At 55.9% G+C, this 56,230-nt stretch carries 60 protein-coding genes and 1 pseudogene (1 of these 61 cut by a window edge); 34 read left to right on the top strand and 27 right to left on the bottom strand.

Annotated features, from left to right (window positions below; translation table 11 throughout):
• A protein-coding gene (locus B7L09_RS23185) for an MFS transporter (RefSeq protein ID WP_010457935.1) crosses the window boundary here: on the top strand, positions 1 to 1,078 show its 3' portion. Its footprint begins 125 nt before the window's first position; only the last 1,078 of its 1,203 coding nucleotides appear in the window; its start codon lies beyond the left edge, outside the window; the stop codon is at positions 1,076 to 1,078.
• 99 nt (positions 1,079 to 1,177) lie between these two features.
• Here the strand turns inward: B7L09_RS23185 and B7L09_RS23180 are convergent, their stop codons facing one another.
• A complete protein-coding gene (locus tag B7L09_RS23180; protein WP_010457937.1) occupies positions 1,178 to 1,933 on the bottom strand; it encodes an SDR family oxidoreductase in 756 nt (251 codons plus the stop codon).
• A 205-nt stretch (positions 1,934 to 2,138) separates the two neighbouring features.
• Complete coding sequence (locus B7L09_RS23175; RefSeq protein ID WP_010457939.1) at positions 2,139 to 2,558, bottom strand: winged helix-turn-helix transcriptional regulator; 420 nt, start codon at positions 2,556 to 2,558, stop codon at positions 2,139 to 2,141.
• A gap of 98 nt (positions 2,559 to 2,656) precedes the next feature.
• On the opposite strand from B7L09_RS23175, the gene B7L09_RS23170 reads away from it, so the two are divergent.
• From B7L09_RS23170 to B7L09_RS23160, 3 genes are all read left to right on the top strand, one after another.
• A complete protein-coding gene (locus B7L09_RS23170; protein ID WP_010457942.1) occupies positions 2,657 to 3,778 on the top strand; it encodes an NADH:flavin oxidoreductase in 1,122 nt (373 codons plus the stop codon).
• Positions 3,779 to 3,825: 47 nt separating this feature from the next.
• The gene (locus tag B7L09_RS23165; protein ID WP_010457944.1) at positions 3,826 to 4,566 is read left to right on the top strand and encodes an SDR family NAD(P)-dependent oxidoreductase; all 741 of its coding nucleotides are present in this window, start codon (positions 3,826 to 3,828) and stop codon (positions 4,564 to 4,566) included.
• Positions 4,567 to 4,632: 66 nt separating this feature from the next.
• A complete protein-coding gene (locus B7L09_RS23160; RefSeq protein ID WP_010457946.1) occupies positions 4,633 to 6,048 on the top strand; it encodes an MFS transporter in 1,416 nt (471 codons plus the stop codon).
• Between the two features lie 129 nt (positions 6,049 to 6,177).
• Here B7L09_RS23160 and B7L09_RS23155 read toward each other — a convergent pair whose 3' ends face one another.
• The 3 genes from B7L09_RS23155 to B7L09_RS23145 all read right to left on the bottom strand — a co-directional run bounded on the left by B7L09_RS23155 (position 6,178) and on the right by B7L09_RS23145 (position 8,703).
• Positions 6,178 to 7,077: a LysR family transcriptional regulator gene (locus tag B7L09_RS23155; RefSeq protein WP_010457948.1), complete on the bottom strand. Its 900-nt coding sequence runs from the start codon at positions 7,075 to 7,077 to the stop codon at positions 6,178 to 6,180.
• 44 nt (positions 7,078 to 7,121) lie between these two features.
• The gene (locus B7L09_RS23150) at positions 7,122 to 7,502 is read right to left on the bottom strand and encodes a winged helix-turn-helix transcriptional regulator (protein WP_042932595.1); all 381 of its coding nucleotides are present in this window, start codon (positions 7,500 to 7,502) and stop codon (positions 7,122 to 7,124) included.
• Between the two features lie 412 nt (positions 7,503 to 7,914).
• On the bottom strand, positions 7,915 to 8,703 hold the full coding sequence (locus tag B7L09_RS23145; protein ID WP_010457953.1) for a nucleotidyltransferase domain-containing protein: 789 nt from the start codon (positions 8,701 to 8,703) through the stop codon (positions 7,915 to 7,917).
• A gap of 167 nt (positions 8,704 to 8,870) precedes the next feature.
• Between B7L09_RS23145 and B7L09_RS23140 the strand changes: the two genes are divergently transcribed.
• On the top strand, positions 8,871 to 9,254 hold the full coding sequence (locus B7L09_RS23140; protein ID WP_010457955.1) for a hypothetical protein: 384 nt from the start codon (positions 8,871 to 8,873) through the stop codon (positions 9,252 to 9,254).
• Between the two features lie 66 nt (positions 9,255 to 9,320).
• Positions 9,321 to 9,509 (top strand): hypothetical protein, encoded by a 189-nt coding sequence (locus tag B7L09_RS23135; RefSeq protein ID WP_010457957.1) that lies wholly within the window; start codon positions 9,321 to 9,323, stop codon positions 9,507 to 9,509.
• Between the two features lie 168 nt (positions 9,510 to 9,677).
• Here B7L09_RS23135 and B7L09_RS23130 read toward each other — a convergent pair whose 3' ends face one another.
• From B7L09_RS23130 to B7L09_RS23095, 7 genes are all read right to left on the bottom strand, one after another.
• Positions 9,678 to 10,184, bottom strand: a complete 507-nt coding sequence (locus B7L09_RS23130) for a hypothetical protein (protein ID WP_010457959.1) — start codon at positions 10,182 to 10,184, stop codon at positions 9,678 to 9,680.
• Between the two features lie 199 nt (positions 10,185 to 10,383).
• A complete protein-coding gene (locus B7L09_RS23120) occupies positions 10,384 to 11,025 on the bottom strand; it encodes a GIY-YIG nuclease family protein (RefSeq protein ID WP_081853987.1) in 642 nt (213 codons plus the stop codon).
• Between the two features lie 64 nt (positions 11,026 to 11,089).
• Complete coding sequence (locus B7L09_RS23115; RefSeq protein ID WP_010457962.1) at positions 11,090 to 11,413, bottom strand: hypothetical protein; 324 nt, start codon at positions 11,411 to 11,413, stop codon at positions 11,090 to 11,092.
• Positions 11,414 to 11,447: 34 nt separating this feature from the next.
• A complete protein-coding gene (locus tag B7L09_RS23110) occupies positions 11,448 to 12,242 on the bottom strand; it encodes a DUF5677 domain-containing protein (protein WP_010457964.1) in 795 nt (264 codons plus the stop codon).
• A gap of 99 nt (positions 12,243 to 12,341) precedes the next feature.
• Complete coding sequence (locus tag B7L09_RS23105) at positions 12,342 to 12,602, bottom strand: hypothetical protein (protein WP_010457966.1); 261 nt, start codon at positions 12,600 to 12,602, stop codon at positions 12,342 to 12,344.
• A gap of 95 nt (positions 12,603 to 12,697) precedes the next feature.
• Positions 12,698 to 13,438 (bottom strand): hypothetical protein, encoded by a 741-nt coding sequence (locus tag B7L09_RS23100; protein WP_010457968.1) that lies wholly within the window; start codon positions 13,436 to 13,438, stop codon positions 12,698 to 12,700.
• 448 nt (positions 13,439 to 13,886) lie between these two features.
• Positions 13,887 to 16,484, bottom strand: a complete 2,598-nt coding sequence (locus B7L09_RS23095; protein ID WP_010457970.1) for an AAA family ATPase — start codon at positions 16,482 to 16,484, stop codon at positions 13,887 to 13,889.
• A gap of 416 nt (positions 16,485 to 16,900) precedes the next feature.
• Between B7L09_RS23095 and B7L09_RS23090 the strand changes: the two genes are divergently transcribed.
• The 5 genes from B7L09_RS23090 (at position 16,901) to B7L09_RS23060 (ending at position 21,518) form a co-directional block, all read left to right on the top strand.
• Positions 16,901 to 17,143 carry a hypothetical protein gene (locus B7L09_RS23090; protein ID WP_010457973.1) on the top strand — a complete coding sequence of 81 codons (243 nt, stop codon included), beginning with the start codon at positions 16,901 to 16,903 and terminating at the stop codon, positions 17,141 to 17,143.
• Positions 17,140 to 17,346, top strand: a complete 207-nt coding sequence (yidD, locus tag B7L09_RS23085; protein WP_010457975.1) for a membrane protein insertion efficiency factor YidD — start codon at positions 17,140 to 17,142, stop codon at positions 17,344 to 17,346. The genes B7L09_RS23090 and yidD overlap by 4 nt, the downstream gene beginning before the upstream one ends.
• 1,549 nt (positions 17,347 to 18,895) lie before the next feature.
• The gene (locus B7L09_RS23070; protein ID WP_094470788.1) at positions 18,896 to 19,225 is read left to right on the top strand and encodes a hypothetical protein; all 330 of its coding nucleotides are present in this window, start codon (positions 18,896 to 18,898) and stop codon (positions 19,223 to 19,225) included.
• A 133-nt stretch (positions 19,226 to 19,358) separates the two neighbouring features.
• A complete protein-coding gene (locus B7L09_RS23065) occupies positions 19,359 to 19,868 on the top strand; it encodes a DUF3916 domain-containing protein (RefSeq protein WP_010457978.1) in 510 nt (169 codons plus the stop codon).
• A gap of 261 nt (positions 19,869 to 20,129) precedes the next feature.
• A complete protein-coding gene (locus B7L09_RS23060; protein ID WP_010457979.1) occupies positions 20,130 to 21,518 on the top strand; it encodes an ATP-binding protein in 1,389 nt (462 codons plus the stop codon).
• 499 nt (positions 21,519 to 22,017) lie between these two features.
• On the opposite strand, the gene B7L09_RS23055 is transcribed toward B7L09_RS23060, so the two are convergent.
• Together B7L09_RS23055 and B7L09_RS23050 are read right to left on the bottom strand one after the other, a co-directional pair.
• A complete protein-coding gene (locus tag B7L09_RS23055; protein WP_010457981.1) occupies positions 22,018 to 22,515 on the bottom strand; it encodes a DUF4411 family protein in 498 nt (165 codons plus the stop codon).
• On the bottom strand, positions 22,512 to 23,648 hold the full coding sequence (locus B7L09_RS23050; protein ID WP_010457983.1) for an XRE family transcriptional regulator: 1,137 nt from the start codon (positions 23,646 to 23,648) through the stop codon (positions 22,512 to 22,514). Before B7L09_RS23050 ends, B7L09_RS23055 begins: the two co-directional genes overlap by 4 nt.
• Positions 23,649 to 24,387: 739 nt before the next feature.
• Between B7L09_RS23050 and B7L09_RS23045 the strand changes: the two genes are divergently transcribed.
• Positions 24,388 to 24,699, top strand: coding sequence for a DUF3077 domain-containing protein (locus B7L09_RS23045; RefSeq protein ID WP_094470787.1), 312 nt, complete (start codon positions 24,388 to 24,390; stop codon positions 24,697 to 24,699).
• A 434-nt stretch (positions 24,700 to 25,133) separates the two neighbouring features.
• On the opposite strand, the gene B7L09_RS23040 is transcribed toward B7L09_RS23045, so the two are convergent.
• Positions 25,134 to 25,505, bottom strand: coding sequence for a PH domain-containing protein (locus B7L09_RS23040; protein WP_053257892.1), 372 nt, complete (start codon positions 25,503 to 25,505; stop codon positions 25,134 to 25,136).
• Between the two features lie 99 nt (positions 25,506 to 25,604).
• Positions 25,605 to 25,922: pseudogene (locus B7L09_RS23035) on the bottom strand (potassium channel family protein); the annotation flags it as partial.
• A gap of 415 nt (positions 25,923 to 26,337) precedes the next feature.
• On the opposite strand from B7L09_RS23035, the gene B7L09_RS23030 reads away from it, so the two are divergent.
• From B7L09_RS23030 to B7L09_RS23000, 6 genes are all read left to right on the top strand, one after another.
• Positions 26,338 to 26,814 (top strand): formate dehydrogenase subunit gamma, encoded by a 477-nt coding sequence (locus tag B7L09_RS23030; protein ID WP_094470786.1) that lies wholly within the window; start codon positions 26,338 to 26,340, stop codon positions 26,812 to 26,814.
• On the top strand, positions 26,811 to 28,349 hold the full coding sequence (locus B7L09_RS23025) for a formate dehydrogenase beta subunit (RefSeq protein ID WP_176457753.1): 1,539 nt from the start codon (positions 26,811 to 26,813) through the stop codon (positions 28,347 to 28,349). Before B7L09_RS23030 ends, B7L09_RS23025 begins: the two co-directional genes overlap by 4 nt.
• A complete protein-coding gene (fdhF, locus tag B7L09_RS23020; protein WP_094470785.1) occupies positions 28,346 to 31,228 on the top strand; it encodes a formate dehydrogenase subunit alpha in 2,883 nt (960 codons plus the stop codon). Before B7L09_RS23025 ends, fdhF begins: the two co-directional genes overlap by 4 nt.
• A complete protein-coding gene (locus tag B7L09_RS23015; RefSeq protein ID WP_094470784.1) occupies positions 31,225 to 31,446 on the top strand; it encodes a formate dehydrogenase subunit delta in 222 nt (73 codons plus the stop codon). Before fdhF ends, B7L09_RS23015 begins: the two co-directional genes overlap by 4 nt.
• 780 nt (positions 31,447 to 32,226) lie before the next feature.
• Complete coding sequence (locus B7L09_RS23005) at positions 32,227 to 32,691, top strand: hypothetical protein (RefSeq protein ID WP_010458001.1); 465 nt, start codon at positions 32,227 to 32,229, stop codon at positions 32,689 to 32,691.
• A gap of 137 nt (positions 32,692 to 32,828) precedes the next feature.
• Positions 32,829 to 33,194: a hypothetical protein gene (locus B7L09_RS23000; protein ID WP_010458003.1), complete on the top strand. Its 366-nt coding sequence runs from the start codon at positions 32,829 to 32,831 to the stop codon at positions 33,192 to 33,194.
• A 177-nt stretch (positions 33,195 to 33,371) separates the two neighbouring features.
• On the opposite strand, the gene B7L09_RS22995 is transcribed toward B7L09_RS23000, so the two are convergent.
• From B7L09_RS22995 to B7L09_RS22985, 3 genes are read right to left on the bottom strand one after another with little or no spacing between them, the layout of a single operon-like run.
• Positions 33,372 to 33,740, bottom strand: coding sequence for a PH domain-containing protein (locus tag B7L09_RS22995; protein ID WP_083375797.1), 369 nt, complete (start codon positions 33,738 to 33,740; stop codon positions 33,372 to 33,374).
• 17 nt (positions 33,741 to 33,757) lie between these two features.
• On the bottom strand, positions 33,758 to 35,110 hold the full coding sequence (locus B7L09_RS22990; RefSeq protein ID WP_094470783.1) for a sensor histidine kinase: 1,353 nt from the start codon (positions 35,108 to 35,110) through the stop codon (positions 33,758 to 33,760).
• Entirely contained in the window at positions 35,107 to 35,817 is a 711-nt protein-coding gene (locus B7L09_RS22985) for a response regulator (protein ID WP_094470782.1), read from the bottom strand. Before B7L09_RS22985 ends, B7L09_RS22990 begins: the two co-directional genes overlap by 4 nt.
• 167 nt (positions 35,818 to 35,984) lie before the next feature.
• Here B7L09_RS22985 and B7L09_RS22980 point away from each other — a divergent pair, with 167 nt between their 5' ends.
• From B7L09_RS22980 to B7L09_RS32675, 8 genes are all read left to right on the top strand, one after another.
• Positions 35,985 to 36,776 (top strand): MlaA family lipoprotein, encoded by a 792-nt coding sequence (locus B7L09_RS22980; RefSeq protein WP_094470781.1) that lies wholly within the window; start codon positions 35,985 to 35,987, stop codon positions 36,774 to 36,776.
• Positions 36,766 to 37,029 (top strand): hypothetical protein, encoded by a 264-nt coding sequence (locus B7L09_RS22975; RefSeq protein ID WP_094470780.1) that lies wholly within the window; start codon positions 36,766 to 36,768, stop codon positions 37,027 to 37,029. Before B7L09_RS22980 ends, B7L09_RS22975 begins: the two co-directional genes overlap by 11 nt.
• 105 nt (positions 37,030 to 37,134) lie before the next feature.
• Positions 37,135 to 37,494 (top strand): hypothetical protein, encoded by a 360-nt coding sequence (locus tag B7L09_RS22970; RefSeq protein WP_094470779.1) that lies wholly within the window; start codon positions 37,135 to 37,137, stop codon positions 37,492 to 37,494.
• A gap of 117 nt (positions 37,495 to 37,611) precedes the next feature.
• The gene (locus B7L09_RS22965; RefSeq protein ID WP_094470778.1) at positions 37,612 to 39,534 is read left to right on the top strand and encodes an alkaline phosphatase D family protein; all 1,923 of its coding nucleotides are present in this window, start codon (positions 37,612 to 37,614) and stop codon (positions 39,532 to 39,534) included.
• Positions 39,535 to 39,548: 14 nt separating this feature from the next.
• Complete coding sequence (locus B7L09_RS22960) at positions 39,549 to 40,058, top strand: P-loop NTPase family protein (protein ID WP_094470777.1); 510 nt, start codon at positions 39,549 to 39,551, stop codon at positions 40,056 to 40,058.
• Between the two features lie 11 nt (positions 40,059 to 40,069).
• On the top strand, positions 40,070 to 40,504 hold the full coding sequence (locus tag B7L09_RS22955; RefSeq protein ID WP_094470776.1) for a bleomycin resistance protein: 435 nt from the start codon (positions 40,070 to 40,072) through the stop codon (positions 40,502 to 40,504).
• A gap of 175 nt (positions 40,505 to 40,679) precedes the next feature.
• Complete coding sequence (locus B7L09_RS22950; RefSeq protein ID WP_010458023.1) at positions 40,680 to 40,934, top strand: type II toxin-antitoxin system prevent-host-death family antitoxin; 255 nt, start codon at positions 40,680 to 40,682, stop codon at positions 40,932 to 40,934.
• Positions 40,931 to 41,227 carry a Txe/YoeB family addiction module toxin gene (locus tag B7L09_RS32675; protein ID WP_368073915.1) on the top strand — a complete coding sequence of 99 codons (297 nt, stop codon included), beginning with the start codon at positions 40,931 to 40,933 and terminating at the stop codon, positions 41,225 to 41,227. The genes B7L09_RS22950 and B7L09_RS32675 overlap by 4 nt, the downstream gene beginning before the upstream one ends.
• Here the strand turns inward: B7L09_RS32675 and B7L09_RS22940 are convergent.
• Positions 41,193 to 42,368: an aspartate aminotransferase family protein gene (locus B7L09_RS22940; RefSeq protein WP_094470775.1), complete on the bottom strand. Its 1,176-nt coding sequence runs from the start codon at positions 42,366 to 42,368 to the stop codon at positions 41,193 to 41,195. The genes B7L09_RS32675 and B7L09_RS22940 overlap by 35 nt on opposite strands.
• A 102-nt stretch (positions 42,369 to 42,470) precedes the next feature.
• Between B7L09_RS22940 and B7L09_RS22935 the strand changes: the two genes are divergently transcribed.
• The 3 genes from B7L09_RS22935 to B7L09_RS22925 all read left to right on the top strand — a co-directional run bounded on the left by B7L09_RS22935 (position 42,471) and on the right by B7L09_RS22925 (position 44,866).
• Positions 42,471 to 43,376, top strand: coding sequence for a LysR family transcriptional regulator (locus B7L09_RS22935; RefSeq protein WP_094470774.1), 906 nt, complete (start codon positions 42,471 to 42,473; stop codon positions 43,374 to 43,376).
• Positions 43,377 to 43,451: 75 nt separating this feature from the next.
• Positions 43,452 to 44,465, top strand: a complete 1,014-nt coding sequence (locus tag B7L09_RS22930; RefSeq protein ID WP_094470773.1) for a sensor domain-containing diguanylate cyclase — start codon at positions 43,452 to 43,454, stop codon at positions 44,463 to 44,465.
• Positions 44,462 to 44,866, top strand: coding sequence for a GNAT family N-acetyltransferase (locus B7L09_RS22925; protein WP_094470772.1), 405 nt, complete (start codon positions 44,462 to 44,464; stop codon positions 44,864 to 44,866). The genes B7L09_RS22930 and B7L09_RS22925 overlap by 4 nt, the downstream gene beginning before the upstream one ends.
• 12 nt (positions 44,867 to 44,878) lie before the next feature.
• Here the strand turns inward: B7L09_RS22925 and msrA are convergent, their stop codons facing one another.
• The 3 genes from msrA to msrB form a co-directional block, all read right to left on the bottom strand.
• Entirely contained in the window at positions 44,879 to 45,586 is a 708-nt protein-coding gene (gene msrA, locus B7L09_RS22920) for a peptide-methionine (S)-S-oxide reductase MsrA (RefSeq protein WP_094470771.1), read from the bottom strand.
• A gap of 31 nt (positions 45,587 to 45,617) precedes the next feature.
• Positions 45,618 to 47,381: a cytochrome c biogenesis protein DipZ gene (locus tag B7L09_RS22915; RefSeq protein ID WP_094470797.1), complete on the bottom strand. Its 1,764-nt coding sequence runs from the start codon at positions 47,379 to 47,381 to the stop codon at positions 45,618 to 45,620.
• Between the two features lie 43 nt (positions 47,382 to 47,424).
• The gene (gene msrB / locus B7L09_RS22910) at positions 47,425 to 47,943 is read right to left on the bottom strand and encodes a peptide-methionine (R)-S-oxide reductase MsrB (RefSeq protein ID WP_094470796.1); all 519 of its coding nucleotides are present in this window, start codon (positions 47,941 to 47,943) and stop codon (positions 47,425 to 47,427) included.
• A gap of 152 nt (positions 47,944 to 48,095) precedes the next feature.
• On the opposite strand from msrB, the gene B7L09_RS22905 reads away from it, so the two are divergent.
• From B7L09_RS22905 to B7L09_RS22890, 4 genes are all read left to right on the top strand, one after another.
• On the top strand, positions 48,096 to 48,812 hold the full coding sequence (locus B7L09_RS22905; RefSeq protein WP_094470770.1) for a response regulator transcription factor: 717 nt from the start codon (positions 48,096 to 48,098) through the stop codon (positions 48,810 to 48,812).
• Entirely contained in the window at positions 48,809 to 50,326 is a 1,518-nt protein-coding gene (locus tag B7L09_RS22900) for a sensor histidine kinase (protein WP_094470769.1), read from the top strand. The genes B7L09_RS22905 and B7L09_RS22900 overlap by 4 nt, the downstream gene beginning before the upstream one ends.
• Before the next feature lie 53 nt (positions 50,327 to 50,379).
• Positions 50,380 to 51,123, top strand: coding sequence for a DUF72 domain-containing protein (locus B7L09_RS22895; protein WP_094470768.1), 744 nt, complete (start codon positions 50,380 to 50,382; stop codon positions 51,121 to 51,123).
• A gap of 117 nt (positions 51,124 to 51,240) precedes the next feature.
• Positions 51,241 to 51,945 (top strand): hypothetical protein, encoded by a 705-nt coding sequence (locus B7L09_RS22890; protein ID WP_094470767.1) that lies wholly within the window; start codon positions 51,241 to 51,243, stop codon positions 51,943 to 51,945.
• Between the two features lie 163 nt (positions 51,946 to 52,108).
• Here the strand turns inward: B7L09_RS22890 and B7L09_RS22885 are convergent, their stop codons facing one another.
• Complete coding sequence (locus B7L09_RS22885) at positions 52,109 to 52,591, bottom strand: RidA family protein (protein ID WP_374039707.1); 483 nt, start codon at positions 52,589 to 52,591, stop codon at positions 52,109 to 52,111.
• Between the two features lie 133 nt (positions 52,592 to 52,724).
• On the opposite strand from B7L09_RS22885, the gene B7L09_RS22880 reads away from it, so the two are divergent.
• Positions 52,725 to 54,128, top strand: a complete 1,404-nt coding sequence (locus tag B7L09_RS22880; RefSeq protein ID WP_094470765.1) for an aminotransferase-like domain-containing protein — start codon at positions 52,725 to 52,727, stop codon at positions 54,126 to 54,128.
• A gap of 207 nt (positions 54,129 to 54,335) precedes the next feature.
• Here B7L09_RS22880 and cyoE read toward each other — a convergent pair whose 3' ends face one another.
• From cyoE to B7L09_RS22865, 3 genes are read right to left on the bottom strand one after another with little or no spacing between them, the layout of a single operon-like run.
• Positions 54,336 to 55,223 carry a heme o synthase gene (gene cyoE / locus B7L09_RS22875; RefSeq protein ID WP_094470764.1) on the bottom strand — a complete coding sequence of 296 codons (888 nt, stop codon included), beginning with the start codon at positions 55,221 to 55,223 and terminating at the stop codon, positions 54,336 to 54,338.
• Positions 55,224 to 55,234: 11 nt separating this feature from the next.
• Positions 55,235 to 55,570, bottom strand: coding sequence for a cytochrome o ubiquinol oxidase subunit IV (cyoD, locus tag B7L09_RS22870; RefSeq protein ID WP_094470763.1), 336 nt, complete (start codon positions 55,568 to 55,570; stop codon positions 55,235 to 55,237).
• Positions 55,571 to 56,197, bottom strand: coding sequence for a cytochrome o ubiquinol oxidase subunit III (locus tag B7L09_RS22865; RefSeq protein ID WP_094470762.1), 627 nt, complete (start codon positions 56,195 to 56,197; stop codon positions 55,571 to 55,573). It abuts the gene before it with no gap.
• Between the last annotated feature and the right edge of the window lie 33 nt (positions 56,198 to 56,230).

Below are 56,230 nucleotides of genomic sequence, written 5' to 3'. Positions count from 1 at the left end.
GCCAGTTGGCCTCTTGCCCCAAATAGCCAATGACCTGGCGATCAGTGAAGGACGCGCGGGTCTTGTGATTACCATCCCGGGTATCGTCGCCGCCTGTTCAGCGTTTCTGACTATCAGCCTGGCCCGAACCTTTGATCGACGATACGTGCTGTGGGTGCTGCTCAGCCTTCTGATCATTTCCAATGTCCTCGTTGCGACCGCCACCGAACTGTACGTGCTGTTGCTGGGCCGAGTTTTGCTCGGTATTGCGGTGGGTGGATTCTGGACCATAGGCGTTGCTCTAGGGCCCAGGCTTCGACCCGACGCGGTCGGTAGGGCAACCTCCATCGTTTTCTCGGGCGTGACCTTGGGGACAGTTCTCGGGGTTCCAGCAGGGACGCTGCTAGGCGGCGCGTTCGGTTGGCGGGCGGCTTTTGCTGTGTCTGCCGTCTTGGGCTGCTTGGTGGTAATCGCGTTGATGTTGCTGCTTCCAAGGATCCGCCCGGAGCAATTGTCCGGAGCTTCACAACTGCCAGCCGTACTGCGCATACCGAAGGTACAGGTAGGGTTGGTGGCCGTGGTCTTGATATTTACCGGACAGTTCGCAGCGTACACGTACATCACACCCTATCTGAACCAGATCAGTGGGATCGAATCCGCGCAGCTAAGTCTTCTCTTGCTGGGGTACGGTGTGGCAGGAATCTTTGGCAATGTACTGTGCGGCTGGTGCGTCGAACGTGATGTGCGCCTGGCAGTATTGAGCACCGCACTGCTACTGGGCTGCTCGATGCTATTACTGGTCTGTACGGGTGAACATCCGCTAGTCGTCATAATAGCGGTGGTGACCTGGGGACTAGGGTTTGGGATGTTGCCTATCGCCATTCAGAGCTGGATCTTCAGTGCAGCGCCTGAACGTCTGGAGACGGCTGCCGCTCTATTCGTTTCCATAGGGCAATTGGCTATGGGCGCGGGTGCTTTGCTCGGCGGCATCGCTATCGATCAGTACGGTGTTGCAAGTGCGCTCTGGCTGGGCGCTGCTGGCGTGTTGGTTGGCGGGGCATGGATCTGGATGCGATTTCCGCTCACGCGGGTGGAATAGCACGCATCAAGTCAGCATTTTTGGCGTACCTGTTCCCCCTGGCAGTGGGTGCTCACCCGCTGCTAACTAGCAACGGGTGCAAGCTTGCAAATGAGCGGGTCAGACCTGCACCATGCCACCGTCTGCAAAAATTTCGGCACCATTGATGAAACTTGAGTCGTCACTGGCCAGAAACAGGGCTGCTTTGGCGATCTCATCCGCTTCACCGACTCGCCCCATCGGGACAATGGTGCCCAAGTAATCGAGCATGCCTTGCTGCTGCGCAGGATCGTCACCTGCATATTCCAAAAGTGCCGGCGTGCGGACGGGGCCCGGGCTCAACACATTGACCCGAATGCCGGTGCCTTTGAGGTCAAGAATCCAGCTGCGCGCCAGATTGCGCACCGCTGCCTTGGACGCAGAGTAGACGCTGAAGGCAGCAGTTCCGGCGATGCTGGCGCTTGACCCTGCAAGGATGACCGATGAGCCGGAGACTAGTAGTGGCAGGGCTTTTTGGACGGTGAAGATCAGCGCTTTGACATTTAGCCCGAAGGTATCGTCGACCTGCTGCTCGGTGATCTGCCCCAAGGTCAGCAGCGTGCCGCCACCAGCGTTTGCATACAACACATCAATGCGGCCTGCCTCGGCCTTGATCTGTTCGACCACGTGATCCAGATCAGCAATATGGGTCGAATCTGCCTGTATGCAAGTCACGTTAGCGCCGATTTCGTCCTGCGCTGTCTTCAGTGATTCCGCGTTGCGTCCGGTGATGTAGACATACGCACCTTGCGCTGCAAAAAGTTTGGCGGTGGCCAGGCCGATGCCGCTGGTAGCGCCGGTGATAAGTGCGATTTTGCCGTCGAGTCTGTCGGACATGGTCATTGTTCCTAGTGCCTGAAGAGCCTGACCTGAAGGGTTCAGGTCAGCAACTTGGGGCGAGTCTAGGGTGGGTTTATCCATGACAGAAGCCCGCCAGGATAGAGACATAATCCATCAGGGTGGATGATCGGATTCTCGCAATCCAGGATGCATGTGAGTGCCGCTCAACTCCTCAGGATCTACAGTTTTCGCTGCTGAACAGCTATATGTGTCCGGTCAACACGCCTTCCACATCTCGTCCGTCAAACGCTACACGCGCATCGATGACTGCGGCTGAATGATGAATCGTCCAGAAAAACAAGGCTTTGAAGGGCTCTTCCAGCGTCCGACCCAATGCCGTGACGCTGTACTCTACTGCCACCTGAGACGACGGAATAACTCGCCGGGCAAGAATCCCGTTCCGCTCAAGCCGTCGAAGGGTTTGCGTCAGCGCCTTTTGAGTTATCCCGTCCAGACAACGCTTGAGTTCGTTGAAGCGCAATGGTTTTTTACATAGCGCGGCGAGAATCAATATCGACCACTTGTCTGCGATTTGATCCAGCATCAACCGGCTCGAAGGATCAGCCATGTAAGCCCCCAGATCAAGTTCGTCTCTGAGGATCTGATCATCCGTCGTTAGCATATGGTTTCCTCGTGTATACCTGATGGCCTTCAAGTGCCGTATTGATATTAGGTATACATCTTATACCATGAAGGCTCATTCACACGGTGCCTCATCTGATGAGTTCTACGTATCTTGACCCCCTATTCCGGCCTTTCGCGCTCAAATCTCTGGCTTTGAAAAACCGTATCGTTATGGCTCCCATGACGCGTTCCTTTGCTCCAGCAGGCGTGCCCAACGATAGAAATACGGCCTATTACCGCAGGCGTGCGGAGAGCGAAGTAGGTTTGATTCTTTCCGAAGGTACCGGCGTTGATCGGCCGGGGTCTCGTAACGATCCCAATGTTCCGCTCTTCCATGGCGAGGAAGCGCTTGCCGGGTGGAAACAGGTAATCGACGGTGTTCATGAAGCTGGCGGCAAAATGGGGCCTCAGCTCTGGCACGTTGGATCATCGGTCAGCCCCCAGACCGACTGGAAACCTGAACGCGGGATTGAAAGTCCTTCAGGACTGGCCGCACCCCGCGCTCTTAGAGGTGAGGCGATGACTGATGAGGCTATCGCAGACACGATTTCCGCCTTTGCCAGAGCAGCAGCTGACTCGAAGCGTCTGGGGTTCGATACGGTCGAAATCCACGCGGCGCACGGCTACTTGTTAGACCAGTTCTTTTGGGAAGGTACCAACCAACGCATTGACCATTTCAACGGTACATCCACCACTGAGCGTTCGCGGTTTGTGGTTGAAATCGTAAAAGCCATTCGTAAGGCAGTCGGCCCTGACTTCCCGGTGATACTGCGTTTGAGCCAATGGAAGCCGCAAGACTATAGCGCGCGCTTGGTTACGGCGCCGAAGGCGATGTCCGATTGGCTCGTTCCGTTGGTGGAGGCGGGCGCTGATATTTTGCACTGTTCTCAACGACGCTTCTGGGAGGCTGAGTTCCCCGAGTTGGATGGCGAGCAGGGACTGAATTTCGCCGGCTGGGCGAAGAAGCTGACTGGAGCCGCCACTATCAGTGTGGGCTCCGTAGGGTTGTCCGGAGATTTCATCGGTGCCACTCGCGGCGAAAGCTCGAAACCAGCGAGCCTTGAAAACTTAGTGCAGCGCTTAGAGCGGGATGAGTTCGATCTTATTGCGGTTGGTCGCGCGCTCCTCAGCGATCCGCAATGGGTCACGAAGATTCGATCAGGGAGCACTGATGGCTTGAAGCCTTTCACTCCAGCCGACTTAGCTGAGCTGGTCTAGAAGCCGCTTAAAATTCCTTCCAGCTCTTTTCACCTAGGTACGTAGTCATGGAATTCAAAAACAAAGTTGTCTTGGTTACCGGCGGATCATCAGGTTTGGGATTTGCTATTGCACAGGAGTTCGCCACGCAAGGCGCGCGAGTAGTCATCACGGGACGTCGGCAAGAGCAGCTGGATCAGGCTTTGACTATCTTGGGTAATAACGTGGCTGCATTTGCTGCTGATGTCTCACGCCCAACCGATCTGGCCCTCCTTTTCAGTCATGTAGAGGCGATTCATGGCCGTATCGATGTCTTGGTAGCGAATGCCGGAATGGGCGAGATCGCCCCGTTAGGTACGATAACTGAAGCAGGCTTTGACCGAGTATTTGAAACGAATGTCAAAGGCGTCACTTTCACTGTCCAAGGCGCGCTGCCTCTTATGAGCAAAGGAGCCAGCATTGTCATCATCGGCTCTACAGCTTCGATCACTCCTGGGCCAGGGCTGAGCCTTTATGGCGCAACCAAGGCTGCACTTCGAGCATTGGTCAGAAGCTGGATTTTGGACATAAAAGGTTCCGGCGTTCGAATCAATCTTCTCAGTCCCGGCCCGGTGGATACCCAATCCTTGCGGAACATGGCAGGCGATCATGCGGAGCAGCTAATCCAGTCCCTCAGTGAAAAAAGCACTCTGGGACGCATTGGCGAAGCGCAGGAAATAGGTAAGGCGGTTGCGTTCCTGGCAAGCGATGCTTCGAGCTACATCAATGGTATTGAGCTGTTTGCCGACGGTGGGGCCTCTCAGGTCTGAACAGCGCCTGCCAATCAAACGGCCGGACTTCGTTCAGGCCGTTCTTCGCCACCTCTGGGAACGACTATGCCTCATTCGCCGTCGGCGCAAGCGCCATCTATATCCAAACAGGACACGAACCGAATTCTTGCGTTGGCCGTCATCCTCAGCGCCCAACTCATGCTGCAAATGGACTTTTTGATCGTGATGGTCGCTTTACCTCAAATACAGGCTGATCTGGGATTTTCCCCCGCAGCCTTGTCTTGGGTACCCAATGCATTCGCTCTGGCACTTGGCGGTTTGCTTTTACTGGGAGGCCGATTGGGGGATGTGTATGGGCGTGTCAGGGCGTTCAAAGCAGGCCTTGCCGTTTTTGTACTGGCCTCGCTACTGGGGGGATTAGCGAACAGCCCGCTGATGCTAATTACTGCAAGAATCCTCCAAGGGATTGGGGCTGCTATAGCTGCACCCAGCGTGTTGGCATTGGTGATGAACATCGCGCGCAACGAGGCGGAACGTAATCGGGGGCTTGCCCTTTTCATCACTGTGTCCTCAGTAGGTGCCTCTGCCGGACTGATTCTAGGAGGTGCGCTCACAGAGTATTTCTCCTGGCGCTGGTCGCTGCTCATCAATGTGCCCGTTGGGATTTTCATTCTGGTCATGATTGGCAGCGTTGTTAAGGAAACAGTAGGCCAGCGTGCTCAATTCGACATAGGTGGAGCATTGACCGCTACAGCCGGTTCGATTGCGCTGGTATTTGGTTTCATTAACGCCGCAGAGCACGGTTGGGCACACTTCGGAACCCTGCCTTCCTTTGTAACTGCTGTTGCGCTACTGACGGCATTTTGGATCATAGAAGGCCGAGCGAAGCAGCCACTATTGAACCTGAATCTCCTACGGAACCGAACCCGCATTGTCGCTCTGGCTGTAATGGCGATTATCGTCGGCATGCATTTTTCGATGCTATTTCTGGTCGTCCAATATTTTCAGAAAGTGCTTGGGTTTGGGCCTCTGGCCGCCGGTCTGGCCTATCTGCCAGTCACTTGCACCGTTTTTGCCGTAACCCATTTCATGCCAGGCTTGATCGAACGCTTCGGTGCCAGCAGACTTCAATTGAGCGGATGCATACTCGTGGCGTGCAGCTTTGCAGGGTTTGCCTTTATAGACATTGACGGCAGCTATGCGGGTTCAGTGCTAGGCCCAATGTTGGTGCACAGTTTGGGTATTGCACTGGTATTTACACCTGGAACGGTGCTGACGATGGAGGGCGTGGCTGCCGAGCAATCGGGTATTGCGTCAGGCCTATTACAGATGGATCAGCAAATCGGCGGTGCATTAGGAATCGCTGTGGTCACCTCAGTTTTCGCCTTTACTTCACTACCCGGAGACTTCGTATCTGGATTACCAATGGCATTCGGTGTGGCCGCGCTGTTGTCAGCTATGGCAGCAGTCTTGACGTACGTCGTTATGCTTAGAGCCCCCTCCTTGATTAGGCCGATTTAGCGGCAACTAGGTAGGTTTCGGGGAGCCGCTTAGAAAATGAACGGGATCAGTACGGAGCATTAGGAGGTCGTGCTCACGCAGCTTTGAGCACGCTCAATGCTTTTGGCGTTGCTGGCAAGCAAGAGGGGATCACCGGACGCATACGAACAGCTCAACTGCCCAATCGATAAAAGCGCGCAGCTTTGCGCTGGGATGGCGCGTTGCTGGGTAGACCAACTGGAGCGGATGGGAGGGTGGAGTCCAATCCTCCAGGATCGGCACCAAGTTTCCCGCAGCGATATGCGCACGCGCGCTGAAACGAAAGATTTGCCCGACACCAATCCCGGTCAGTACCGCCTCGGTCAGGGCAGTGCTTTCGCTCACGTTGAGGGTAGGCTGGCCATTCACCTCGTATCTTTCGCTGCCTTTGCTGAAGTGAAGAGGCAGCGTTTTACCCGAGTGTGGAAAAAAATAGCGGATCGTGCGGTGGTTTTGCTCAAGATCCTGTGGATGTATCGGGGTACCAAAAGAAGAAAGATAGTCAGGCGTCGCGCAGGTGACGAAGTCCGCATTGCAAAGGTGGCGTCCGATCAGCGAGCTGTCAGGTAATGCGCCGCCGCGAATCACGCAGTCGACGCCGTCGCCGATGAGATCGGCAGGCCGATCACTGACCCCAAGCAATAATTCCAGATCAGGATAGCGCGCATGAAATTGCGGTAGCGCTGGGATGATCACCAGATTGGCCAGCGATGAACCTATGTCCACACGAAGACGGCCGTGGGGACTTGCCCGTGCCTGTCGAGCGGCGATATCCATATCCTCCAACCCCGCCAGCAGATTCAACGCTTGTTCCCTGTAGACCTCACCCGCCTGCGTGATGGTGAATGAGCGCGTACTACGCTCGACCAGCTTGGTACCCAGGTGTTGTTCCAGATCCTGAAGCAGCTTGCTGACGGAGGAGCGAGGAATATTCAACGAGTCAGCCGCTTTCGCAAAAGAGCGAGCGTCCGCAATGCGGATGAAGACCCGTATGGCGAGAAGTTGATCCAAATCTGCGCTCCATGAAGGGGGGATGGCCGAACTTAATCTGACGGCTAAACCTCTGCCGCCTCGATCTCTCGTGTAGCGAAGGTCGTTTGGGCTTGAATGACCGCAGCCAAGTGATTTAGCGTCCAGTGGTACAGGGCGTTGAAGGGTTGTGCAAGCGCCCCGCCTAACGGGGTGATGCTGTATTCGACCGCGATCTGCGAGGAAGGAATAACCCGCCGGGCCAAAATGCCGCTGCGCTCAAGACGACGAAGGGCTTGAGTCAAGGCTTTCTGGGTAATGCCGTCCAGACACCGTTTTAGTTCATTGAATCTCAACGGCTTCTTACACAGCGCTGCGAGAATCAGCACTGACCACTTGTCAGCCATTTGGTCGAGCAGGAAGCGTCTGGAGCAATCTACGCTTCGATCTGTGGATGGGGCATCGATTTGCGCTGCGGTCTATGACTTTGAAATAGAAATCAGGTATGTCAGGCATAGCTACCAAAACCCATCATCAAATACACAATGCTTGGATGCCCCGGTATCCGCGTTGTTGATGATAAACGCGGTAAATTCCTGGAGCTTGCGGCGTCAAATATTTCTACTGAGCGATACGAAGGGTATTCAATGATCCCATTCGGTTTAAGTCTGTGGGTCGAACCACAAATCTTCCTGGAACCGTTCACTTATCCGTCTGCTTAACGTGAAGAGCAGACGGCCATGAACGTCCGCTTCTGGCCGTTTTCTGCCTGTGGTGACCGGCAGAAAACGACCCAAAGCGGACGGTCAAAGTGAACGCGTGCGCATTGCTTTGACGATCCGTCATCGGCCTTTCAAACGCTTTATTCCATTGGGCACCTCATCCCCAAGTTTCTTTGAGTACAGTTCGAAACAGTTCCGAAAGTAATGGCTCAACGTCTTTGCGCTCGGTGCGTATCGGCTTAATGGACTCAAGTCGATTCAGTTCACGCTCAATGAATTGTTGAATGGGAGTGATCTGAGGTGATAACCCCATCTCCGGAGACGCGCGCTTGATCGCAAGCAATTCATCAATGGCCTGCTGGAGCCCGGACTCTCGCTCGATGACACCGCGCAGCTTCTCAAACTCTATGGGGGCAGGTGTACCAAACTGCTCAAGCCACCGCACCGATAACAGCGGGCGCAGAACGTAGAAGTATTTTTTCAGCGGTACCTGAGGGGCCTGCAAATATCCCCTATAGTTGGTTTTGGCCATGCTGCGATAGTGGTAGATGCCACTCTCCACCGAATACACCTGCGGCAATAACTCCTTTGCCCGCTCGTGGAAACAGCCAGCATGCTCGTAAATGATGGTCGACTGTATCCACTCCACAAAGCCTGGATTGGACTTCCAAAATAGCCTGAGTGCCTTACGTAGATCCCAGCCATTGATATCCATGTCGTCAATGATCGGATACTCGATGACGTCGCGTTGCTCCTCGAGGCCGACAGAGAGATACCACTCGGGTTTATTTACGTAGATGAAGCGTGCGTCGTAGTCGCTGTTGGGAGAGGCAAATCCCCAGGCACGACTGCCAGACTCAATAGCTAAAAGAACTTTCACGTCATGCTCGTTCTCAGCACGACGTAGCCGGTCTCGAACCTCTTCTTGAACAACGATAGAAACCATGAGCCAACTCTAATTAGACGATGTTTCGAGTGCACGCTACTCATCCCGCGGTAGACTGTCCAGCGTCCTCTACTGGCCGTTTACTGCCGCTCATGGTGACAAAGCCTGCTGGTCAAAACCGATGCAAATCGTTGGTCAGAACGAATGCAAATGACTGGTCAGGTCGAATGCAAGCGGGTGGTCAAGTGGAGTGCAATTTCGCAGTAGCCGAGCACAACCGTCGTCAGCAGTTGATCATCAGCGCTCTGGAACAAGAGCTGGCCACCATCGATCAGCACATCGCTGAAGCGCAGCAAGAACACCAAAAAATCGAGAACAAGGCGCTGCACCTCGCCAACGCGGTGCTTGAAGAGAAGTGGAATGAGGCGGCTCAGGCTTTGCTTGATGTGGGCGGACAACTTTGCGCAGCGCGTCGAATGATCGACCGGGATCCTGTTGCGCTGCTCAAGCTCAACGTTCCAGAGCAAGGGGAAAATTTTAGCAGTTGGGCCTGGAATGATTTGTCGGAGCGCTCAGTGCGGTACAACGTGCACGACGTGCTGGCTTTGTAACGCACTGCCCCACCCGAAACAGCCCACGTGTGTGGGCTGTTTAAACAATGCCCAAGGATCAGCACTATGAACACTGCCATGCAGAACAGCCCCAGTCGTACCGAAACGCTGAAGGCAAGGAAAACCCATCTGAGCAGCCTGCTCAAGCTCATGGGCTCTCGCTGGGGGAAAAGCACAGCAATACAAAGCCTCACCGCCAATGCGATCAAAGCGGAACTGAGTCTCATCGATCAGCAATTGAAGCGCCGGAGTTAACGCACGTGGAAGCCTATCCGGCTTCCGCTGCCCGCTCTATAGGTAGTTGGCTGAGCCGACAGGTTTAACTATTCAGTCCCACCCTCACATTGATTTAAAGGGCAGCTTTCGGCCAGAAGCGGACAGTCGCCATCTACGAAATCCAGGGCGATTCACTACAGATGAAACTTAAGAAGATGTGCGACACTTTTTGATGTAATTTTCGATAATGATCACAAGCTCTTTATTTCTAGCCAGCTCATGCCGACGCCCCATCCGCTGTAAAAAAATTTGTATGGCGAACACAGCCAGGAATGCAAACGGAACGTAGAATATATTGGTGATGTAGTTTGCAAGCAGAATAAAGAGAGACCCCACAAAAACGAAGGTGGCGGTGAGCGTCGTCGAGTTATCAATCTGAGATGATAGTCTCTCGTTGTGGATTTTTAAAAAATGAACAACCTCCTCCCATTGAGGTGAGCTGATTTCTTTATTTCTCAATTTCGGAATAGCATCAAGTTCCAGCTCGAATGCCCTGTAAAACTCCATCTCCTCATCAAAGTACTCCTCCGCTCTTGGGGAGTCCGACACCTTGATGAAATCAAGCCATTTTGGGTTTTTCGGCCAGGTCTCTGCGATAAACTCTGCGCGCTTTGTGCCATAGCGCGTGATGATGTCTTCAAATATGGTTTTCATTAGTACTTGTATCTCATGGTTGAAAAGCTAAAAGGGGACGCTCATTAGTGACCGCTTCTGGCCGACTCCCGACCATAGTGACAGGCAGAGAGCGGCCAGGAGCGGACTGTTTCCCAGTAAATAAATCTGTCCCCTTTTCCAGTCCCCTTTTCCATAAATTTGGAGCGCGGCGGTAAACTTTTCCGGCAGCAGCACTTTGTTAGCCATGCTCGTGCCTTTGTGCTATATCAACGCACGCATCATGTGTGAACAAGTCTGTACACTGAATCATTGAGTATTCATCTAGTTGATGAACAAATAATCTCGCATTTTCTGTTGGATCTCTAGAAATTTGAAACATATCGCCGTGATCCTCAGCGATGAAGCTTAGATCGGTTCGCTCAACAACTTCGTCTTTAACACCCGCGTGTCGATAACGAACAGACTCAAGATACACCACTCCACCACTATGCGTAATTTTGATCGAGTGAAAGTCAGGTTTTAGATAGCTTGGGTATTTTTTCTTCAGATCAGGAAGAATTTCCACACCTCCATCCGCTCCGACACGAGGCACAATAAACCCAACAGACTCTTCCACTACGCCCCGAATCGCTTCTCTAATGGGAATCTGAAAAAACTCTCTGTTTGGCTTATAACGATATTCATCGAATCTTTTGTGAAGTCGTTTTTCAATTAACTCACAATCAATAAGAAACTCATCATAAACAACTATAAAATCGTCTGGAACTCCTGTGCCTCTCAACCCCTTTGTACGTTCATTACATGATTTCTTGGTTAATCCAATTTTTACTAGCCCCTGCATTGCAGGGTTAATCATTACATAAACAAAACCTGCACTCATACTATTCCCTGGCTAACGCCCGAATTAAGTCACGCCGCGAAGCGGTGTCGGCTTGAATGAATTGTTAGAACTCAGCTGCACGTTTGGGGTACACGTGATAGCGAAGAGTCCCTGTGCGCTCCACTACTACTGAGTCGCCCGCTTTGAGTTGATGCGTAGCGAAGAACTCCCCAACCCACGCTCGTTTACGAAAGATCTTCTTGTCACCTGCGATGTCAGTCATTACGGGGGCGCCGATGCCTGAGTGAACCTCAAGCAGTTGCGAGGCGCGATCCGCTTCCGAGCTGCCACCCACAGAAGCGGCGGGAAACAGCTCCATTATGCTTGTCAGGTACAGATGATCGTTGTTGAGGTTGCCCTGGGTAAGTTCGATGATTCCGTAGCGCAAATTTTCCCCCTGAGTTCTAATGTTTGCAGGTGTTTTAACTCAAGTCTTCTGAATAGAATCTAATTATTTCTGCTGATTCATGTTTGGCGAACTCTAAAGACCATATTTCGCCAATTGTCCTCACCATGTCCGCAATAAATGATGCTACATATGAAAGCACTAATGCCGCAAGCTTTTCATGAAGTTCTTTGCTGTGGACTCTAGAATAGACGAGTGCATTTATTGCCGAAGGGGTCGAGTGAGCGTTTGTAGATAGTATCTTATAGATAGAGTTAAACATGCTCACATTGAGACATCGGCTCTCGGAGATTTCAGTTTGGTTAATGTCCGAGCATTTACGCCCTTTTAGAATTTGCCTCTGAACTTCAGGCAGTAGACTTTTAAATATTTGGTTGTCTTTAATTACAGTCTTTAGCTTGTTGTATTTTTCTTGAAGAGGATATTGTTCTTTGTCTTCGCCGCCAAAAAAACTACAGAGTTGAATTGTCGATTTTAGATCGTGAAAATCATACAGATAAAAACGGAACTCAGACTTTTCCGTGTCCGTGTTCTCTATGCAGTAATACCAATGCAGGTTGGCCGCTTCAATCAAGCTCCTAGAAATTGAGCAGAACGACGAAAAATCAAATATCTCCCCTGCGCTGGTGTACCTTGAGCCGGGCATTACTCTCAATAATGACATGCATTCTGGTACAACTTTTGCCAAGTAGTAAGTCGATATTTTTCGTTTTCTATCTTCTGTTTGAACGCCGTCAAACTGCTGAGATAAGTCATATGCAATCTCAGTTATAAAATCAAATTTTTCTATTAGCTCTTGAAATCCACTCATATTTCAAAAAACACCTAACGGTTAAGCTAAGGGGTGGACTAAAGCCCGTCTCAGTGAGCGAAGCGAACGATTTTAGCGCATTGTTATTTAACAATACGCCTAGCTTTGCTGTTGCTCATATATGGCAATTAACTGCTCTTGGCTGTGATTGGTGCCAGGCCAGGCTGCATGTATCTCAACTAAATCAAATTCGGCATCGCCGTTTTTGGCGAGTTCTATAATCTCTTTATCTGTTAGTGCTGCATATTCTGGCCATTGATCGATTAAGCCTCTGGCATTTGATACTGCAGCATCTTCGGTTTCACCAATATAGAGTTCTTCAATCTGTGTGTGCCCGTAGGTAATCATGTAAAAGGACATTTCTTCTCCTGGCTCTACAAAATTTTAAATTGGGGCATAACGTTTGGTTAAGGGGCGGGCTTTAGCCCGTACCAGTGAGCGCATTGTTAGCAGCGTTACCGCTGAAGCTCATGTGGCAGAACAACATTGCCTGCGACAATTTTTTGATCGTATTCATTAACTAGCTCGCATATTGAAATTCTTGCCTGCTGGAGCAGTGCGTAATCAAGTTTTAATTTTTGCCCCGCAGTTGCCCCTATAGTAGGAAACGACTCACAAAATTTTTGATCTGCCTTTCCATCGGCATGTACAAGTAAATGCCGTATTTCTAAATAGGGTAGTGCAGCATCAATTTTTGCTTGAGAAACGCCAAGATTTAATTTGGAGTTTATTTTCTCCAAAAGATTCTTTGTGCTTTTTTCGTTTTCTAGTTTTCTGAAAACGGATTGTGCAACCATTGAGACTACTTTATCCCAGCTTCCAGCTTTTAGGACGTCATTGGCTTCAAAGGAAACTTTGTGTTCGCCAATTAAACGATTTGGATCTAACCCCTTCTTGGCTGCTGCGGTTAAAATTTCGAGAATATATTGTGTTGCATCCTCGTAAATGTTCTTGATGAATGCTTCGCACAGAGTCGCTTTTAGGTGATTGGCAGCGAGTTTTCTGCTTTCTGAAGTATTGGCCCTTGCGGCAAGTCTTGGATGCTGTTGAGGATTTACTTTGTCGAATATACGTTGAGTGCCTGCTGCGCTTAGCATGCCTGCTTGGATTGAGATTTTCAGCACATCGGCCAACTCAATGTCGACATCAAGATGAGCTGCGCGACTAGAAAATCTTATATATGACTTTGTTTTCATGGCGTGGAAAACTCTCTTAGCTGCGAACTATAAATAGACACCAACTGGTGCATAACTTTCTGGACGGGCGTGGTGTATAGCATTCCTTGTTCCTTTGTCTATCCGTGTCTAGGCTGAGGCCTTCAGCGTGCCGATGAGCGTATAAGCGGGTTATACACCATGGACGGATAGCCTCGTTTGCTCGAATTCAACGCTGGAGAAAATTCGCCTGCGACACTACTCGATCCTCATGGAGCGTGTCTATTACAGGTGGGTCGCGCCGTGCGGCAGGAATAAGTCCGCTGAGGTCGAGCGACTGCTCTTGGCCGTTTTCATCCCTTCGCGACAGGCAGAAATCGGCCAAAAGCGCCCACTCTAAGGCTTCTACGAAAGTAGGGGGGATTCACACTAGTAACCGCACGAGCCCTCGCAAGCGACCCATTCACTAAAGGCTGCTCGTCATTTGACATCAATTGGCTCGAACTTTGAATTCATCCATCCATGCAATGAGTTCCAAGACATCTCGCTCGAACTCATCGAGTTCGACCGGGACCTGAGGCAGCTCATCTGACTGCGAGTGTTCGTACACTGAATACCTGGTCATTAACCGGTCGATAAAATCGCAGTCCTCTGCCATCACCTTAGCAACGCCTCTTAGCTTTCCTTTAGTCATTACGTCCCGTCTGAAACGAATAACTACGTCATTCAAGAGGATGAGTTCCACTGTTCGTTCCAAGATGATCCGAAAATCACTGCAGGCGCTCTTCACGGTGAGGTCATAACCGTCTGCGTCGGCATCGGCCTGATGCTTTTTGAGCCTGGGGATGACGTGATCTCTAATCGCATTCAGCGCCTTGTCGGGCTTGGCATCCCGCAGATTGTGTTGCGCCAGAATTCCCGAAACCTTATCCAGCCGTCGAAGCGACTGCACGGTGTGGGTGATTTTCTCGTTAGCCGGATTCTCACCGTGTTTTTTTATTACAGCCTCGACAAGTGCAATCAAGGAGAGGCGGTGAGTGAAGATGATGACCTGTCGAGTCTTCGCCAACTCGACAAGCCGGGTAACAACCCTTTCCTCGAAATCCTGATCTAACGACGAAATCGGGTCATCAAAAATGAAAGGGGCAAGCTGGTTTGAACCGGTCGTGTCGGCCAGGAATGCTGCCAGTGCAACAATACGGGTTTCGCCTTCACTGAGTACGACATCAGGAGTGAAGCCAGCCCGAGCACCGACAAGGGCGAGCCCAAATGTGATAACTCCTTTTCCTTGAGCCCTGCTCTGCGGCACAACTGGCAAACGTCGCCCACCAAGGGATTTCAACTCCTCATCAAAGCGGGCCTGATATCCAGCATCAAGCTCCGTGCGTCCAAGCTCGGTACGCTTGGTTGTCAACGAATTGGTGGCCGTTAACTTTGTTGCTCTATCTAGCAGATCTACAGCTACTAGCCGCTCACGCTCTGCGAGAATCGCCGCCTTGTTCTGTGACAGCCACTGAAGCGCCTTGAGTTGCTTCACTCGCTTCTCGACCTGCTGCCGCTGCCCATCCTGCTGCAGCTGGGCGAGGCTGGTCTTCTCAGCAAGCAAGTCGGCAGCTCGTTTTTCCAGTGCCTGATCGATAGGAGCCCAATCGAACACAGAGATATCTCCCACGGCAGCACATTCCATAAACTGTGCTCGCCTAGACTTCAACGACTCATACCAGGCACGGGCCGTGGATTCGTCGAACTGCAACTGAGCTAGGCGCGCAATCCAGTCTTCAATCGAAGGCACCTGAATTACCTTGGCGATCAGTGCCGCACTGGTGGCCTCTGCAGTTTTCGCCGCAGTCTCGAGACCCGCGGTGACGAAAGCCTCGAAGCTTTTGAGCCGAGCGGCGCCCTCAGCCGTAAGCTCTTGTTGACAGAGCACGCAGTGCGCACCTTCTGAAGTAACGGGAAATTCGTGACCATGGTATGCATGAGCAACGGAATAGGCGCGCGCCTGCTCCCACATAAGTTTCCAGGCCGACTCACCAACGCCTTGGAGAGGAGCATTCGCGAATGCCTGCTGCGCAACTTCGTTGGCCGCCTTTCTCGCCGTAACCGCCGATACTTTTGCCTTCGACAGCTCATCAGCCCTCTCGTCGGTGAGGCCTTCTTTCAACAGTTTCATTGCCTGCTTGATGCTTTCGGTGGCAACACTTTCCTTGCCAATCGTAACCAAGCGACCCGCGATGTCTTTTTCCGCGAGCAGAGCCTCAGCCTTGACCCGCTCGTCGTCCAAGTCTTTTCCATACCGGCAATACGCCTCGACCTTCTCAGCAGAAGCAGAGGCTTTGAGAGAGGAGAACCAGGCTTTCTCAGCGGTATCTGAGAGATCATCTGGGAACTGTGGAAGGGCACTAACGAGCTTTCCCTTCTCCCGCCCCAGCTCATCAGAAACCATGCCCGAAATCTGAATGAGCATGGAGATGAACCGCATGCTGCTAGGCTCATAGCTTGACTCAGTGCGCCCCATGTACTGAGTTGCGGTTTTCGAATCAAATACTTGGGCGTATTTGAGCATCGCATGGGGCTCGGCGCCAGGATGCCAATAGATATCTCGTGAATTGCCATCAATCGTGATTCGGCATTGAGCACTGCAAGCATGCTCTTCATCGCTGAATACGTTCGGCCGGATTTCGTCCCGTGAACGAGATCCACAAAGCTGTTTGAGCAGACGAGCAAAACCGCTTTTCCCCGAGCCATTTTGCCCGTAGATGACAGTCAAACTACCCGTTCCGAATGGCAAAGATGCACCAGGCTTAATCGCATTAACCCCGAAGACTTGGGTTAACTCTTCGACCCGCACCACCCGTTGAACCGCCCCAGCCGAAAATGCACCAGGAGCCACCTTCAGGAACCCAGGGTCACCCTGCTTCGCAGCCTCCAGTTTGGCGAGCCGAACCAGCTCTGCAAGTTCGACCTCATTCGGCAAACGTTTGTTGTCGATAAGCTGCTTGGCGGCTGCCTGAAGCCAACCGCTCCGTTCATTCAACCACTTTTCAAAGTCGTTGATCCCGATTGCTTCATTCGCTAGATCAGCCATCCCTGCTCTCCGTAACGGTCGAGGTGCCGTTCGAGAAGATAGTTGATGTGTAGCTTTTCGCCACTACCGATAAGCTAGCTACTTTTGATGGAGCAGCCGATCGGATTCACTGATCGCCAGCAATACACGGGTTCGCCAACAGTTGGCTATTGGTTTGGACATAGCTGTCTCAGTGAGCGCAATCAGCCGCTTCCCACCCATTCAGAACGACCGCTGTTGGCCGGATGCGTCCGCTTCTGGCCGCAAGCTGCCTTCCACGATTGGCAGCCGATGGCCCGAAGGCGCCCTGGCGAGAGCTTGCTTTTCTGGCCGATCCGGGAGCGTGCGATTCGGGTTGTTCATCCGGCTCGGAACCAGATATAAAGCGAATGCGCTTTGTATTCAGGGGAATACGAGCATTCATAAGGTGATCACGGATGTACATCTACAAAATGGTTCAAGTGCCGCCAAACATTGAAGTTCGTGCGAAGGAGCACCGGGGGAACGAGGCCGCTGTTTATCTACAAAATGTGGTCAACACTCATGCTGAGGATGGGTGGGAGTTCTATCGGATTGACACGATTGGCGTTTCAGTCAAACCGGGATGCTTTGACGCGTTAATGGGGAAGAAAAACGTGCTGAACCACTATTACGTGATTTCTTTGCGCAAGCCCCGATGATCAAGCTTTGCGCCGTCTCAGCAATTCGCTGCTATCAGCGAGTTGCTCCCTCTCGATTGCGAGATGCCTGCCGATTTGAGCCTTCCTGTTCAAACTATGCGATACAAGCCATCGAAAAGTATGGTGTTCTAAACGGCTGCCGCATGGCTGTGGGCCGCATCTGCAGGTGTCAGTACCCGAACGGCGGGAAAGATTTTCCCTGAATAAGTCGGACAGTGAGCCCCGACGCCTTAACTATTCAGCAGTGCTTGCCATGATCCTGACGGGATGCTTTTGGCCGGTAGCTCCCTGCCACACCAGCGGGCTAATCGCTGATAGCTTGCTGACGCCTAGCAAAGTGTTCATACCTAACTGCCAATCGTTGCTGATGGGCAGGCGAGAGCTCGACGAGAGCTTCTTTCCTGTTTTATGGGTCTACTTCAGACCTCGGAAGCGTTACACCAGTTGGCTTAGTAACACTCCTAAAAACTCATGCTCATACACAGTGTTACGCCGATAATATCCAACAAATACAGTCAGTTACCGACAACCGTTACACCAGTAACGTTCGTAACACTGCTTTTCAGAAGGATGCGTATTCCCCCGCTCCCCGGAAGCATCAATACCACCAGCGAACGTCAGGAGCAGTTCCAAATTTTGCCGGGGCCCCTGAGGCTTCTTTAAGACAAGGGGTCGGAAACCCGCGTGATCGTGTTAGCGGAAAATTGCCCAGCTTAGTGAACAGGTGAACCGGTGAACTGCTGTTCACCAGTGCATTTGCACTATGGCTAGGGATGTCGCCGGGGCCCCTGGGCATTTCAGATAGACACGGGGCAAAGAACCCGCAGCATCTTGTTAGCGACTGAGTTTTCTACGTCGGTTGACAGGTTGACGTGGTTGACACCATCCCCAAGGTTGACCGGGTTCAACCGTTCGCTATCAACAACACAGTGGCTCAACTTTACCGTTGCGGTAACGATCCCCTTTTTTCGTCAGGATCCTTTCAATTTCAATGTTGAAATTTCAGTAAGCTGCAATCCCTGTCGCTACCAAGATCCCGCGGGTTTCCGACCCCGTGTCCTTCGAATAGTCCCAGGGTCCCCGGCGCCATTCTCGACTGATTGCTTTCTGCCATCCTCAAGCTAGTCTCTCCCCTGCTGGTGATCGCGAGATTCCGCCAGCATTTGAAACATGCGTATGTCATGACCGATCCGACACACGGAAGCGAGGACTAGCGAATGCAATCATTCATCTTAAACAGAAACGTTCAAGCGAACGGCGACTACGAAGTGCACAACACGACAACTGGCTGCCGGTATATGCCGTTGCCTGCCAATCAGGTTCCCCTTGGGAATCACCTGACTTGTACTGGCGCCGTTAGCACAGCTCGAGCGGCGAACCCCACTCTACGGATTAATGGTTGTTACTACTGCTGCAACCCTTGCCACACCAGCTAGGTTTCCAGCAAACAAATTGCGGGGTTTACGCCAAAATCTGGGATCGTGCGATCATAGGCCTGAGCAAGCTGTATCCCCGTGTGTTGGTAGACGCGGCGGATTCAAAATCCGTTTTCGCAAGAAGTGGGAGTTCGAGTCTCCCTCGGGGCACCAAAATTAAGAAAGGTCTTGCTTTGCAAGGCCTTTTTTTTCGCCTACAGAAAAGTGACCGTCACCCCACCAACCTGTAGGAGCTGCCGAAGGCTGCGATCTTTTGATCTTGCTTTCAAGGCGTCAAACCCCAAACCCGCCCAGCAACGAATCAAGGATTCACATAATGGAATTGCCACTGGAAACCATTGCCCTTTTCGCCCTCAAGCTGGCTTATGAGAGGGAGGGGGAAAGTCCGATCCTGCGGGATGATCCGATCATGAGTGATTATCAGCGGGAGGTATTTGGCTTGCTGGTGCGTAGAGGGGATGTTGAGGGGATTCAGTTGCGAGTGGCGCATTGTATGGGTTTGGCGATGGAGGCTTTGGGTGGGGTTGAGACGCCACTGGGGCGGGAGTTGCATAGGTTGTCTGTTGAGTTTGGTAATGCGCGGACGATGGAGCAGCTTGATGCGCCGCTTGTTGCGCTTAGGGATTACCTGAAGGATATTCAGTGAGTAATGATGCTGCCCGAAGAGGGGAACATCTCATCCATGCAGGGGTATGGTTGAAGTGAGAATGGACCTGCCACTTATCCATTGCCCCAACTGACAACAACGAAAGATTTTTCGGCACCACAAGGACGTATCAATGCGGCAAATCGCCCTCAGCAACAAACCACTCAGAGGCATTCCCCGCCGCCTTCGCGCTCTGGAGCGCTGGGCCTCCAGTTTTCGCGATGAGTTTTACCCGCGATCCGCCCACATGGAGCGCTATACACACTGGAAGATCCCGGTGCATGCGACCTTGGTTCAAGGTCCTCAAGCCAGGATCGAAGCTCAAGCCTTCTGCATTCAGCAACTGCTCGAAGCCGCTAGCCACCTGTCCAACGCTGCTGACCACTCACAAGGTTACTACCGGGTCGCTTGCCTGGTGGTGTGGCCATGGGTTCATCAGAGCGAGGTCACCGTCTTCTATGACAGGGACTATTATCTGGGTTTTCTTGGTGACACTAATGCTCTTATGCCAGAGCGGATCAGTTGTGCTCTTGCGTTGCATGCACCAGCGAATTTCATCGAGCATGGGCATGACGTGACTCATCCTGACGACGAGGTTGCAGTATCGGGGAACCTGCTTGAGGGCTTTGGCGAGCAGGCTTGATCCCATAGGGGATGGGTCGAGCCGACAGGCATCGATTGGCCCGAGTGCGTGACGTGAATAATAAATCTGCCCCCTTTTTCTCAAGAAAATGTAGCCGTCTGCATCTCTCCACAAGCTAGTCAGTGAGCGCGCGATACGCTTTTGATAGTGGCGACTGGAGGGGCAAGCTCTTTGTGGAACTGAAAAGCCACGACGGCTTGTAGCCTATGTGGCTGCGTGCCATGATCATCTCTTCGTTTCTACATATAAATGGGATTTACAGTGGACGTTATAAAGATTTCCCAAGAGCAAATTGATTCTCTGCTCAACCTTGATGAAGATCATTTCAATGACGTCAAGAGTAAACGTATTGCTCCAGCCAAGCTGCAGGAAACATTGGTAGCTTTCGCCAACTCGGACGGGGGTGATGTGTATGTAGGAATTGAAGACAAAGCAGTGCAAGGTGAGAGAATTATCGGATTCAGCGAACCCGAAGAAGCTAACGCGACCATTGTAACTCTGTTAGAAGGGACAGTACCGGCTGTTGAAAACGTGAATTGGGAGTTTTTCGAGGTTGATGGGAGAGGCCTGATCTTGCACTTTTCCATCCCTAAAAGCCCTAAAGTTCATTACACGGCTGCAGGTGATTGCTTCATTCGAGTGAATGCGCAGAAGCTTAAAATCAAAGGGGAAAAAGTCACACAGCTTGGCTACTCAAAAGGAGCTGAACTTTATGAAAAAAAAGCTGTTGAAGATGTGGAAATTGACGAAGTTGTAGAGAGCGAAAAACTGGCGGATTACATGCACCGCGTGAACAGCGGTTTGAAGCCGGAAATATTTCTACAGAAACAGAGACTCCTGACGAAAAAAGAGGATGTAAAATTCCCCAATGTAGCTTGCATTTTGCTCTTTGATGATCAGCCCCAGGCAACTCTACAGACGCGATGCGCCGTAAAAGTCTATCGACTTCGGACTACAGAGGCAGAATACAAACGGGAACACCTTCAAGAGATGCCTGTCACTATTAATGGTTCAGTGGAAGAAGTGATAGCTGGAACTATACGCAAGGTGACCGAGTACATTGATGGGGCTTCGTTCATGGACGGTGAAAATGTCGTCAAGCTATCCTATCCGTCGGAAGCTTTGAAAGAAATTCTGGTTAATGCTGTAATTCATCGCGACTATAGCCTCAACGATGATATTCACGTCCGGATTTTCGACAATAGAATTGAAATTCAAAGTCCTGGACGCCTACCTGGCTACATGACGGTAGATAATATTTATGATGATCGTTTTTCGAGAAATCCTAATCTCGTTCGAATGCTCCACAATTTACCAAGCCCTGTAAACCACGACATTGGTGAGGGGCTGGACACAGCCAAGAATGAATTGAAAAAGGCTGGGTTAATTCCACCGGCATTCGAAGAAGTAGCCAATGCGTTCATAGTCACGGTAAAGCATCAAAAAATCGCCTCGGTTATCGACGTAATCGAGAGATATTTTGAAGATAATCCCGACGGAGTTATAAACAACAATCTTGTTAGGCAACTCAGTGGAGAAGATGATATGCAAAAAGTCAAAAAAGCTCTGCAGAGATTGCGAAACGCAGGAAAAATCAAGGTCGCTGACGAAAATGCAAATGCGTTTAAAGTGACGTATGTGAAAGTTTAAATTAACAGCAGATATTCGGAGCAGACTTTGGCATACCCGTAAGGGAACGCGGTCTGCTCCGGATTTTTCTTATCCAAATCTACCCCAACAAAAACATCACATTCAACAAGATGATGACTGGGAGATATTACGAGTTATCTCAATCTGGTCAAATACGAAGCAAAACCGGACACACCCACTGAAGCAATTGGTTAAACCCGATTATTCCCCTTGGCGAACAACTGGTTAAACACTCAAACTTTGAACTGCGTTTGTATAAATGCAGGATGCTTTAAAAGCGAGTTGCTCGCAATGGTTGCGGCCATCCAGCGGTTACGGGTTGATTTCTTCGCGAGCGAGCTTGTTCCTACATGGCAGTGATGAATTCACAGCGCAAGTGGCCCTAATTTACCGAGGCTGTCCGATGCTATAGCCAGGCTAAGTGTTTGGAGATCAGTTTTGAAAAAGGGGGAAACCACAATATTTACGAAATAGCTTCGAATTTCAACCCGAACATTATTTAAGCACGCAACACAAACCTCGCTTCAAGCCTGTGCAGCAACTCAAACGTATTCAAAAACGGAACATTAAGCTGCTCGCAAATATTCGGGATGATGAATTTTCGTTTAGCGTCGCGATTCAGCACTTCATGAGTCACCAAAGTCGCGCCAGTCGTAATAGCCTTCGCAATCAGCCAAGGGTCTGCTCCCGCTAAAAACTCTTCCATCGCGCCGATCTTCATTCGCGGTGCCTGATCTGCCACAAGTCCCGCAACTTGCATGAACGCTTCTTGCGTAGCGTCATCGTTGGTGATGTGGAAGAAACCAGCATTCTCCTTCGCCCAATCAGCGAGCTCGTCATTCCCTTTGGTTAGCTCATCCATTACTGGAGCGATGCTGGATAAAGCCAACGCTTCATTTTGCAGCAACAGCCATTGCCAAAACCCAGGACAGATTGCCATCCCGTAATAGCGGTTCTTTGCTTCGATCAGCGTGTTAGCGTCGAGTAGATGGTTCATTCGGTGATCTTGCTGGCGAGAGTCCTTAATTTAGCAGGTTGCACGCCGAGCAAATGTCCCGCATCGCGCAGCAGCATCCGTCCACTCATTGCTTCAGTCAGTACTGCCTTGCTAAGGCGAGGGCTATTTTTCGCGGTGGTGTTGCGGTAGTAGTCACCCGCGCCACCCTTTTCATCCTGAAAAACCTTGAGGATGATTCGATAGTAAGCGCTGTATTGAGCCTGGCTTATATAACCAAGATCCAGTGCGCGGCGACCGATAGCCAATTTACTGATGTGAAACCGAGAGGCCAGCGGAGCCAGGTTGTCTTCCCAGTTCACGTCGGCGTTCCACAGTGCACGGAATTGGGCTTCGGGAGCCAGAAACTCACCTGCAACTGCATTGCAGAATCGCTCCTCATCTCGACCATTGGCGGTATTTCCGTCAGACACTCCACTGCTACCAATCCAGATATGGGCCAGTTCGTGAAGTAAGGTGAACAGTCTGGCGGTGGGAGCGTCGGAACTGTTGACGAATACCACGGGGGCGTAGGTATTACTGATGGCAAAACCCCGGAACTCGCTGACTTCAAGTTTGCGATGAGTATTTCCTAGCGCAATGCCACTGCGCATAACCAAAATGCCAGCCGCTTCCGCAGCTTCTATCAAGGCACGGCTGTATTTGTCGTAATCCAATCGAGCAGCGTCAGGGTTCACACCGAGCGTCCGGCGAATATCGTCCACCACCTCTGCGACTCGAGATTGGCTGTTGAAGCGACCGACGAATGCCAGCGGCTGATGCTCCTGATATTGCAGATACTCCAGGTACCAGTCCTGCTTACGCATGGAGTCCCTGACAGTGTCCAACAATTCCAGGCTGGGACGTTGAGGCGCAATACCACCGACGGTCCGAAGATCAGGTAAAGGCAGTTGTTCGACAGGCGGGCGCGGAAGAAACAAGAAGCCAAAAGGGATGTGAGCGAGACTCGCCCACTTTTGAGCCTGAAGGAATGTTGGTTTGGTCTCGCCAGCCTCCCATTCCTCTACTCGATCAGGTTTCACTGGCAGCTTTTTAGCAACCTGCGCAGTGGAGAGACCTGCGCGCTCACGAGACCATGTGAGCAGGCTTGGATTGACTAAGGCGGCTTGGCTCATAGGGTCGCAGGCAAATCAGATGGGGCCAGCAAACGCTCGAGAGCATCCTTTGCAGATGCAGCCGAATGACGCGGGGTCCGGTTATCTGGCATTGCCTTTCTCCTTGGCTGTTTAAGGTCGGGTTGCAGCGACTACAGATTAGTCGAGAAGCAGAGCTACCGACGGCAGAAGCGCGGATTATGAGGTAAATCCGCAACGACCCGAAGCTCAAATATGTAACCTACAGACAGATGGTATTGAACTGTTTCAGCGCGTTTCATGTCAGACGNTACCGAAATGACGGTAAGAATATTTTCGCTAACGGTTTACGCTACAAAGTAGGCGGAAAGGGCCTTAACCAAGGGCTTTTGGAGAGGTTGCAAGGAAGGGATTTGAGCGTTACCCTTCCGCCGTCGCTGCCAATTCAGCGACCGGGCTTGGTAACCCGAGGTAAATCACTGCGCAACAGTGCCATGCGTTCGCAGGCGCTTTTTTTTCGCCTGCGATCTGCGTTATGGCGGCTGTGCGTGGGACGTCTTCGGACGTGCCGGTTTCCTTGATTTCCCGGTTTACCAACCTGCGCACAGCTGCCACCCATTCGCTTGGTAACGAATTGTGGCAGCTCTTAAAAATTAAGGAGCTTCTCAATGCGCTGTATGGATACGTACAAAATCTGGCTTTTCCCTCAACGCGACTCCCAGTTGCGTAATGCCCCACTGTCCACCCTCTCCCACCGCCTCTCCGTCATCGGAGGTGGCAAATGACTGATCAACCAGAACTCCAAACCATTGGCCTGACACCCGCCATCTACTGCGCGGATCAACCACTCTTCCACGTCACTCGCGGCGTTCCCCTCGGCGATGCGTTATCCATGGCTTCTGACTTTCTGTTTCTCGCCAAGAAGCTGAATGAAGATGCTGCCTATGCCACAGACACTGACCGCCATGCCTGGGCTGCGCATTATTTGACGGCGATGGGTAAGGCGGTGGTTGATGATGTGGCGAAGGTGCTGAATCGGGATCGGGATAATGAGCAGGCGTCTAAGCGGGCGGCGGCAAAGGCTGACGTTTAGTCTTTGAGACCTGGGGGGGTGTGGGTGGCTTGCGAGGGTGGTAGCTGATTCAGCATTTATGTTGGTTGGGCTGACGCCTTCGCGGGCAAGCCCTCGCGAGCAGGCTCGCTCCCACAGGGGGGGCGGTTAAGCCAATTACTATGCTCCAGAGACAAGAAGGCCCGAACGTAATGCCGGACTGAGCCAGCACCAGAGGATCGGGCGCGATTGGGATTGATGCTGTCGACGCCTGATCATCATGTCTACGCCGACGCCACATAAAACACTGGTTTTTTGCCGACACCTAAGCGGGTGGGGGCTGAGGCTGGGAAATAGTGGCTAGCTTTAAGCGTTGATGGTGGCTGGTCTGGCGCTTTCGCGAGCAGGCTCGCTCCCACGTTGGCCTCCAAACGACCGAGCTCGAGCGGCTGATAAACAATTAAGCGCATAAGGGGTCAGCTCAGCAGGTGCTTGGAAATGATCCGCGAAATTTCCACAATCGAAGTCTTCCCAGTGAATTCAAACTTCACTTTCCCCAGCGACGAAAAGTAAATCTCCAACTCCGAATCCAGATCAAACGTGCCGGATGTTTCCACCGAGTACGCGACGATATTTTTGTACGGCAGCGAGGTGAAGTCCTTTTTGCTGCCGGTAATCCCCTGCACGTTCACCGCGATGATGCGCTTGGTGGTGAAGACCACGCCGTCGCGCATGGCTTTGTAGGCGTCGATCACTTCTTCGCCGTCGAGCAGCAGGGCGGAGACGCGTTCGGCGTATTCGTTGTTTTGTTTGAGTTTGAAGAAGCCTTTGTTGTTGAAGTCGATCATGTGCCTGTCCTGGGTGAGTGGTGCGGCAAACGCCTGTGAGTGTGTATGACGTTTTGCTCGCGGATCTGTATCTAACGCCCGGCTTTCCAACGCCCTACCCACCGCATTTTCAATCGCCCGAATGCTGATCGCCGCAAATATTGCCGTCATCAGCACCCCGTTAAACCCCAGCAAAATCGCCAGCACCCGCGAGACGACCAGTTTCGGGACGAGATCGCCATAACCGATGGTCAGGCCGGTCACGAACGCGAAGTAGATACCGTCAAAAGGACCCCATCCTTCCAGATAGCTGATGATCAGACCGAACAGTACGATCAAAAACAGCAGGATGGAAAAAATCGGCCAGACAACGTGAAAGTAGAACCTGACGGCTTTATAGAATTCTCGACGGACGTGTGCTGCATGAGCGATGTTCATGTTATGGGCCCTTTGGGGGTTTGCCTGACCGATCTGCTCCCTGAATTGCCCACGAATCTGATGCTGTTTCTTCCCCGTAATGCTTGCTATACATCCCCCATCGACAAGCCCTCAGGGCATTAGGCCGGTGAGTAAACGCCCCGTGCGGCTCTCATCTAGACTTAATGGATAGTCGTAGGCAGAACCGAACACGTCGCTTTGGTGCAGTTCGATCAATAGCGGCGTGGCAAGCTGCCCTTTATGCCCAGTACAGGTGCGGCGAAGACCGCGTCGGGCACAACAAGATGCCCGCCAAGGGTGCCCTGGCCAACGGCCTGAAATTGCCACGATTCCGTGACGTGGTGTGAGTGCCGCAGCCGACACTTTCGGACGACCGACAACCTTCTGGTTTGTCCGTGACCGTGAGGATTGCTGAATGCCTGATGAGATGTTGCAACTGCCGTTGGTCAACAGCCTGCTGGAGCGCCACAAGGGCTCTGCGGGTGCTCTGTTGCCCATTCTTCATGATATTCAGGAACGCATCGGTTACATCCCCGATGCGGCTATCCCCGAGATTGCCCACGCCCTCAATCAGAGTCAGGCGGAGATTCGCGGGGTGATCAGCTTTTACCATGACTTCCGTACCGCGCCGCCGGCCCGGCATATTCTGCGGCTGTGCCGCGCCGAGTCGTGCAAGAGTCGCGGCGCCGAGGAGCTTGCGGCGCAGTTGCGCGAACGTCTGCAACTGGACGATCACGGCAGTAGCGCCGACGGCAGCATCAGTTTGCGTCCGGTGTATTGCCTTGGTGCCTGCGCCTGTTCGCCCGCTCTGGAGCTGGATGGCCGGGTGCATGCGCGGCTCAGCGCTGAGCGTCTCGATGCCTTGCTCGACGCTTGCCGGGAGGACGCATGATGCCGTCGCTCTATTTGCCCAGTGATTCGCTGGCCCGTGCGGTGGGGGCCGATGAGGTGGCGGTGGCGCTTATCACTCAGGCCCGGGAACGCAATCTGCCGCGCGGCCTGTACTGGCTGGAACCTCTGCTGGAAGTGGACAGCCCGCAAGGCCGGATCGGCTTCGGGCCGTTGACCGCTGCCGATGTGCCGTCCGTGCTCGAAGCCCTGCAAGGTGATCCGTCCGCGCATCCACTGGCTTTTGGGCTGGTGGAGGAATTGCCGTATCTGAAGACTCAACAACGCTTGCTGTTTGCCCGCGCCGGTATTACCCGGCCGCTGTCGCTGGATGATTACCGGGCCCATGGCGGTTTCGAGGGTTTGACCCGCGCCGTCGCAGTGGGTGGTGAGCAGACGGCGACGGAAGTGTTCGATTCAGGCCTGCGTGGCCGTGGCGGCGCGGCGTTCCCGGCGGGGATCAAATGGCGCACGGTGCGCGCTACCGAGGCGGCGCAGAAGTACATTGTGTGCAACGCCGACGAAGGCGACTCCGGCACCTTTGCCGACCGCATGTTGATGGAAGGCGACCCCTTCCTGCTGATCGAAGGCATGGCCATTGCCGGCATCACCGTCGGTGCCACTTACGGCTACATCTATGTGCGCTCGGAATATCCAGACGCCGTGGCCACGCTGCGCCAGGCGCTGAATCTGGCTCGGGCTGCCGGTTACCTTGGCGCCAATGTCGGCGGCAGCGGCCAAGCTTTCGATATGGAAGTGCGAGTCGGTGCCGGCGCTTACATCTGCGGTGAAGAAACCGCGTTGCTGGACTCGCTTGAAGGCAAACGCGGGGTCGTGCGCGCCAAGCCGCCGATCCCGGCGCTGAAGGGGCTGTTCGGTCTGCCGACCTTGGTGCACAACGTTTTGACCCTGGCCTCGGTGCCGCTGATTCTGGCCAAGGGCGCGCAGTTCTATCGCGATTACGGCATGGGCCGCTCGTTGGGCACGATGCCTTTCCAACTGGCGGGCAATATTCGTCACGGAGGTCTGGTGGAACGGGCCTTTGGCCTGACCCTGCGCGAACTGGTGGAAGACTACGGCGGCGGGACCGCCAGTGGCCGGCCGCTGAAAGCCGCGCAGGTGGGCGGCCCGCTCGGCGCTTGGGTACCGCCGTCGCAATTCGACACGCCGCTGGATTACGAGGCCTTTGCCGGCATCGGCGCGATGCTCGGTCATGGTGGCGTGGTGGTCGCGGACGACAGCCTGGACATGGCGCAAATGGCGCGTTTCGCGCTGCAGTTCTGCGCCGAGGAATCCTGCGGCAAATGCACGCCCTGCCGCATCGGCTCGACCCGGGGTGTGGAGGTGATCGACCGCCTGTTGGCCGCGCCGGACCAGAGCGGTCGCGATGAGCAGGTCATCATCCTCAAGGACCTGTGCGACACGATGCAATACGGTTCGCTGTGCGCGTTGGGCGGCATGGCCCCCTTTCCGGTGGCCAGCGCCCTCAAGTACTTCCCCGCCGACTTCGGTCTGCAAGCCTCGGAGGCCGACCAATGATCACCCTCTTCGACCCGAAAACCGATATTGATCTTGGAACGCCGGCCCGGGACAGCGACGTGCAGGTGACCCTGAACATCGACGGCCGCAGCATCAGCGTGCCCGAAGGCACCTCGGTGATGCGCGCCGCTGCGCTGCTGGGCACCACCATTCCCAAACTGTGTGCCACCGACAGCCTCGAAGCCTTCGGCTCGTGCCGCATGTGCCTTGTAGAAATCGACGGAATGCGCGGCTACCCCGCGTCTTGCACCACGCCGGTCACCGAAGGCATGACCGTGCACACCCAGACGCCGAAGCTCGCGACCCTGCGCCGCAATGTCATGGAGTTGTACATCTCCGATCACCCGCTGGACTGCCTGACCTGCTCGGCCAACGGCAACTGCGAGCTGCAAACCGTCGCTGGCCAAGTTGGTCTGCGGGAAGTGCGTTACGGCTATGAAGGCGAAAACCATCTGGCCGACGTGAAGGACACCTCCAACCCGTATTTCGACTATGACCCGAGCAAGTGCATCGTCTGCAACCGCTGCGTGCGCGCCTGCGAAGAAACCCAAGGCACCTTTGCCCTGACGATTACCGGGCGCGGTTTTGAATCCCGGGTGGCCGCTGCTGGCGGTGATAATTTCCTCGATTCGGAATGCGTGTCCTGCGGTGCCTGCGTGCAGGCCTGCCCTACCGCGACGCTGATGGAAAAAAGCGTGGTCGAACTGGGTCAGCCCGAGCGCAGCGTGATCACCACCTGCGCCTATTGCGGCGTGGGCTGCTCGTTCCGCGCCGAGATGAAAGGCGACCAGTTGGTGCGCATGGTTCCGGACAAGAACGGCCAGGCCAACCACGGTCACTCGTGCGTCAAAGGGCGCTTTGCCTGGGGCTACGCCACTCACCCGGATCGCATCACCAAGCCGATGATCCGCCAGCACATCAACGATCCGTGGCAGGAAGTCAGCTGGGATGAAGCGGTGACCTATGCCGCCAGCGAATTCCGCCGATTGCAGCAAAAATACGGTCGCGATTCCATTGGTGGCATCACCTCCAGCCGTTGCACCAACGAAGAAACCTACCTGGTGCAGAAACTGGTGCGCGCCGCGTTCGGCAACAACAACGTCGACACCTGTGCGCGGGTCTGCCACTCGCCGACGGGTTATGGCCTGAAACAAACCCTGGGCGAGTCTGCCGGTACCCAGAGTTTCGATTCGGTGATGCAGGCCGACGTGATCCTGGTGATGGGCGCCAACCCCAGCGACGCCCACCCGGTTTTCGCCTCCCAACTCAAACGCCGCCTGCGTGAAGGTGCGCGGCTGATCGTCATCGACCCACGCCGCATTGATCTGGTGGACTCGGTGCATGCCCGCGCCGAACTGCACCTGGCCCTGCGCCCGGGCACCAACGTCGCCATGCTCAATGCGCTGGCCCATGTGATCGTCACCGAAGGCTTGCTCGACCAGGCCTTTATCGACGCCCGTTGCGAGGGCAGCGATTTCGCCCGCTGGAGCGAGTTCGTCAGTCGTGCGGAAAACTCGCCGGAAGTCCTGGGCCCGATCTGCGGCGTCGCCGCTGCCGACATCCGTGCCGCCGCCCGGTTGTATGCCGACGCCGACAATGCTGCGATCTACTACGGCCTGGGCATCACCGAACACAGCCAGGGCAGCACCGCGGTCATGGGCATCGCCAACCTCGCCATGGCCACCGGCAACATCGGCCGTGAAGGCGTCGGTGTGAATCCGCTGCGTGGACAGAACAACGTTCAGGGCTCCTGCGACATGGGTTCCTTCCCTCACGAGTTGCCCGGTTACCGGCACATCTCCAATGAGGTCGTTCGGGCGCAATTCGAACAAGCGTGGAATGTGACCTTGCAACCCGATCCGGGTCTGCGCATTCCCAACATGTTCGAGTCTGCGCTGGCCGGCAGTTTCAAGGGCTTGTATTGCCAAGGCGAAGACATCGCCCAGAGCGACCCGAATACCCAGCATGTCACCGCGGCCCTGTCGGCCATGGAATGCGTGGTGGTGCAGGACATTTTCCTCAACGAAACTGCCCGGTTCGCCCACGTGTTCCTGCCGGGCAGCTCGTTCCTGGAAAAGGACGGCACCTTCACCAACGCCGAGCGGCGCATCTCGCGGGTGCGCAAGGTTATGGAACCGCTGGGCGGCAAGGCCGACTGGGAAGGCACGGTGGCCCTGGCCAACGCCTTGGGCTACCCGATGAACTACACGCATCCGTCGCAAATCATGGATGAAATCGCCAGCCTGACGCCGACCTTCACCAACGTCAGCTACGCCGCACTGGACAGCCACGGCAGCCTGCAATGGCCGTGCAACGCTGCGGCGCCGGACGGCACGCCGACCATGCACATCGATCAATTCGTGCGCGGCAAGGGGCGCTTCATGCTCACCGGGTACGTGCCGACCGAGGAGAAGGTCAACAATCGTTATCCGCTGCTGCTGACCACCGGACGCATCCTCAGTCAGTACAACGTCGGCGCTCAGACACGGCGAACCGAAAACGTCGCCTGGCACGATGAAGATCGCCTGGAAATCCACCCGACCGACGCCGAGAGCCGTGGCATCAACGAAGGCGATTGGGTCGGCATCGGCAGCCGCGCCGGCCAGACCGTATTGCGTGCGCGGGTCACCGAACGGGTCGCCCCAGGCGTGGTGTACACGACATTCCACTTCCCGGAATCGGGGGCCAACGTCATCACCACCGACAACTCCGACTGGGCCACCAACTGTCCGGAGTACAAGGTCACCGCCGTGGAAGTCAGCCGCGTCTACCACCCTTCCGAGTGGCAAAAGCGCTACCAAGAGTTCAGCGACGAACAGGACCGTTTGCTCAAGGAACGCCGGCATGCCCGTGGCGCTAAAGCAGAGGTGCGCCGATGAGTACCGAGAACCTGATCAAGATGGTCAATCAGATCGCCCAGTACTTCGCCACCGAACCGGACCAGCAAGCGGCCGTGCTCGGTGTGCGTAATCATCTGCAGATGTACTGGACGCCGGGCATGCGCAAGGAATTGCTGGCCTGGCAGACGGAACATCAAGGGGCGGATTTGCACCCGTTGGCGCAGGCGGCGGTCAGTGGCGCGGGTTGGGAGGCTTAGCTTCACACGATCTAGAGATTGGCTAAAAAACCTGTGGGGCGAGCTTGCTCGCGATAGCGTCAGTCCAGTCAGCACTCATGCTGAATGTACTGCCCTCATCGCGAGCAAGCTCGCTCCCACTGGGGTTGTGTGTTCAGAGTAGGTGCTTGGAAATCAGTTTCGAGATGGCGCCTTCGATCACTCAGCTCACAGCAAATGATTGGAAATCAAAGTCGATTACTCGAGCGTGGCGCGCTTCACCCAAGTACAGCGTCGAACGCCCTGGATATTCAGTGAGTGACGAAATGTGGGTTAAGCCGTTTTTCCTGCGTGGGCCGTCGTGGTCACCAGAATCCGCGCCCGCTTCGGACGTAATGGCCATAGGACATTATTTCAATTGCGCCCTCCGTACTGCCTCTGCTAGATTTCTCGACAGGCACGAATCTCAAAATAGTCGCCACTGATCCACGCACTTCGTTAAAAAACCACATAAAGGACTAACAATGGCTCGCAACAAAGCAAGGGACGACAAATTTTTCAATTGCGTACAAGAGTTTGAGGACGACTACGTTTCCAGCCACTACGGCACGAACAAGGGAACAGTAAAATCCTTCCTCAAAGACTCATGCAAAACAAGTGTTATCAATTACAGCACCCATGAGTCAGTCTACAAACTGATTGAGGAAAAACTGGGATACCCGGTTCCATCCTCACCAAAATAAACTTGTAGACATTTTAAAAATCGCACCTATAAAAAACCAAACTGCCAGTTTCAGTTCAATCACGTCAAGGATGAAAACAATGAAAAAGTATCTTCTGCTCGCTGGTGTACTTCTCGCAAGCCAAGCGCATAGCGCGCCAAGCTATGTTGTTGACCTTAAACTCATCACACCGAAGCGAACAACTTCAGACCGGATTGACTCTAACGCTCCGTACTATTCAAAAGAAGGTCAGACGCGTAATTACGTAGAACTTGTTTGCGAAGGGAATAAAAAAATCCTGCGTTCCACACCTGTATTTGATGGAACTACCATAGATGGACTATCAAAAGAAAACGAGCTTTCCATTATCATTGAAAGTTCGACCGTGATCGACAAAAGCGAAGAAATCGGCAAAATTAGCAAGTCCCAATGCATCACTATTCGCCCCGACATAAAAACAAATAAGCTCACCGCAAAAATCCCTTTGACGGCTACTGCAGAGTCTAAAAAGATCGATTTAGGCGACGGCTACAGCATCCAGTATGAAGTACATCAAAAACACTAACCCGGGTTGAATAAGCCCCGAGCTTTCGGGGCTTTCAATGCTCAGTGCTTGGCGGGCGAACAACACGGCAGCCACTGCATCCCCCTCCAACACAGTGGATCGTTTCCGGGGTAGGTCATCAAGGGATGGAATAAATAATGCTGTTCGACTGGCTGGTTATTTACGCTGCGTGGGCGGGAATGTGGGTTTGGGTGGTGCGCGCTCGCGGCACCATGAATGTGTGGCTTGCCAATCTCGCGGGCTTCGTAGGTGGCTGTATCGTCGCAATGATCGTGGAGTACCTGACTCGCGTCGCCAACGGGGATGCCCCACCGAACGCTCCCTATATGTTGTTCTCGATCATGGCCGCGCTTGGCACGTTAGTCGGAACATGGATGTGGCTCATCGCAAGGCTTCAACAGCCGGAAAACCTGTTCCTGCGCCATCTGTTCGCTGGGGCAGTCAGTCTCGTCACCGGCTCGATTGCGCTCAATTTGGCGTGGACGCATTTGGTTTCCGGATGATGAAGGCGCTGAAAAAGAAAACGGTATGTACAGCGATCATGCGAGCCAGTGCTGATCGACATTTGATGTTGGCTGCTCTGCGCTATCGCGAGCAGGCTCGCTCCTACAGGGGGGGGTTGTGTTGCTGAATGTACTGCCCTCATCGCGAGCAAGCTCGCTCCCACTGGGGTTGTGTGTTCAGAGTAGGTGCTTGGAAATCAGTTTCGAGATTTCCACCATCGATGTCTTCCCGGTGAACTCGAACTTCACCTTCCCCAACGACGAAAAATAAATCTCTAACTCGGAATCCAGGTCAAACGTCCCCGACGTTTCCACCGAATACGCCACGATGTTTTTGTACGGCAACGAGGTGAAGTCTTTCTTGCTACCGGTGAGGCCCTGGACGTTGACCGCGATGATCCGCTTGTTGGTAAACACCACGCCATCGCGCATGGATTTGTAGGAGTCGATCACCTGCTCCCCATCCAGTAGCAGCGCAGTAACGCGTTCGGCGTACTCGTCGTTCTGCTTGAGTTTGAAGAAGCCTTTGTTGTTGAAATCAATCATCTGTCATTCCCTGTTTTTCAAATGAACACCTGGGCCGGATGCACGGGCAACACCACCAATGCCTCCAGCCCGCCCTTCGACCGATTACGCAGTTTCAGTTCCCCGCCGTGCTCCAACACTATCGCCCGCGCCGCCGATAATCCCAATCCCACACCGCCGGTGCTTTTGTTGCGCGATCCTTCCATGCGAAAGAACGGCGCAAATACTTGCTCAAGGCTGGCTTCCGGAATACCCGGCCCACTATCCAGTACTTTGATCCGCACTTCCCCAGCATCAGCAATCAACTCAATCGCCGGCTCACTGCCGTACTTGATCGCGTTGTCCAGCAGATTGGTCACCACCCGCTTAAGCCCCAACGGTCGGCCAAAATACACCCACCGCGTCGGCCCGTCGTAGGCCATCTCAACCCCCTGATCCCGGTAATCATCCAGCAACGTTTGCAGCAACTCGGCCAGATCAAACTGGGTCGCCGGTTCAAGCCGCGCGTCATCCCGGAAGAATTCCAGCGCCGAGTTGATCATCGCCTGCATTTCATCCACATCACGAAACAGCCGCTGCTGTTGCTCGCTGTCTTCGATGAATTCCCCGCGCAAGCGCATCCGCGTCAGGGGCGCGCGCAGGTCGTGGGAGATCGCGGCGAGCATTTGCGTGCGGTCGCGGATGAAGTGTTGCAGCTGGGCTTGCATGGCGTTGAAGGCGAGGATCGCCTGGCGGATTTCCTGAGGGCCTAGCGGCTCGATGGGCGGGGCGCGGAAGTCCACGCCGAAGCGTCGGGCGCCTTCAGCGAAGTGTTGCAAGGGGGTGGCGAGACGGCGAGTGGCGATCAGTGTGACGAGGGTGGTGGAGATCAGCACCAGCAGGATGACGATCAGGTAGCGTGGCGTGTCATCAAGGCCCCAATTGCGCGAATGTGCGGCGAACATCAGCCAGGAGGCGTCCGGCAGCTCGATCAGCAGCGCGTAATGTGCGTCCGGCGAGTTGTCTGTCCAGTCAGACGGCTCATAGACCTGGATTCGACCGGCGAATTTAAGCAACGGCTGCAGGACGGTCGAGCCGACTTCGGAGTCCAGGTCCTCCACCGGCGGTAGATCGAGCTCACGTCGATCAAGGTGCCAGCTGACGGTGAAGCCTTCATCGCTGACGGCGTGCGCCAGTTGACTGCGCAATGGCGCCGGGGCTGCCTGAATGACGCGGGCGATGGCGGCCATCTTATCCAGCAGCCCGGTTTCGGTCAGCGGCGGACGCGCCCACACACCGGCCAGTTGGATAAACAGCCCATTGAGCACCAGCGAAATGAGCATCGCCAGAATGATGGTCAAGGCGATCCAGCGCGCCACCGTGTCCCGGCGAATCCGCTTCAGCCAGCTCATCGCCGGGTCACGCTGGGGGTGAACAGATAACCACCATTGCGCACCGTGCGAATCATCGCCGGGCGTTTGGTGTCGGATTCGAGTTTGCGTCGCAGGCGGCTGACTTGCACATCGATGCTGCGATCAAACGCGTCATGGCAGTGCCCGCGCGCCAGGTCCAGCAGTTGCTCGCGGGTGAGGATACGTTGGGGGTGTTCGACGAAGACCAGCAGCAAGTCGAACTCGCCGGCCGAGAGCGGGATCATCACGTTGTCCGGCGAGCGCAGTTCACGGCGGGTGACGTCAAGGTGCCAGTCGGCGAAGTCGATCAGCGGCCGTGGACGCTCCTGCACGACCGGGCGGCGCTCGTCCACGCGCCGCAACACGGCGCGCACCCGGGCCAGCAGTTCGCGGGCGTCGAAGGGTTTGGTCAGGTAATCATCGGCGCCCAGTTCAAGGCCGACGACCCGGTCGCTGAGCTCGCCCATGGCGGTCAGCATGATCACCGGCATGGCGTAGCGAATCCGCAGTTGCTGACACAGGATCAATCCGCTGTCCCCCGGCAACATCACGTCAAGAATGATCAGGTCCGGCGGCTGTCGCTCGATGGCCGCCCACAGCGACGCGCCGTCGGTGGCGACCTCGACGCTGTAGCCGTGCTGCACAAAGAATTTTTTCAGCAGATCGAGGACTTCAAGGTCGTCGTCGACAATTAAAAGGCTGTTCACCGAAGGTCACTTAAGGGGCCGAATGGAACCGCCATCTAAAACCATTCACGGCAGCGCGTCATATATTTCAATCCTGCAATAAAACATCAGCGCCGCAATAAACCAGACATCTTTGTGCAAGGCCTGGGGCTCAGCATCTCGGCGAATTCCTCCCGAGACTCGCGTCCATGTTGCCTTTCAAATGTGCTCCCTGGCTGGTCCGCAACACATCGATGGCCGTGCTGGCCGCCGGGCTGGCGGGTTGCAGCAGCCAACCGCCTGCGTCCACCACCGTGACCTGCGCCCAAATCAGCTATTCGGTGTACGACCCGGCGGAACCGTTCAACCGCGGTGTCTTTGCCTTCAATCGGGTGGTCGATGACTATGCCCTGGCACCGGTCGCCCGTGGCTATCGTTACTCGCCGGACTTTTTCCAGACCGGTGTGCATAACTTTGTCGCGAACTTTGGCGAGCCCAAGGTCTTTATCAACGACCTGCTGCAAGGCAACCCGATGCGCTCGGTCAACACGTTGGGACGCTTCGCGCTCAATACCACCGTGGGCGTGGTGGGCTTGATCGATGTGTCCGGCATGGCCGGCATCCCGCGTCACAAAGCAGATTTCGGCCAGACCTTCGGGGTGTGGGGGATTGGCAACGGTCCGATCGTCGAACTGCCCTTGTTCGGCACCTCGAACAGCCGCGATGCGGCCGGGCGAGTACTGAGTTTTGTGGTGGATCCGTTCGGCAGCAACAGCGACACCGTGGACACGCTGTCCACGATCAACACGGTCGGCGGCATCGTCGATGGTCGAGCAGAAGCGTTACCGCTGACCGACAGCCTGCAAAAGCTGCCGGATTACTACAGCGCCTTGCGCAACGTGGTCGCCGAGCATCGAGCCGCTTACGTGGCGGATGGCAAACAAGGCTCAGCGCAAGCAACCAAACCTCAATGCGAAGGAGCACCGGCCGATGGTTTCTGAAAGCAATCATTTGACGCTGCAACAGCGAGTGACCCGGCACGATGCGGCGAATGTGCACTGCCGGGAAATCACCCTGCGCCTGTCACCGGACTGCCGCCAGCTGGTGCTCAGCCGCTACACCGAACACTACGGCCCGGCGGTGGTGCGCTGGATCGAGCGCAGTCATACGGTGTCGCTGAGCGAGCTGTTTCGCTGGCTGGTGGCCAATGGGGAAACCAGTGTCCTGACAGCGAACAGCCTTTCGCGACCTTGATGTATCGCCCTAAAGCCTTTGACGGGTGCCAGTGATACCGAAACGATCACCGTTTGTTACAGATTCAGCAGCAAGCCAGTGGCCATCGTTACCAAGGAAGAATGAATGGTTCTCGTCGCAATATTGGTGTTCTTGGCTGCGTCAGCGGGGATCTGGTTCTGGATAGTGAGGAACCGTGGCAGCTTGTATCTGTGGTTCGCCAACCTGGCAGGTGCTCTGGCCAGTTTGATTGTCGCGACGATCGTGCTGATGTTCATGAGCCCCGATGAGACAAAAACACGACCCGCTTACTTTCTCTATACGATCATGGCGACCTTTGGCGTCTTCTTCGGAACATGGCTCTTCACAGTCGCCAGGTTCAAGCAGGATGAGTATCCGGTCGGGCGCCATTTGATAGCCGGAGCTTGCAGCCTGGTGACGGCGACCTTGATGTATCGCCCTAAAGCCTTTGACGGGTGCCAGTGATACCGAAACGATCACCGTTTGTTACAGATTCAGCAGCAAGCCAGTGGCCATCAGATAACCCTGGGCGCTGGCTGCGCTATCATCGCGCGCTCTGTGCACCAAGAGTCTTGAACCTGCATGCCCATGTCTTCGCCATTCCCCGACAACCATCGCCCTCTGCCACCGGTCCTCGCCGGCCCGCTGTTGCGGCGTCTGGAGCCCACGCGCCTGGTGCTCTGGCTGGTGGGAACCCGGGCCTTGTCGCTGACCTTGCGCCTGCAAGGTGTCGGCGACATTCGCCTCGATGCCGGGCAATGCACGGTCATCCCGGTGGGCAAGCGTGCTTTCGTTCACCTGATCGATGTGCCGTTGTCGACCGCCCTGCCCTGCGACACCCTGATCGACTATGACCTGCTGATTGATGACGCATTGGAAGGCATCGCCGACTGGGCACCTCATCTGCTGTACGGCGAAGCGCGTTGCCCGAATTTTGTTTTGCGTTCGCGCATCGATCAGTTAATGCACGGTTCCTGCCGTAAACCTCACCACCCGGCAGCCGACGGCTTGCTGTGCGTGGATCGTTTTCTGGCAACGGAGCATGCCGCGACAGAGCGCCCGGCCCTGCTGATGATGAGCGGTGATCAGGTGTACGCCGACGATGTCGCCGGTCCGATGTTGCGGGCGATCCATGCCTTGATCGAGCAACTGGGGCTGTTCGAAGAACACCTCGAAGGCGCGGTGGTCAGCGACAGCGCCAAACTCTACGAACACCCTGCCAGTTATTACCATCGTGCGGATTTGTTGCCGGCGCTTGAGAGCAACAAAACCTTGCGCGAGCGATTTTTCGGCGGGGCGCGCAAACCGATTTTCACCAGCAGCACCGCCGACAATCACCTGGTGACCTTTGCCGAAGTAATNGCGATGTACNTGCTGGTCTGGTCGCCGACACCCTGGACGCTGATCGCGCCACAACCACCGACGCTGACGCCCGAAAGACGCAAGCGTTATGCCCTTGAACAGACGCGTATCGATGACTTCAAGACAGGTCTTGGCGGTGTCGCCCGGGCGATGGCGCATCTGCCGTGCCTGATGATTTTCGACGACCATGACATTACCGATGACTGGAATCTGTCCGCGCAATGGGAGGAAACGGCCTACGGCCATCCGTTCTCCAAGCGCATCATCGGCAACGCGCTGCTCGCCTACATGCTGTGCCAGGGCTGGGGCAATAACCCGGATGCATTCGGCAATGTGCTGGAAAAAGCCCGATTATTGAGTGCCACGGGGCACGACGATTATCTCGACAGCGACGTCCAGGACGCTCTGATCGATGAGCTGCTCGGCTTTCAACACTGGCATTACGTGCTGCCGACCACTCCAGCGCTGGTCGTCATCGACACCCGCACCCGACGCTGGCGCAGCGAGATGAATCTCCAGCAACCCTCGGGTCTGCTGGACTGGGAAGCCCTCAGCGAACTGCAACAGGAACTGCTCGATCACCCGTCGGCAATCATCGTTTCGCCGGCACCGATCTTCGGCGTCAAGTTGATCGAAACCGTGCAACGCGTCTTCAGCTGGTGCGGCTATCCACTGCTGGTAGACGCCGAAAACTGGATGGCCCATCGCGGCGCTGCCCAAGTGATCCTGAACATTTTCAGACACTCGCGCACACCGGGTAATTACGTGGTGCTGTCGGGCGATGTGCATTATTCCTTCGTCTACGAAGTCCTGATCCGCCATCGCAACGCCGGCCCGAGGATCTGGCAGATCACCAGCAGCGGCATCAAGAACCAATTCCCACCACGCTTGCTGGAATGGTTCGACCGCCTCAACCGCTGGCTCTACTCGCCGCGCTCGCCGCTCAACTGGCTGACCAAGCGCCGCCGCATGCGCATCATCCCGCACACCCCTGAACATGCTGAAGCAGGTGAACGGTTGTGGAATTCGGCGGGGATCGGTCAGGTGTTCTTCAATGAGAAAGGACAGCCGCAGGAAATCTATCAGCACAACTCAAACGGTGCGCCGAAGACGCGGATGATTGCACCTGACAATGACGACTGAACGTGTGAGCCACCATGAACCTCACCCGCACCCTGATCATCGGCAACTCTGGCGCTGGCAAAAGCTGGCTGGCTAAACGACTGGCCGAACACCTCCATGCGCCGTGGACCGATCTTGACCGGGTTCACTGGGAGTCGGATGAATGCAGCATCGCCCGCGCTCGCCCCGAAGCATTGGGCATGGCGCGCGTGCTGGCCGATGATGAATGTTGGGTGATAGAAGGCGTTTACGGCTGGATCGTCAGCGAACTGATCCACCGCGCAACAGCACTTGTCTGGCTGTGTGTTGACGACGAACGCTGCGTCGCCAATATTCGCCAGCGAGAAAACAGACGGGACGATGACGAACGGCTGATAGCGTTGCTGGAATGGGCCGGCAGTTATCTTGATCGCGAAGATTCCAGTGGGTTTTCCGCACACCGGCAACTGTTTGAAGGGTTCAGCGGCTCAAAAATCAGACTCATGGATCGAAGTGAAATCACGGCTTTCTTGAACACTCTTCCCGACTCATCTCACGGCTTTTAAAAAGGATAGGTATGTTTGCACGGAGCAAATTGGTGCCCGAACTGATGGTCACCGACTTCAAGAAAAGCCTGCATTTCTGGACCTCGTTAATCGGTTTCGAGATCGCCTACGAGCGTCCGGAAGTAGGTTTCGCCTACCTGGATAAAAACGGCGTGCAGATCATGCTGGAACAATACGCTCCGGACGAAGGCCAGTGGATGAGCGGGGCATTGGAAGCGCCGTTTGGTCGGGGCATCAACTTTCAGATCACTGTTGATCTTGTCGAACCGATACTCACGCGATTGGCGGCTGTTGAATGGCCGTTGTTTCGTCCCTGCGCCGATGTCTGGTATCGCGCCGATCAGGTGGAAGTCGGGCAGCGGGAATTTCTGGTGCAGGACCCGGATGGGTATCTGGTTCGGTTGGTGGAGAGTCTGGGGGAGCGGGTGTGTTTGTCAGGTTGTTGAGGTCGCAACAACCATTACCCCGAGCAAGATCGTTCCTACGCTCTGCGTGGGAACGATCACACACGATCTCAGGATGTTCGTAGGCACATCGTCTGCGTAACGACCACTCGGAGGTATCGCCTTGTCAACCTGTACTCATTTCTGTACGTTCTTTGCATCGAGCGAGGACTACAACATGCAAACTATCAACTACACCACCGCACGGGCCCATCTGGCCGAAACCATGGATAGGGTCAATGAAGACCGTGCGCCGTTGCTGGTTACTCGCCAGAAAGGCGAACCCGTAGTGATGATGTCTCTGGCGGAGTACAACGCTCTCGAAGAGACCGCCTATCTGCTGCGCTCCCCCGCCAATGCTGAGCGCCTGATCAAATCGATCAGCAACTTGCGTGCAGGGAAGACCCAATCCAGGCAACTCATCGAAGAATGAATATTGAGTTCACTCCCGAAGGTTGGGACGACTATTTATGGTTCCAACAAAATGACAAGGCCGGACTCAAACGAATCAACCTGCTCATCACAGCTATCCAGGGTGAACCATTCGACGGGCTCGGAAAGCCTGAGCCGCTCAAACACAATTTGAGCGGCTTTTGGTCACGTCGAATTTGTCAGGTTGTTGAGGTCGCAACAACCATTACCCCGAGCAAGATCGTTCCTACGCTCTGCGTGGGAACGATCACACACGATCTCAGGATGTTCTCACCACCCGACAAACCCCTCTGACAATCATTTCCACTTCCTGCTCATCAATCGTCAGCGGTGGCAGCAGGCGGATAGTCTTGCCCCGTGTCACGTTGATCAGCAAGCCGTGGTCGCGTGCGGCGATCAGGGTCAGGTCGCGGATCGGTTGCTTGAGTTCGATGCCGACCATCAAGCCTTGACCACGAATCGCCAGGACGTTCGGGTCGTCGGCCAGTTCGGCCCGCAGTCTGGCCAGCAGGCGTTCCCCCTGAAGCCTGGCGTTTACCAGCAGACCTTGTTCTTCGATGATGTCCAACACCGTGCAGCCGACCCGACACGCCAGTGGATTACCGCCGAAGGTGCTGCCATGGCTGCCGGGGGTGAACAGCTCGGCGGCTTTGCCCCGGGCCAGGCAAGCGCCGATGGGGATACCGTTGCCGAGGCCCTTGGCCAGGGTCATGACGTCCGGGACGATGCCTTCGTGCTGGAAGGCGAACCACTGGCCGGTACGGCCGATGCCGGTCTGTATTTCATCCAGCATCATCAGCCAGCCGTGGCGCGAGCACAGTTCGCGCACGGTTTTCAGGTAACCGGGAGGCGCCAACTGCACGCCGCTTTCGCCCTGAATCGGTTCCATCAGAATGGCCACGATCCGCGGGCCATGGGCTTGCTGCACCTTTCCCAACGCGTTGAGGTCGCCGAAGGGCACTTTGACGAAGTCGCCGGGCAACTCGTTGAACCCCAGGCGCACGGCCGGGCCGTCGCTGGCGGATAAGGTACCCAGCGTCCGGCCATGAAAGGCGTTTTCCATCACCACCACCAGCGGTTGCTCGACACCTTTGTGCCAGCCGTANANCCGTGCCAGCTTCAGCGCCGTCTCGTTGGCTTCGGCGCCGGAATTGTTGAAGAACGCGCGGTCCAGGCCGGACAACTGCGTCAGTTTCTGCGCCAACCGCTGCTGCCAGTCGATGCTGTAGAGGTTTGAGGTGTGCAACAACAGCCCGGCCTGCTCGCTGATCGCCGACACGATTTTGGGNTGGGAATGCCCGACATTGGTCACCGCCACACCCGCCACCGCNTCCAGNTANTCACGGCCCGCCTGGTCCCAAAGTCGGGTGCCCAGGCCTTTGCTGAAACTCAGGGCCAGGGGTTGGTAAGTGGTCATCAGGCAAGCGGCGGTCATGACATCAAGCTCCATCAATTGTCGGTGTTTTTGCAGTATGGTTAGCCACCTGAGCTGGATAAACGCCGCAACACTTCAATCATCTTAAAGCTGAGCTTGATAATGGATTTATTCCAGGCGATGTCGGTGTACGTGAAAGTGGTGGAGACCGGCAGCATGACCGCCGCCGCGCAGGAATGCGGGATGTCGACCACCATGGTCGGCAATCACTTNCGTGCGCTGGAACAACGTCTGGGCGTGCGCTTGCTGAACCGGACGACACGGCGTCAGCGATTGACGGAGTTCGGCTCCGCTTATTACCAGCGCTGCTTGGAGGTGTTGGGGTTGGTGGAAGATTCCGAGCGGCTGGCCGAACAAAGTCAGGACACCCCGAGTGGGACCTTGCGCATCACCGCCCCGCTGACCTTCGGCACTGAAAAACTAGCGCCGGCGCTCAGCGAATTCACCCTGCGTTATCCGCAAGTCAAACTGGACGTGGTGCTCACCAACGGGCGGCCCGACCTTCTCGAAAACGGCCTCGACGTGGCGTTTCGCCTGGGCGCTATTGAACCGTCCAACCTGATCGCACGTCCGCTCATCGACTACACGCTGACCATGTGCGCTTCGAAGGCCTATCTGGCACGCCGGGGCACACCGGAAAAACCCGACGACCTGCAACACCACGACTGCTTGTCCTTTGCCTATCCGGTCGGCGATGACTGGCAATCCGTGGAAAAACAGTGGCGGCTGAGCGGGCCGGAAGGTGAAGTCATGGTGGCCGTCAGAGGCCCGATGTTGATCAACAGTTCGGCCGGGCTGCACCAGGCCGCTCGAACCGGGATGGGCATCGTGATGTTGCCCGATGCGTTGGTCGAGCAGGATTTGCTCAACGGACACCTTGTGGCGTTGATGCAGGACTATCGACTGCCGAGTCGGCCGATGCACTTGGTGTACGCCCAGGATCGCTACCGCTTGCCGAAATTGCGTCGCTTCGTCGACTTCGCCATGCAGATGTGGGCCAAGCACTAGCCGGGGCAATACACCATGCACTAATCTCCCCAACTGACGGGTCACTTTGATATCAGTGCGGCAGGGAGAGCGGTGATGGGTGAGGCATCAAATATCGAGCCGTTGAAATTCAATGTGTCGGATCTGAACGAAGACATGCTGCACACCATCCTGGAACTGGTCAGTGACGGCATTTGGGACTGGAACGCCAACACCGGGTTCGTCTACCGCAATCCCGGGTGGTACGTGATGCTCGGCTACGCACCTCACTCCCTGGACAACACCGTGTTGACTTGGGAAAACGTGATGCACCCCGATGATTACCCGCGGGTGATGGCGTTGTTTGATGCGTACCTGAATCAACACGCACCGGGCTATCAAGCCGAGTACCGCTGCCGCAAGCAAGATGGCAGTTACACCTGGATCGAAGATCGCGGCTACGTACTGGCACGCAATGCCGACGGATCGGTGGCACGAATGGTCGGCGCGCACCGCAGCATCGAAGACAAGAAACGCCTCTTCGAGGAGATGGAACGGCGTAATCAATCCCTTGAAGTCATCGTCGAAGAACGCACCCGGGAGTTGTCGCGGGTCAATCAGCAGCTGCAAATTCAACTGGAAGAAAATCGCAAACTGGCGGAAACCGATGCGCTGACATCGATCGCCAATCGCTATCGCCTGGAAAAAAACCTGCCCCAGGAATGCGAACGTGCCCAGCGCTTTCGGCAGCCGCTGTCATTGATCGCCATGGACATCGATGACTTCAAGAACATCAACGACCACTACGGCCATGCCCTGGGAGATGCGGCGTTGGTGCAGGTCGTGAAGAGCGTGAAACGCTGCGTGCGCGAAGGCGATCTACTGGCGCGCTGGGGTGGCGACGAGTTCATCCTCATCCTGCCCAATACCGCGCTGGCCGACGCCCGATCCTTCGCCGAAAAAATCCGCCATGGCCTGTCGAGCCTGCCCCCTGTGGGCGAGTTTCAGGTGACCATGAGTTTTGGCGTGGTCCAGCGCTTTGAAGAAGAGCAACAGACCGGTCTTCTGGCCAGGGCCGATCAGGCGCTGTATCGGTCGAAAGTTGCGGGCAAGAATGTGATTTCCGGTTGAGCGCCCTCCTGCATGTCCGTGATGTACTGCCCTCGGAGGTGGAGTCCGTGCGGCTGTTTCTTGAGCTGAACGGATGGGCTCACCGCTTGGGATCAACTGAACATTTTGCGCAGTTGATCGCCAACTCCCAACGTACTGCGCTTGCCGTGAAAGATGCGCACATTGTCGGGTTTGCCCGTGGCATCACCGACGGCCTGTCCAACGGTTATCTGTCGATGGTTGTCGTGTCCGGGCAGCATCGACGTGAAGGCGTGGGTCGGGCGCTGGTCGAGCATGTCATGGGCGAGAACACCGACATCACCTGGGTTCTGCGCGCAGGTCGTGAAGGCGCTTCGGCATTCTTTTCTCGCCTGGGCTTTGAACCGTCCAGCATCGCGATGGAGCGCCCGCGCAGTCGATAGCCAAAACGCCCTTCACATCCCCGCCTTCACCAGCACCGGTTTCTCCTGATACCGATCCGGGTACAGCTGCTTCAGCTGCGCGACTTTCGGCAGGTCGTTGATCACGATGTATGGATACGTCGGGTGCTCGGTCAGAAAGTCCTGATGTTCCTCTTCCGCCGGGTAGAAACCGTTGTAGGTTTCCAGCTTGGTCACAATGGGTTTGTTGAATGAACGGGCGGCGTCGAGCTGGGCAATGTAGGCCTGGGCGACGCGCTGCTGTTCGGTGTTCTCAGGGAAAATCGCCGACCGATACTGCGTGCCGCTGTCGGGGCCCTGGCGGTTCAACTCGGTGGGGTTGTGCGCCACTGAGAAATAGATCTGCAGCAGGGTGCCATAGCTGACCTGTGACGGATCGAAAGTGACCTCGACCGATTCCGCATGACCGGTATCGCCATCACTGACCCGTTCATACCGAGCGGTGTTGGCTTCACCGCCAGCGTAACCGGAGACGGCTTTTTTCACGCCTTTGACGTGCTGGAACACCCCTTGGACGCCCCAGAAACAACCGCCGGCGAAGACCGCGGTTTCGCTGTGGGCCTGGGTGGTTTCATCCAGGGCAGGCGGCGGGATAATGACCGCTTCTTCAGCAGCGCCGAAAGAAAACGCCGAGCATTGGCCGATGACGCCTGCAGCCGCCAAACCCAACAAGGTGCGGCGCCAGGTAACCGGGATTTTCATGAGTCTGACTCCTGAACAAATGATAGGGCGATCAACCGAACGTAAAGGCATATGCCGACACACCCGGATCTAGAAACTCGATGCTGAAGGTGCGATCCGTCACGCCGCCGTTCTGGCGCACCAATTGATACAACCGTTGCTCGGTAACGCTGCCGCTGCCATCGGGCGCCACATCCGTGCCGTGGGCATCGCCCGGGGCCTGGCCNTCGATCAGCACCTTGAAGCGCACCGGTTTACCGTCTGCGCCGGGGCCCAGTACCAGATGCAAATCGCGAGCGTGGAAGCGGTAGACGATGCGGCTGGCCGGCGCACTTGAGGTCGCGCGTTCCGAGCCGACGTTCCATTGACCGTCCAGGCCCCAATCGTTGAGTGCCAATTGCGCCGGCGTGCTGTACGCCGAGACCTTGTCCGGCACCAGGCCTGTTTCAGGCACGAAGTGCTCTGCACGCTGGTAGCCGACATAGGTTTCCGGCGACTGGACTTCATTCATGTCCGGGGCCAGTTGAACCCCGGTGGCGTCGGCATTGATCAACCCGTCGGCGACCTTTGTGGCGCCCGCTTCACGCAGCAACTGCTGGATGACGCGCTCCGATTCGGCGTACTCGCCTTCACCGAAGTGGTGATAACGAATGCGCCCCTGTGCGTCAGCAAAATAGTGAGCCGGCCAGTATTCGTTGTTGAAGGCACGCCAGATCTTGTAGTCGTTGTCGATCGCCACCGGATAGTTGATGCCCAGGTTTTTCATGGCTTTGGTGACATTGCCCACATCCCGCTCGAACGCGAATTCGGGCGCATGAACACCGATCACCACCAGCCCCTGATCGCGGTACTTTTCGGCCCAGGCTTTCACATACGGCAAGGTGCGCAGGCAATTGATGCAGGAGTAAGTCCAGAAATCCACCAGCACGACCTTGCCCTTCAATGCCTGTGCGGTCAGTGGAGGTGAATTGAGCCATTGCACGGCGCCATCCAGCGGCGGCAGGTTGCCTTCAATCGGCAATGCACCCGGCGCTTTCGCCGACATTTTCATCGCCCCGCCAGCGGCCATCATCGCCCCGCTGTTGTGTGGTGACTTCCCGGCCAATCGCCCCACCAACGCCTGCTCGAGGCCGCCGGTGGAAGCCGTCGAAACCCGCGCCAGGATGCCGGTGTCCAGCCCGAGGGCAATCGCCGCCACGCCGGCCAACATCGCTGCGCCCAAACCTCGACGGACCCATTCACCCGCGCCGATCGAGCGCTTCATCGCCGCAAAGACTTTACCGCCCAGCAACAACGCCACGGCGAGGGAAGTGGCGGCACCCGCGGCGTAAGCCAGCAACAGCAACGTGGTGGCGATGCTTGCCCCTTGCAGCGCCGCGCCGGTCAGCAACAGGCCCAGAATCGGCCCGGCACACGGAGCCCAGAGCAGGCCCGTGGCGACGCCGATCAGGAACGAAGCGCCGGGACGCGGACGAGCATCGGCGCCTGCGGCTTCCGACAGTCGGCTGCCGGCCGCCACCAGTGGACGTGTCAGGCGCTCCGCCAACNGCGGCAGCAGCAGCGTGAGTCCGAACAGGGCAACGCACAGCAACGCGAGCCAGCGCCCGTACTGATTGACTTGCACCACCCAACCGCCGCCCACCGCCGCCAGTGAGGCCACCAGGGCGAACGTCACCGCCATCCCCGCCAACAGCGGCAAGCCACTGCGCATAAACGGCTGCCCGGTGCGAGCGAAGACAAAAGGCAATACCGGCAGAATGCACGGGCTGACAATCGTCAGCACACCACCGAGATAAGCGAGAACCAGAAGCCACATAGCATCGACCTGCATTGAATGAGTGAAAGGAAGTGCCCATGGGTCACGCCGCCTGGGGCTCGAAGGTCATCGCCAGACCGTTCATGCAGTAACGCAAGCCGGTGGGTTTGGGTCCATCATCGAAGACATGGCCCAGATGACCACCGCAACGCCGGCAGTGGACTGCTTCGCGCAGCACGCCGAAGGAACGGTCCTGACGAGTCGCCACCGCCTTGTCCAGCGGCGCCCAGAAACTGGGCCAACCGGTGCGGCTATCAAACTTGGTGTCGGAAGAGAACAGCGGCAAGTCACAACCGGCACAGGCAAAAACACCCTCGCGATGCTCGTTGTTCAACGGGCTGCTGTAGGCCCGCTCGGTGCCCTCTTCCCGCAGGATTTCGTATTGCTCGGCGCTGAGCAGGGCGCGCCATTCGCTGTCGCTGTGGGTCACCTCGAACACCTCCGACGCACTGGCGTCACTGACCAGCGCAGTACGGGCGGCAAATTTTGGCAACACACCGACCACCAGGGCTGCAGCGCCCAGCCCGCCGCTCGCTACAAGAAACTGTCGCCGTGAAAACATGGCCATCTCCAAAATTCCAGGTGCCTGATAAGGAACACAGCCTAGGCTTGGGTTGATCGCCAAATCCTCACGGACAGTTAAACAATTCGTGATAACTCGCCCCGGGGAAAACCCGCACAATGTGCCCATTGCGCTACAAAGGATTGAGCTTTATGGAACAGACCAAACGTGTCCTGGTGGTCGAGGACGACCTGCACATCGCCGACCTTATCTGCCTGCATCTACGCGATGAGCAGTTCGAGGTGGTGCACTGCGCCGACGGTGATGAAGGCATGCGACTGCTGCAGCAAGGAAGCTGGGATGCGCTGATCCTTGACCTGATGCTGCCCGGCGTGGACGGCCTGGAAATCTGCCGCCGCGCCCGCGCCATGACGCGCTACACACCGATCATCATCACCAGCGCGCGCTCCAGTGAGNTGCACCGGATCCTGGGGCTGGAACTCGGGGCCGACGATTACCTGGCCAAGCCTTTTTCAATGCTTGAGCTGGTCGCCCGGGTCAAAGCCCTGCTGCGACGTGTCGACGCCATGGCCCGCAACCTGAAAATGGACGCCGGCAGCCTGATCACCAACGGCCTCTCCATCGACCCCATCACCCGCGACGTTTCCCTCGACGGTCGTCGCCTGGACCTCACCCCGCGAGAGTTCGACCTGCTGTATTTCTTCGCCCGCCAGCCAGGCAAGGTCTTCTCCCGCATGGACCTGCTCAACGCCGTCTGGGGCTACAGCCACGAAGGCTACGAGCACACGGTCAACACGCACATCAATCGTCTGCGGGCCAAGATCGAAGCCGATCCGGCACAACCCGCTCGCATCCTGACGGTGTGGGGCCGTGGCTATAAATTCGCGGCCAAGGAGGAGCAGCCATGAGGCTGACCCTGACACAACGCCTGTCCCTGGTGTTCGCCGTCCTGTTGCTGGTGTGCTGTGGCACCTCGGCCTGGATGCAAGTGCGCTCCAACAAAATGCACGAACTGGAGGTGGTTCAAGGGCTGTCGCGCGATCTTGCCCAACACATTGCCCGCGACACCGTGCTGATGGACACCAATGGCCTGATGCCCAATGCCGTGCGCGAATTGTTCAGCAAACTCATGCTGGTCAATCCAAGTGTCGAGGTCTATCTGCTCAACACCGAGGGGGTAATTGTCGGCAGCGCCGCCCCCGAAGGCCGAATGCACCGGGAGCGGGTCGATCTGGCACCAATCCAGCGCTTGCTCAAGGGCGATGCGCTGCCGATTCTCGGTGATGACCCGCGCAGCGTCGACGGACGCAAGGTGTTCAGCGCCGCGCCGTTACAGGTCAACGGCAAGCCGGAAGGTTACCTCTATGTGGTGTTGCTCAGTGAAGAACACGACCGCTTCGCCGCACGCGGTGCCACCAGCGCTGCGCTCAATACGGCGCTGCTGTCCATCGGTCTGGTGGCGTTGTTGTGCCTGATCGCCGGCCTTGCCGCATTTGCCCTGATTACCCGACCGTTGCGTCGATTGACCGATCGAGTCAGCCAGTTCGACATCGACGGCGTCCCCTCCCCTCCGCCCGCATCGGACCCGGTAGAAAAAGCGTCGAGCCACGATGAAATAGCCGTACTCGACGCCGCTTTCCGCCAGATGCAAAACCGCCTCGGCGAACAATGGCGCTCGCTGACTCGCCAGGATCAGGAACGCCGCGAATTGGTGGCGAACATCTCCCACGATCTGCGCACACCGCTGGCCTCGCTGCACGGTTATCTGGAAACCCTGTCGCTCAAAGACGCCACGCTGTCCCCCGCCGACCGTCGTCGCTACCTGGGCATCGCCCTGGATCAAAGCCGCAAGGTCGGCGGCCTGGCCCAGTCGCTGCTGGAACTGGTGCGCCTGGAACATGGTTTCGTGCAGCCGGTAATCGAAGGCTTTTCCTTGCCGGATCTGGTGCAGGACATCTTCCAGAAATTCGAACTCACCGCCGAAGCGCGCCAGATCGAGCTCAAAGCCACCTTCGCGCCCAACGTCTCGGCCGCCTGCGCCGATCTGGGTCTGATCGAACGTGTGCTGACCAACCTGTTCGACAATGCCCTGCGCGATACCCCGCAGGGTGGAGAAATCGAACTGAGCCTGCGCCCTCAAGGGCCGTTTATCGAAGTCACCGTCAGCGACACCGGCCCCGGCATCGCTCCCGAATTGCGCGAAGGTTTGTTTCTGCGTCCGTTCAACATTGGCGGCGCCCGGCGCGATGGCGGACTGGGGCTGCGCATCGTGCACCGAATCCTGCAGCTGCACGGTCGCGGGATTCAGTTGATCGACGTTCCGGGACGGGGGGCGACGTTCCGTTTCTCCTTGCCGGTGGACGAGCAAACGGCGGAGCAATGGGCCGTTCGCTCGATGAACCTGAATTCGATGGGGAAATAGCCCGGTTTCAGCGGTCACAGCTTTGAACCTGATGCCGAGGCGAGAAAACGCTGATGATTGCCACGACGCCCCTGTATATCGGCTGCGCCGGATGGAGCCTGCCCCGCGAACAGTGGGAGGCATTTCCCGTCGCAGGCACACACTTGCAACGGTACGCGGCACAGTTGACGTGCGTGGAAATCAACAGCTCGTTTTATCGGCCTCACCGCCCGGCGACGTATGCGCGATGGACCGAGAGTGTGCCGGCGGGTTTTCGGTTTTCAGTCAAAGTCCCTAAGCAAATCACCCACGAAGCTCGCTTGCTGGATTGCGAAAAGTTGATCGATGACTTTATCGAGCAATGCTCCCATCTGGGTCAGAAGCTTGGGTGCCTGCTGATCCAGATCCCGCCCTCCTTGTCCTTCGACGTCAAAACTGCCGAAACCTTCTTCGCCACATTTCGCTCGCGCTACCAAGGCTTTGCGGTGTTTGAACCCAGGCACGTCAGCTGGCAAACACCCGAAGCGCAAGCGCTACTGATCGAGCACCGAATAGGCCAAGTGGCGGCCGATCCTGCACCGCTACCCAATGGCGACGTACCCGGTGCCTGGCCGGGCATCCGCTACTACCGATTGCACGGGTCACCGCGAATCTACTACTCAAGCTACGAGATACGATGGCTTGAAGACCTGGCTCAAAAGCTACAACCCCAAGCCGATGGCGTTCCCACCTGGTGCATCTTCGATAACACCGCCAGCGGCGCGGCGACGACGAATGCACTGGAGCTTCAGCGGATGAAGCCCCCACGCCAAAAATGATGACCAACCGCCTGTTTCATCCGTGACAACTCGGGTCAGGTCCAATAGATTAGGCGGCCTGAAAAGGCCCTGTGCTTTCTCGCCTAAACCCAAGTTAAAAGAAGTAGTGAAATTTCAATGTCCGATTCCAATACCGCTGAATCCGTAGTCACCTTGTCGTCCAAAGCGGAATACGAAAACTCCATCAATCTTTCACAACATGTGCCTCAGGCCAAGACCATCAGCGAAATGGTGCTGGACGCTTTTCAATCCACCCGGGAAAGCGACCAGATCCGCGAGCTGCGCGCCGCGATTCGCCAGGCGCACGACAGCTTCGACGACGATAAAGCCTATGAACTGATGGGCGAACTCAAACAACTGAAAGACGCCGAAGCGTCTGACATTGCTGCGCTGGAAGACCTGAGCAGCAAGTTCCCGATCAGCCGTATTCTTTCCAGCTTCAAAGACGACCCGGCTTTTCAGGAAATCGTCTATGGCTTGGCCTTGAAGGTGCTGAACCAGTCCCACCAGGCCATCAGCAACCCGAGCGCCGGCAAGAGCAAAGCTGCACGGCCCAAGAAAGAACTCGAAGTGTTCACCATCAGCAAGGATGGCGTGAGCGTTACGCTGCCGCTGCGCACGCCACGTGCGAGCCTGAACGTTGATCGCAAGGCGCTGGAGTTCCTCGGTTTCACTTTTGTCGGCGAAGGTGATGACGCGGCGATTGAAAACGAAACGTTCCTGGACAACACCGGGGCCGAACAAGCGGTCAACCGCAAGAACATCATCACTGCTCTTCAACAGCAAACCGCGTTCGACGGCTACAGCATCGCTGCGCAGTAACCTGATCGACCTGAAAGCCCCGCTCCCGGGGCGTAATGCCGTTTACTTGAGCGCGAGCCTGCATTTGTGGCGAGAGAGCTTGCTCCCTCGCCACAGATATGGTGTTGCGTTTGAGTGAACAGCATCAAGCCCCGGAAGCGGGGCTTTTTAATGCCCGAAAGACTTACCGCGCTGACGGATACAAGGCCGCGATCATATCCACTTCTATCGGCGCGTTTTTTGGCAACTGGTAAACACCGACGGTTGTTCGGGTGTGTTTACCGGCCTCACCCAATACATGCGTGAAAACGTCAGACGCACCGTTGGCAACTTCACTGAGGTCCACAAAATCGAACGTGGATTTCACATAGACCGTGATGCGCAGCAGTGCCTTGACGTTATCCAGTGAGCCGATGGCCTCACGAATCAGTGCAAGCCCGCGGATCGCGCTGATACCCGCAGCCTCTTGGGCATCGGCCAGGTTGAGTTCCAGTCCCACTCGGCCGGGGTATTGGATTTTGCCGTTCATGCGCGGCACCAGCCCGCTGACATACAGTTCGTCATCGTGCCGGATCAGCGGCGCGTAATGCCCGCCGGCAGAGTTCTCGTCGTAGATATCAAAGCCGAGTTCTTTTGCCATCGCGAGGAAGCGTTCGTCGCGACTCATTTGATTACTCATTAACCGAACCCTCTTAATCAATCATGCATACGCGCAGATGATGGTAGAGAGAGATGCGTGTCTTGATCAGGGCAACTTCGTATAAGATCCAACAAACTTTACTGCCAGGGAGACCAGTAAAATGCAGCGCGCCGTCATCGCCGCCATCGAGTTCCAGCCCGGAGTGCCGCTGGTGCAGCAGATCGTCGATCAGCTGACCGTCGCCATCAACCAGGGTGGCCTGCCTAACGGGGCCAAGTTGCCGCCGATTCGCGAACTCTCCGAGTTGATGAACGTGGGCAAATCCACGGTGGTCGACGCCCTCGACCGCTTGCGGGCCAAGGGACTGGTGGTCTCTCGCCAAGGCTCGGGGCATTACATTCACCGCCCAAGCAATCAATCCCAGCATGCAACTGGCCCGGACCTGCAACCCCAAGACACGCTCAGCCGGGTCCGCCGCGCCTTGCTCCTGGACAACGGTGCGCTGCGCCCCGGCTGCGGATTTCTGCCCGCCTCGTGGCTGCCCGCCGACGAATTGCTCAAAGCCGTGCGCAGCACCCTTCGTGCGACCGCGCTGCGCATGGGCGAATACGGTGAAGTCGGCGGTTACCTCCCGTTGCGTGAGGCGTTGCGCGTGAAGCTGTCGACCGTCGGCATCGAGGTGCCGTTGGAGCAGATCATCACCACCGCCAACACCGTGCAGGCCATCGACCTGCTGATGCGCCTGTTGATAAAGCCCGGCGACACCGTGCTGCTCGACGATCCATGCTACTTCAACATGCACACCAATCTGGCGCTGCACGGCGCCAAGGTCATCACCATTGCCCGCGATTGCGACGGGCTGGACCTGGAAGCATTCGAGCAATTGCTGATAGCCCATCGTCCCGTGCTGTATATGACCAACAGCACGCTGCACAACCCGACCGGGCACTCGTTCTCCGCAGCCCAGGTTTATCGCTTGCTGGAGCTGAGTCACCGTTACGGCGTCCACATCCTCGAAGATGACTTGTATGGCGACATCCAGCAAAGACGCACCCCGCGCCTGGCCGCGAGCGGTCTGGACAATGTCAGTTACGTGTCCGGTTTCTCCAAGACCCTGACCGCCAACAGCCGGGTCAGCTATACCGCGCTATCGCCGCAACTGGCCGCACGAATGATCACCTTGAAGTTAGCCTGCGGTGGCGTGACCTCGGAACTGGCGGAGCAGATCACCTGCACCATGCTCAGTAACGGCAGCTACGCCAAACACACCCGGCGCACGGTTGATCGCCTGTATGAATCGAGCAGTCGCGTGGCGAGATGGCTGATAGAGGCTGGATGCTCGGTGTCATCGATACCGGGCGAAGGGCTGTTTATCTGGACTCGCTTGCCCGAAGGACTGCACGCCGAAACGCTGGCCAGTAAAGGCCTTGAACACGACCTGGTGCTGGCACCTGGCACTTTGCTGAGTAAAGCCGCCGATGCCAGGAGTTTCCTGCGTTTCAATGTGGCGCATAGCGATAGCTTGCAGGTGCGTGAGCAGTTTTTCCGGCTGCTCGATCGCTGAGTTTTTCTGATGCCATTTTGCTGTTCCAACAAAAAGCCCCGCTCTGCTCTCGAAGACGGGGCTTTCAACCGGAACTGCATCGGGTTCCTGGGCCTCGCATTAGTTGCGCGCCTACGAGACTTGGTGTGCCGAACGACTGAAATCGCACCCAACAAAAAGCCCCGCACTTCTCTCGAAGACGGGGCTTTTCTTTACAGCAGCCGGCGCTTAAGGCGCGTAAGTCAGCAACAACTCACTCGGCACTTTGAAGTCCAGCGACATCATCACGCTCAGCGCGGTGATGGTGAAGATCGAGAACACGAACAGCTTGCGCGCCCAGACAGTGTCATCCACTGCCTTGTAGCCGGTCCAGGCCATGTACAACCAGTACATGCCCATGGCGGCGGCGACGGCGAGGTAGCTCATGCCGGCGTAGCCACTGAAGGTCAACATCAAGGTCGCCACAAGGAAGGCCAGGATGTAGAGCAGGATGTGTTTCTTGGCAACCTGGATGCCACGCTTGACCGGCAGGACCGGAATCGAAGCAGCCAGGTAGTCATTGAAGCGGAAGATCGCGATGGCATAGGAATGCGGCATCTGCCACAGGCTGAACATCACCAGCAGCACCAGCGCGGCCATGTCGAAGCTATTGGTTACAGCCACATAACCAATCACCGGCGGCATCGCCCCCGACAGACTGCCCACCAGCGTGCCGTGAACCGACTTGCGCTTGAGGTACAGGCTGTAGAAGCCGACGTAGATGACGAAACCGATCACCGCGAACAGCGCGGCCAACGGGTTCGCCACCTTGTACAACAATGCAACGCCGGCAACACCTAAGACGGTCGCGTAAATCAGCGCCAGTTTCAGGGAGATCAGGCCCTGGACCAGCACACGATTCTTGGTGCGTTCCATCTTGATATCAATGTCGCGGTCGATGCAGTTGTTGAACACGCAACCGGAAGCTACCACCAGGGACGTACCGATCATTGCCGCCAGGAAGATGGCCAGATCGACATGTCCCTTGGAGGCCAGGAAGAAACCGCCTGCCACAGAAAGCACGTTACCGAAAATGATCCCCGGTTTGGTGATTTGGATAAAGTGCTTAAGCGACATCGGGTCTTACCTCACTTCGCCATCATGAACGTATGGATGCTGAACATGATCCACAGCGACAGGCCCACCAGCAGGACAATCACGATCGCGGCGAAAACAAACGCAATCACGTTGTTACGCTGCGCTTTGGAGCGATCCAGGTGCAGGAAGTACACCAGGTGAACCAGAACCTGAATCACCGCGAACGCCAGAACGATCATCAAGGTGATCGACTTCGGCAAGGTTGGGTACATCACCAGGCCAAACGGGATCAGGGTCAGGATTACCGACAGGATGAAGCCGATCGCGTAGGACTTGACGCTGCCGTGGCCGGCGTCGTGGCTGTCATGGGAGTGTGTGTTAGCCATTTACATAGTCCCCATCAGGTAAACAACGGTGAATACGCAGATCCAGACCACGTCCAGGAAGTGCCAGAACAGGCTCAGGCAGCTCAGGCGGGTCTTGTTGGTGTTGGTCAGGCCGTGTTTATTGACCTGATACATCATCACCGCCATCCACAGCAGGCCGGCAGATACGTGCAGACCGTGGGTGCCTACCAGCGTGAAGAACGCAGACAGGAAGCCGGAACGGTNCGGGCCGTAGCCTTCGGAGATCAGCAGGTGGAACTCGTTGACCTCCATGCCGATGAAGCCCAGGCCGAACAGGAAGGTCAGTGCCAACCAGCNCAGGACGCCTTTCTTGCTGCCCTTGTAGAAGGCCAGCATGGCGAAGCCGTAGGTGATCGAACTGAACAACAGCAAGGCGGTTTCGCCGAGCACGTAAGGCAGTTCGAAGATGTCGTGGCCCGACGGGCCACCCGCTACGTTGTTTACCAGTACCGCGTACACCGCGAAGATCGACGCAAACAAGATGCAGTCGGTCATCAGGTAGAGCCAGAAACCGAAAACGGTCATCGGCCCCGAGTCGTGGTGATGGTCATCGTGCCCATGGTCATCGACATGGGCGTGTCCAGCATTGGTCACTAAGTTCGACATGGTTTAAGCCTGTTCCAACGAGGTTTCTACACG

Source organism: Pseudomonas mandelii, assembly GCF_002251635.1.
Lineage (GTDB): Bacteria > Pseudomonadota > Gammaproteobacteria > Pseudomonadales > Pseudomonadaceae > Aquipseudomonas > Aquipseudomonas mandelii_B.
The sequence above is the reverse complement of the archived record's forward strand: the minus strand, read 5'-3'. Positions and strand labels throughout refer to the sequence as shown.

Coding starts and splice junctions, on each gene's coding strand:
- B7L09_RS23045 (WP_094470787.1), top strand. CDS start 24,388: ATGACTGATCAACCAGAACTCCAAACCATTGGCCTGACACCCGCCATC.
- B7L09_RS22895 (WP_094470768.1), top strand. CDS start 50,380: ATGATTGCCACGACGCCCCTGTATATCGGCTGCGCCGGATGGAGCCTG.
- B7L09_RS23175 (WP_010457939.1), bottom strand. CDS start 2,558: ATGCTAACGACGGATGATCAGATCCTCAGAGACGAACTTGATCTGGGG.
- B7L09_RS22990 (WP_094470783.1), bottom strand. CDS start 35,110: ATGAGCTGGCTGAAGCGGATTCGCCGGGACACGGTGGCGCGCTGGATC.
- yidD (WP_010457975.1), top strand. CDS start 17,140: ATGATCAAGCTTTGCGCCGTCTCAGCAATTCGCTGCTATCAGCGAGTT.
- cyoE (WP_094470764.1), bottom strand. CDS start 55,223: ATGTCGCTTAAGCACTTTATCCAAATCACCAAACCGGGGATCATTTTC.
- cyoD (WP_094470763.1), bottom strand. CDS start 55,570: ATGGCTAACACACACTCCCATGACAGCCACGACGCCGGCCACGGCAGC.
- B7L09_RS23050 (WP_010457983.1), bottom strand. CDS start 23,648: ATGAGCCAAGCCGCCTTAGTCAATCCAAGCCTGCTCACATGGTCTCGT.
- B7L09_RS23000 (WP_010458003.1), top strand. CDS start 32,829: ATGCTGTTCGACTGGCTGGTTATTTACGCTGCGTGGGCGGGAATGTGG.
- B7L09_RS23015 (WP_094470784.1), top strand. CDS start 31,225: ATGAGTACCGAGAACCTGATCAAGATGGTCAATCAGATCGCCCAGTAC.
- msrA (WP_094470771.1), bottom strand. CDS start 45,586: ATGAAAATCCCGGTTACCTGGCGCCGCACCTTGTTGGGTTTGGCGGCT.
- B7L09_RS22880 (WP_094470765.1), top strand. CDS start 52,725: ATGCAGCGCGCCGTCATCGCCGCCATCGAGTTCCAGCCCGGAGTGCCG.
- B7L09_RS23165 (WP_010457944.1), top strand. CDS start 3,826: ATGGAATTCAAAAACAAAGTTGTCTTGGTTACCGGCGGATCATCAGGT.
- B7L09_RS23120 (WP_081853987.1), bottom strand. CDS start 11,025: ATGAGTGCAGGTTTTGTTTATGTAATGATTAACCCTGCAATGCAGGGG.
- B7L09_RS22950 (WP_010458023.1), top strand. CDS start 40,680: ATGCAAACTATCAACTACACCACCGCACGGGCCCATCTGGCCGAAACC.
- B7L09_RS22900 (WP_094470769.1), top strand. CDS start 48,809: ATGAGGCTGACCCTGACACAACGCCTGTCCCTGGTGTTCGCCGTCCTG.
- B7L09_RS23140 (WP_010457955.1), top strand. CDS start 8,871: ATGCAAGCGGGTGGTCAAGTGGAGTGCAATTTCGCAGTAGCCGAGCAC.
- B7L09_RS23160 (WP_010457946.1), top strand. CDS start 4,633: ATGCCTCATTCGCCGTCGGCGCAAGCGCCATCTATATCCAAACAGGAC.
- B7L09_RS23090 (WP_010457973.1), top strand. CDS start 16,901: ATGTACATCTACAAAATGGTTCAAGTGCCGCCAAACATTGAAGTTCGT.
- B7L09_RS23170 (WP_010457942.1), top strand. CDS start 2,657: ATGAGTTCTACGTATCTTGACCCCCTATTCCGGCCTTTCGCGCTCAAA.
- B7L09_RS23070 (WP_094470788.1), top strand. CDS start 18,896: ATGGAATTGCCACTGGAAACCATTGCCCTTTTCGCCCTCAAGCTGGCT.
- B7L09_RS32675 (WP_368073915.1), top strand. CDS start 40,931: ATGAATATTGAGTTCACTCCCGAAGGTTGGGACGACTATTTATGGTTC.
- B7L09_RS22885 (WP_374039707.1), bottom strand. CDS start 52,591: ATGAGTCGCGACGAACGCTTCCTCGCGATGGCAAAAGAACTCGGCTTT.
- B7L09_RS22975 (WP_094470780.1), top strand. CDS start 36,766: ATGGTTTCTGAAAGCAATCATTTGACGCTGCAACAGCGAGTGACCCGG.
- B7L09_RS23030 (WP_094470786.1), top strand. CDS start 26,338: ATGCCTGATGAGATGTTGCAACTGCCGTTGGTCAACAGCCTGCTGGAG.
- B7L09_RS22970 (WP_094470779.1), top strand. CDS start 37,135: ATGGTTCTCGTCGCAATATTGGTGTTCTTGGCTGCGTCAGCGGGGATC.
- B7L09_RS23145 (WP_010457953.1), bottom strand. CDS start 8,703: ATGGTTTCTATCGTTGTTCAAGAAGAGGTTCGAGACCGGCTACGTCGT.
- B7L09_RS23025 (WP_176457753.1), top strand. CDS start 26,811: ATGATGCCGTCGCTCTATTTGCCCAGTGATTCGCTGGCCCGTGCGGTG.
- B7L09_RS23180 (WP_010457937.1), bottom strand. CDS start 1,933: ATGTCCGACAGACTCGACGGCAAAATCGCACTTATCACCGGCGCTACC.
- B7L09_RS23095 (WP_010457970.1), bottom strand. CDS start 16,484: ATGGCTGATCTAGCGAATGAAGCAATCGGGATCAACGACTTTGAAAAG.
- B7L09_RS22930 (WP_094470773.1), top strand. CDS start 43,452: ATGGGTGAGGCATCAAATATCGAGCCGTTGAAATTCAATGTGTCGGAT.
- B7L09_RS22890 (WP_094470767.1), top strand. CDS start 51,241: ATGTCCGATTCCAATACCGCTGAATCCGTAGTCACCTTGTCGTCCAAA.
- B7L09_RS23055 (WP_010457981.1), bottom strand. CDS start 22,515: ATGAACCATCTACTCGACGCTAACACGCTGATCGAAGCAAAGAACCGC.
- B7L09_RS22995 (WP_083375797.1), bottom strand. CDS start 33,740: ATGATTGATTTCAACAACAAAGGCTTCTTCAAACTCAAGCAGAACGAC.
- fdhF (WP_094470785.1), top strand. CDS start 28,346: ATGATCACCCTCTTCGACCCGAAAACCGATATTGATCTTGGAACGCCG.
- B7L09_RS23005 (WP_010458001.1), top strand. CDS start 32,227: ATGAAAAAGTATCTTCTGCTCGCTGGTGTACTTCTCGCAAGCCAAGCG.
- B7L09_RS23130 (WP_010457959.1), bottom strand. CDS start 10,184: ATGAAAACCATATTTGAAGACATCATCACGCGCTATGGCACAAAGCGC.
- B7L09_RS22955 (WP_094470776.1), top strand. CDS start 40,070: ATGTTTGCACGGAGCAAATTGGTGCCCGAACTGATGGTCACCGACTTC.
- B7L09_RS23040 (WP_053257892.1), bottom strand. CDS start 25,505: ATGATCGACTTCAACAACAAAGGCTTCTTCAAACTCAAACAAAACAAC.
- msrB (WP_094470796.1), bottom strand. CDS start 47,943: ATGTTTTCACGGCGACAGTTTCTTGTAGCGAGCGGCGGGCTGGGCGCT.
- B7L09_RS23105 (WP_010457966.1), bottom strand. CDS start 12,602: ATGTCCTTTTACATGATTACCTACGGGCACACACAGATTGAAGAACTC.
- B7L09_RS23065 (WP_010457978.1), top strand. CDS start 19,359: ATGCGGCAAATCGCCCTCAGCAACAAACCACTCAGAGGCATTCCCCGC.
- B7L09_RS23100 (WP_010457968.1), bottom strand. CDS start 13,438: ATGAAAACAAAGTCATATATAAGATTTTCTAGTCGCGCAGCTCATCTT.
- B7L09_RS22980 (WP_094470781.1), top strand. CDS start 35,985: ATGTTGCCTTTCAAATGTGCTCCCTGGCTGGTCCGCAACACATCGATG.
- B7L09_RS23135 (WP_010457957.1), top strand. CDS start 9,321: ATGAACACTGCCATGCAGAACAGCCCCAGTCGTACCGAAACGCTGAAG.
- B7L09_RS23110 (WP_010457964.1), bottom strand. CDS start 12,242: ATGAGTGGATTTCAAGAGCTAATAGAAAAATTTGATTTTATAACTGAG.
- B7L09_RS22960 (WP_094470777.1), top strand. CDS start 39,549: ATGAACCTCACCCGCACCCTGATCATCGGCAACTCTGGCGCTGGCAAA.